The sequence below is a fragment of the Ochrobactrum sp. C6C9 genome, from assembly GCF_022627935.1.
Taxonomy (GTDB): domain Bacteria; phylum Pseudomonadota; class Alphaproteobacteria; order Rhizobiales; family Rhizobiaceae; genus Brucella; species Brucella teleogrylli.
On the sequence record NZ_JABXGB010000005.1, the window covers coordinates 1 to 55,163 of the forward strand.

Here is a 55,163-nt window from a genome sequence, read left to right on the forward strand (position 1 = left end):
CTGCACGGCCACCGCTACGCCCGCTTTCGAGGCCTTGTCCGCGTCGCCTGCCAATGCCTGCTGCAAGCCGCCGCACAGAACATCAAGAAGATCGCCATGGTCCTGACAAAGACCCCAAAGGCAGCCAGCGTATGAGCGGCTGCAGCCGCTTGCAACTCCTTACTAAGGCAGTCACAAAACGCGCCCCTCTCAAAAACAAAACCCGCCGAAAAATATCGGCGGGTTTGTCAGCAGCCTGAGGCCGTCAGAGACGGCCTTTTTTGCATTCTATTCGTAGCGAACCGATTTCGGCATCGCTTCGCCAAGCCTGACGAAATGACGGAACTCGGCGCGCAGGCTTTCGGCGGAAGCCATGTGAACCTGCTTTTCTGGCGCAACGTCGTTTTGCGCGATCTGAGTGGATACGCCCGGCATGACAAATGCTGCTACGGTCAGTACGAGGGCAGCGGCAATGCCGAGGCGTCGTTCGGTTCTGGCCTGCATTTTGATCTCCTTGCGCTGCGTCGCAGCGGCTTAAAACTTAGAATCGTCTTTGTTCGCAAAACGCTGGGATTTTCAGATCAGTGAAAAGTCGCGCGATGCGTAATGTTCAAAGCGGTGTCGATGGCGTGAATCGGTATTGGCAGCAAAGTCTGGCCGAAATCGGCCAAAGCTTCGGCAAAATTGCTGGCGGCAGCTGCCACATCGTCGCAGCGCCGTTTGCAGGCAATGGCTTCCAGACACGTGTCGAGCAGCAGCGCATCCTGATTATGTAATCCGGAAATCAGCCCCAGCGTCAGGCATTCCTCGCGGCAAACATGATGCGAGTCGAACGGGAAAGCGCGCAACTGGCAGCTTGCACAATGACGCAGCACACGGATGAAATGCGAAAGCTCACCGACAGCGCGCTTTGCTTCCGATGGTCCGAGCACTTCCGAATAGAGACCCCAGGTCATTTCCCACGGGATGATCGAGCCGGTCTCGAAACCCGCAGTCCAGCGACGATAGCCTTCCAGCACCAGCTTTTCCGGCAGGCGGTCGAAATAGCCTGCACTATTGGCGCCGTTCAGCTGCGATATACGCATATTCATGAGCGCCTCCACGATGCAACATCGGCAGAGGCATGCGAGACAGTAGACTTGCCCTGTTTGCGCTGTGCGGGACGTTCCGTCGCGCCGCGTATAGTGCAGTATCCGGTCGGCAAGAGACTGAGCTGCCAGGGCAGGCCGTCGATATTTGCGGACCGGCATTCACCGAGACCAACCATTGGGTCCTCCAATCGAAAGGGTTCAAGGCCCAGACATCAAAGGTGCGCAGGATTGCGCGGAGCTATATAAAAGTGGCAAATTGATCTGGAGTCAATTGGTCAACTTTTAAAAAGCCGAGAGATTTCAAGAGTGTAGAATTATTCTAGACTGTTATAGTCATGTTTATAGTATTCGAATGATAACGCAACCGCTGCGGGGAGACAGCGGTTGCGGCAAACGGGCGCAATGCCGGTGGAGGAGGGAGAGAACGACACCGCGCCCCATGCTCCGGGAATCAGTGGCCGGAATGATCGGATGAATGTTCGCTCGTCTGGCCATTCTGGGCCGTGACGGGGAAGTTGATCTCAACCTTGCCAGCCTTTTCGAATTCGAGCGTAACCGGCACGGTTTCGCCTTCCTTGTAGGGCTTCTCCGGCTGGATGAACATGAGGTGATAACCGCCGGACTTCAGCTCGACGGTTTCGCCCGCAGGCAGGTCGAGACCGCCATCGAGCTTGCGCATCTTCATCACATTGTTTTCCATGCTCATTTCGTGGACTTCCACGCGCTTTACGCCCGTTGTGCTGACGGAGATGAGCTTGTCGGCATCCTTGCCGCCATTTTCGATTGTCAGAAAACCGCCTGCCACCTTGGCGCCGGGCACCATGGCGCGAACCGAAGGCGATGTGATGGTGAGATCGCCAAGTTTCACCGGCTCGGCTGCATGGCTGCCGTGCGCGTCGCCGTGGTCACCATGACCACCGTGGCCTGCATGCTCGTCAGCGCCGGTCGCCGCCAATACGAGAAGCTGCGGGGCGGGATGTTCAAGCTCGTGCGGGTTCTGTCCGTCTTTTGCAATTTCCGTCCATGCGACGGAAGCGTCGCTGCCGCAGATCTGCGTCACGGGGAAGGAAAGCGTGGTGTCCTTGTCGAACTTGGCCAGCTGGCCGACGACGGTGAACTCGTCATAGAACTCGCCCGGCAGGTTGCCCTCGGTGAAGCGCACTTCCTTGATACCGGAGGTAACATCCTTGCCATGCACTTTGTAGCTCTTGGCATAATCGCCCTTGGTGGTTTCGATTGTCCAGCCAGCCTTGACCTGCGGCTGCGCCGACACAAAACCTTCGGGAAGCTCCACTTTGACTTCGGTCGTGGCCTTGCCGTCGCAGCCGTGCGGAATGCGGAAAGTGGCCTTGTAGAAGCTGCCCCCCTTGGCTTCGCTCTGGTCGAGCGACGAATGGGCATTGGCCAGGCTTGCCGAAAGGCAAAGAGCTGCCAGCGAAATTGCGGACGCGAAAAGACGATGATTTTTCATATTTTTATACCTGAACAGTCGTGGGGAGGACGCGCTCGCTCTTTGTCAGGCGCATCCGTTCAAACGGGATTTGTTCAGGCGAGCGGTGGCGCTTGCGGCGGTGCCGAAGGCGGATAGACCGCGCGACGCAAAACCGGTTGTGACGGCACAACACCGTCGGCCATTGCGACATGCGGCGAGGGAGCGGTCGAGCTTTCCGGTGTCGGACAAAGGAAGCCGGAGGCAATACGGCAGGCCTCGCAGCTTTCGCTGCTTACATGCTTGTCATGCCCCTGATGATTCTGTTTTTCACCCCGATCACCGATGCAAAGAACGGGATAGGTGCCATCCGGCAGTTGATACTGTGCGAGCTGATAGCTGTCGGGAGCATTGAGGTCGATGGGCTTGTGCGCGAAGGCCACGAGCATCAGAGCCAATACGCTCAGCAGGCGTATGGCGATATTGCTCCGAAACTGGCGCGCGCTGAACTTCAACCTACGGCATCTCCCTGTGTCGCGGAGCTATCTAGTCGAAGCCATGCATGTTTGCCAAGCATCAAATGAAACCGGCGCGAATTGGTCGCGCCGGTTTCATCTGCGTGCAGTGAGGCGGTTATCCTTCGCCGGCCGCTTCGTGTCTATGATGAAAACGATCTATCTGTGAAAGTCTAACGAGAAAGTGTAGAATGCGTTCGCGTCTGGAGCGCGTATCGTAAACTCGGTAGTGCCGGTAAGCTTTCCAGTAAGTGACGCTGTGGCCTTACCAGAAGCTCCGGTGTTCGTTTCGTGTGTGACGACAGTGCCACCATTGGTTGGAATATCCCAACTGATCGCGTAATTACCCATTCCTATGCCCTCAGGGGTAATCAATTGGAACTCGACAACGGTCGTTTCACCAATATGTAAGGGACTGTCAATTGGTGCGATTGGTTTCCATTTATTGTGGAGACCGCCACCAACAAAAACGCCCGTCACCGGATTCGATTTAACAGAACCGTCATCAGTTTGTGCAATCATTGTCAGGGTGATCGGTGTAGACGGATAGCCAGAGTATGTGTGCAATGTGATCCAACATATTGCAACACCATCAGCATTCGTAACAGCTTCGTTTCTGTACTCATAGTTGTGCATTGGGTCAAGATGGGGTTCAAACAATACCGTTAAGTTCGGTACTGGGTTTTCTTCGCTGTCCAACACAACTGCTTCTAGCAGAACCTTGCTGTCGTACCGAAGTTCCTCATTAGGATCTAGTTTGAGTGCGATGCTACTTGGCGCTGAGCCTTGCTTGCGGAAATTCAACGGAAACTGGCATGTGGCATTTGCCAGTGGAACACGTGCTCTGAAATCGGCAACTCCCTTTCGGGTTCCCTGGAGGGTGGCGTTAGCATAACCGCGCGGATCGGTTTTTGGATCATGTTTTAAGATAGAAGCGCCATTGGTAGGGATATCCCAAATGATAGGATAGTTCGCCAATGGAATGTCTTCGAACGTCGACAATTTCAGTATGACCTCAACAGGAGTGTCGGTATTTCCCGTACTGCCGTATGACAGGTTTTGCAATTGCAGCTTATTGTTCAGGCTGCCCCCAACAAAGTCGAGCTCTACGGGCTCAGAAGTATGACCGAAGTCGTCGCTTACGGTGACTGTCATTTTGGTGGGTGTGTGGGGGTAGCCATAATCGGTGCGGACGATGAACCACGTCGTTGCGATACCATCTGGATCTGTGTCTGGTTGGGGGCCTGTCCCTAGGTTGGTATATCCTTCGTATTTCCAATGCAAAGCCACACCCGGTACGGGGTTTCCTTCGCCGTCCAGAGCTTTGGCAGCTATGGTTACATAGTCGTCGTATCGGATGTTATCCAGAGTCGGAGGAATTATCTTGAGCCGGCTAGGCTGTCGACAGAAGTTTATTGGGAACTCTGCGTTGGTAATATTTGCTTTCGGAACGCTAACGCTGAATGTTGCAATTCCTTCGATGGTTTGTTTGACTGTCGCTCGCGTTTCGCCGTGTTCATCTGTTGTCGATTGAAGGTCCATGTAAGCGGCGCCGGCTGCAGGCTCTCCCCAGTCGACAAAATAATTCGTTAAAGAATATCCTTTGTCGTCAGTGAGCTTCAGTTTAATATCCTTCGGAGTATTCGTGGGCAGAGGTTCTGTTCCGTTTGGCGAAGACAGTTCCAACTTATTGGTATGTCCACCGCCGACGAACGTGAGATCGACAGGGCCTTGTGTCAGCTCAGGGGAAAACCCTTGTGTTGACACCGTTACTTGAATTTTTACCTGCTCAGAAGGATAGCCGGATGTTGTTTTGTAATAGAACGATGAGTTGCTATTTCCGTGATCATCGGTAGTGGTGATTTTCGTATATTCCAGAACATCTCCGGCTGGCTCGCCATTGATGGTGTATTCCCAAATCAAAGTGGCATTGGAATAAGGCCGACCTAAGCGAGCCGCAACTGCAGCACGTATGGGGACGGCAGTGTCGTACAGTACTTGATCCGCTGCGGGCGGGTACAACCATAAGCTATCAAATTCACCGCGCGGAGAACCCTTTTTCGCATCCAATATATGTTCAATTGCGAGTATGATGTCCGGTTCGTCCTCGGGCCAGACAGCCAGGCGTACGAATGCGTTTGCGATATTATTGTCTGGTAATTCTTTGATGGCGTTTATGCTCTGGCCATTGTCGCCGGTCAGTGTCGTAGACTGACTTAGGATAGCGTTGCCCTCAACAAGCTGCCAGATGAGTTTCCGCTTGGCCAAGGGCATTTCCCTGTTGTCTTCATACCGTACGTGAAAGTCGATAAGTCCGCTTTTAACTCGGGCGTCGTCGGAATCATAATCTGATTTTATATGCTTTAAATTATTATTGCCTTCTTGTTTCTTCATTCGAATCTCCTGTATTCGTTTATTGATGAGAAATTTGTTATAATCAAATTTAAATATTGGTCGGATTTATTATAGATCCGTCGAATATTTCGGAATGAACAATAAAATATGATTTCTTATAAAGGTACTGTAAGAAAGGGCGCAATATTTGTGTGTTTTGCGAGTAGCGCAAGGAAGCGTCGAATACGCCTTTCCTACTAAGGGATTAGAAAATAGGGCGGAAATTTAGCGATGTTGTTGTATGTGGTGGAATTGATCGCAGTAATCCCGGGGTATTCCTTGTGGCCAAGCTTATCGGTGCCGGGCAGGTCATTGACGCGTTTCGTACGCCGCCAACTTGCGCTCGTCTTTGATGTAATAGAATAGTCCAGATCGGCTAAATTTTATTGGCTGTTCGAGCTGATTAACAACCCAGACCCAAATATCCTCGAAGGCCCCCACCGCGCTTCAACAGGTCGCGGCGGGAGAGCTTCTTCTTTTCGTGGGTGGAAAGACCGTCGAAAACGGTTGTCATTCGGTTCTCCTCCTTTGCTTGCCCATCCGGAATGAATGGACTGGCTGCGCGGACCCGGCGCATTTTCGTCACCGGGAACGCTGGCGTCTGTCGTGGCCGCTCCTCTCGGCCATGACAGGCGATATGGTGCCGGGGGCTTACTGGTAACGGCCGCCGCGCTGCAGAACTTCGATCTTGTAGCCATCCGGATCTTCGGCAAAGAAGAAGCGGGCAAGCTGCACACCGTTGTTCTTGAAATCGACAAGCTTGCCAACCTTGAAGCCAAGCGCAGTGAAGCGCGCATGTTCGGCGTCGACATCGTCCACGACCACAGCAAGATGACCGTAGCCGTCGCCCAGATTGTAGGGTTCGGTGCGACCCTTGTTAACGGTCAGCTCGACTTCGAAGTCGGCTTCTGCATTGCGCAAATAAATCAGCGTGAAGGTTTCGAAATCAATGCGTTCTGCAATGTCTAGCTTGAAAGCTTGGTTGTAGAAGGAAACGGATTTTTCCTCGTTGAGAACGCGGATCATCGAATGAATGGCTTTAGCCACAAGTGACTCCTATTTCTTGCATGTCATTTTTGGCAGCGCTTCAGCAAAAGCGGCTTGCGATTGTCTCACTGGTTGTCGATTATGAAAGAAAAAACGACGGCGTGGTGGCAATCGGCTACCACAGCGCAGTTCGTGCTCTCAAGGGAGCGCTATTCAATCTGGAAACAGATCGGCGCTCTGAAGTTTATTTTTGCGCACATCTTTTCCGAAAACCGTTTCACACTTTTCGGGATGTGCTCTGTAATGGAGGAACCCATGTGCAAGGTTTTCGCCGAGCAGGACCCGGAAGGCTACCGGCAGATCAATCGCTCTGTGCGCATTGGCGGGCATTCCACCAGTATTCAGCTGGAGGCCACCTTCTGGCGACTGCTGGATGAGATCGCAGCCAGCCAGAATCTGACCACGCCGCGCTTCATCTCGACGCTCTATGATGAAGCGCTGGAAGCCAATGGCGCGATCCCGAATTTCGCCTCCATGCTGCGCACCACCTGCGCGCTTTATCTCATGGGGCACTGCCCGGAAGCCGCCGTCTGCGAGGAAGCGGCCTGAAAGGTGCGCCGAATGAGGCCCAGAATGAGCATTGGCCTCTTGGTGAAAAGGGATTAGGGGAATAAGGGAATAGGGCAGTAGGGCAATATGTTCTATACATACTCACTTACTCACCTATTGCCTTACTGCCTTCACTAAAGGAATCGAAATGGCAAGCGTAACGCGCGAACAGGTTCTGGAACGGCTGAAGACCGTGACGGGACCGGACTTCGAAAGCGATGTTGTGTCGCTCGGACTGGTATCGGATATTTTTATTGCCGACGGCAAGGTCTTCTTCTCCATCACGGTTCCCGCGCAGCGCGCGGATGCGCTGGAGCCGATGCGGCTTGCAGCGGAAAAGGCCGTGAAGGAAATCTCCGGTGTTTCCGGCGCGCTGGTCACGCTGACGGCGGAAAAGAGAGGCGGCCGCACCAGCGACGACGCTCCGCCGCCGCCCAAGCCGCAACCGCGCCCTGCCGCTGCCGCACCCGCACAGCATCGCCATCCGCCGCAGCCACAACGTGCAGCAGCCAAGCCCGGCATTCCGGGCGTCGGCGCGATCATCGCCGTCGCATCTGGAAAGGGTGGCGTTGGCAAATCCACCACGGCGGTCAATCTGGCGCTCGGCTTGCAGGCCAATGGCCTGAAGGTCGGCATTCTCGATGCCGATATTTACGGCCCCTCCATGCCGCGCCTTCTGGGCCTTTCAGGTCGCCCGGAAACCATCGAAGGTCGCATCCTGAAGCCGATGGAAAATTATGGCCTCAAGGTCATGTCGATGGGCTTTATGGTCGATGAGGAAACGCCGATGATCTGGCGGGGTCCGATGGTCATGTCGGCGCTGACGCAGATGCTGCGCGAAGTGGCCTGGGGCGAGCTGGATGTTCTGGTTGTCGATATGCCTCCCGGCACCGGCGACGCACAGCTGACCATGGCGCAGCAGGTGCCGCTGGCTGGTGCGGTTGTCGTTTCGACGCCACAGGATCTGGCGCTGATCGACGCGCGCAAGGGCTTGTCCATGTTCCGCAAGGTGGATGTGCCGTTGCTCGGCATCGTCGAAAATATGAGCTACTTCATCGCGCCTGATACGGGCAAGCGCTACGACATTTTCGGTCACGGCGGCGCGCGCAAGGAGGCCGAACGCCTCAATGTGCCGTTCCTCGGCGAAGTGCCGCTACATATGGATATCCGCGCCCATTCGGATAATGGCACACCGGTCACGGTGGTCGAGCCGGATAGCGAACACGCGAAAATCTACCGCGATATCGCGGCCAAGGTTTGGGAAAACATGAAGGGCGGCAATGGTGCTGGCCGACCAGCACCGGCGATTGTTTTCGATTAAGGGAGTAGGGGAGTAAGGCAGTAGGGGAATAAGTGAAAAGGGCGATTGAACAAAGTTTCGGCCTTACTAGCCTATTCCCCTATTCCCCTATTCCCCTATTCCCCTATTACGTAACCACCGTCGGCGCATCGCGTCCGCTGCGCTTCTTCACTTCGGCGATCTGCTCTGCGGCGTCGATCAGCGCGGCGAGCGTTTCCTGCGTATCGAGATTGTGCTTGGCGGTGTCTGCTTCGTAGCGCTCGATATAGATGCGGATGGTGGCGCCTGAAGTGCCGGTGCCGGACAGGCGAAGCACGACGCGCCCGCCATCGGGGAAATAGATGCGGATGCCCTGATGCTCGCTGACCGAATGGTCGACCGGGTCATGATAGGCGAAATCGTCGGCTTTCTCGATCTTCAGACCGTTGACCGTGGTGCCCGGCAGGCTCGAAAGCTTTGCGCGCAGGTCGGTCACCAGCTTGTTCGCGATATCCGAATCGACCGCCTCATAGTCGTGGCGGGTGTAATAATTGCGCCCGAAGCGCGCCCAATGTTCCTCGACAATGGCCTTCACGCTTTCCTTGCGCACGGCCAGAATATTGAGCCAGAGCAGCACCGCCCAGAGACCGTCCTTCTCGCGCACATGGTCGGAACCGGTGCCGGAGCTTTCTTCACCGCAGATCGTGACCTTGCCATTGTCCAGCAGATTGCCGAAGAACTTCCAGCCGGTTGGCGTTTCATACATGCCGATGCCGAGCTTTTCCGCCACGCGGTCGGCGGCGGCGCTGGTCGGCATCGAACGTGCAATGCCCTTGATGCCGCCCTTATATCCGGGTGCCAGATGCGCATTGGCGGCAAGCATGGCGAGCGAGTCGGACGGGGTAACGAAAATACCGCGCCCGATGATCAGGTTGCGGTCGCCGTCTCCATCGGAGGCTGCGCCGAAATCCGGGGCCTTATCCGACATCAGCAGATCATAGAGATCTTTTGCATAGACGAGATTCGGATCGGGGTGATGACCGCCGAAATCCGGCAGCGGCACGAAATTGACGACGCTGCCGTCCGGCGCACCGAGACGGTGCTCGAAGATTTCCTTGGCGTAAGGACCGGTCACGGCATGCATGGCGTCGAATTTGAGCGCGAAGCCGCCCTTGATCATGGCGCGGATGGCGTCGAAATCGAACAGGCTTTCCATCAGCTCGGCATAATCGGACACCGGATCGAAAATGACGATCTCGGTGTCACCCAGCTTGGTGCTGCCGAGCTTGTCGATATCGATATCGGCCACATCGGCGATTTTGTACTGGTCGATCACCTTGGAACGGGCGAAGATCGCATCGGTGATCTTTTCCGGTGCCGGGCCGCCATTGCCGATATTGTACTTGATGCCGAAATCTTCCTGCGGTCCGCCGGGATTATGGCTGGCCGAAAGCACCATGCCGCCAAATGCCTTGTATTTGCGGATCATGTTGGATGCGGCTGGCGTGGAAAGTATGCCGCCCTGACCGACCATGATGCGACCAAAGCCGTTGGCTACCGCGATCTTGATGAGCTTCTGGATCACTTCGCGATTATAGAAGCGTCCATCGCCGCCGACCACAAGCGTCTTGCCCTCAAAACCTTCCAGCACATCGAAAACGGACTGAATAAAGTTTTCGGCATAATTGGGCTGCTGGAATACGGGAACCTTCTTGCGCAGGCCTGAAGTGCCCGGTTGCTGGTCCTGGTATGGCGTGGTTGCGATCGTTTTGACGGTCATATCTTTCCCGTTTGATTCAATGAATTAAGCAGTCAATGTGTTGGCATTTGCGGTCATTGCAAGACAACATAGATCAAACTTATTGATTGAAAATAACAAAGCGTGTGTTTGTGCAGCGATGTGCTACAAATTTACCCGATGACTGACACGAACCACCATGGCCATGACGCCCGCGACATCATGCGCCTGAAACGCAACGATGCCACCGGCCTCGAAGCTGTTGCCGCGCGTTTTCACAGCCATGCCTATGACATGCATTTCCATGACGAATGGCTCGTCGGGGTGACCCATGCGGGCGTGCAGGACTTTTTCTGTCGTGGACAACGGCGGCAGAGCACGCCGGGCCGGGTGATTCTCATCGAGCCGGGCGAGCGCCATGACGGGCAGGCGGTAAAGGCGGATGGCTTCACCTATAACATGCTTTATATGCCGCAATCGCTGATCCGCGATGCGATGGGCGGCAATGATGCGCATATCGGCTTTCGGGAAACATTGGCCGATGACCAGCAGCTGTTTCAGGCCATAGCACGTGCCTGCGAAGCGATCTTTCTGCAAGCGCCGCAGCTGATGGTCGAGGACTATCGCGATCAGGTGACCCACCATCTGGCGCGGCATCTCGGGCAGGCCAGACCGGAGACGGGTTCGGTGCCACATCCCGTTGCAGCCCGCGCGATGGACTATCTGCGCGCGCGCTTCGATGAAGAGTTCGGGCTGGACGAGCTGGCAAAAGTTGCAGGTGCTGCGGACCGGTTCCAGCTTTCGCGCGGGTTTCGGCGCGAATTCGGCACATCGCCCCATGCCTTTCTGGTGCAACTGCGGCTTGCCGAAGCGCGCCGTTTGTTGCGCGAAAAGACGCCACCGGCAGAGGCGGCGGCGCTCAGCGGTTTTGCGGATCAGAGCCATATGGGGCGCTGGTTCAGGCGCGCCTATGGCATGACACCGGCAGCCTATCGCCGGGGGCGCACAAACGTTCCAGAAATTGCAGCCGCAAAGGGCTAGGTCTTTTCTCGAAAAGAGGAAGCACCGATGTTTTTCGATACCAAAGTAGCCATTCTTGTTCTGAACGATTTGCCGGTCTGGCAGAAATTGAACGTGACCGCCTTCATTGCAACCGGCATATCAGGCGCGGTGCCTGATACGATGGGCACGCCTTATGAGGATGCGTCGGGCCGCCGCCATGCGCCGCTTCTGGGGCAGCCGATGCTGATTTTCTCGGCAACGCCGGAAATTTTGCAACGGGCTTGGCAGCAGTCGATCCAGCGTGATCTGGTGCGCGCGCCTTATGTGCGGGCCATGTTTGAGACCGGCCATGACGAGGCCAATCGCGCCGTGTTCAAGACAGAACCGGCAGATGCACCCGATCTGGTCGGACTGGCGCTTTACGGCCCGAAAAAGGATATAGACAAGGCCATCAAGGGCGCTAGCCTGCATCCTTGAACAGCACGCTCTGGTCGAACAGATAGCGGTTGGAGAGCGGCAGACTTGCGGCGCCCATGGCCTTGGCGTGGACGCCCACCTTGCCCTCGATGATCTCCGGGGCGCTGAGGCCTTGCAGGTCGAGGCGGGAAAGTTCGGCCCGCGTCGCTTCGACAATGCGATGGCGAACGCCTTCCGGCAACCATCCATCGATGATGGCCGCAGGAAAATCGATGATCGACGCAGCCGCCACCGCCGCATGGGCAAGCCCCCGCGCGGCAAGTGCGATCCAGGCATCGAGCGGTTCGCCGAAATTGTGCCAGCTTTCGGGCGACAGCCAGAGATCGTCGGACGAAATATTTCTCTCCTGCAACAGCCGCTCCAGCACGAAAAGCGAGGCGGTATCGATCAGCTGCAATGTCGCGCGTCCATCTTTGGCGCTGCGCATGCGCATTGGCATGGAACCGAGCGCACCGGCATTGCCTGTGCGTCCCGGATAAAGCGTGTTGTTCAGCACCACGCCGCCGCCAATGAACGAGCCGATGAAGAAATAGACGAAATCGGTGAATTCCGGCCCGCGCCCGAAGGTGAGTTCCGCGCCACAGGCCGCCGTGCCGTCATTCTGAAGAAACACGGGGAACGGAAAGACCGCGCCGAAATCGTTGACGAGATCGGCATCGAGCCACGCATTCATGTCGGCGGCGGGCGCGCCCACTTCCTCCACCCAGTTCCAGAGTTCAAACGGCAGCGCGATGCCGAGGCCCGCAATGCGATCGCGCTTGTCCGGATCAAGTGCGGCGGTGAAGGCGGTAATGCTGTCAAAGGCGAAACGGCGGATTTCGTCGGGCACCGGCCAGCGATAGGTGATATGCCTGCGTTCGCGGATCGCGCCCAGAAAATCCATCAGGATGATTTCCGCGCTGCGCCGCCCGATCTTGAGGCCGAAGGAAAAAACGCCGTCTGCTGCAAGCCGCATCGGCATGGAGGGCTGGCCGACGCGCCCACGCACGCGCTCGCCTTGCGTAATCAGCCCGTCTTTTTCCAGCGCGCGGATGATGACGGAAACAGTTTGCGCCGAAAGTCCGGTCAGGCGTGCAATATCGGCTCGGGCCAGCGCGCCATGCCTGCGCACAAGCGCCAGAACCAGCCGCTCATTATAAGCGCGGACACCGATCTGGTTGGAACCGCGATTGATACTCGCGCCCGGTTCGGCAAATTTCTGCATGGCAGGGCCGGGCGAGCCTGCCGGGCCGCCCCTTGGCTCGGAAACGTCCCGTTCCGGATGATGCCTGACCATTTTCTCTCCCAGATCCCACGCTTAACACCCAGTTGCATTCTTCGTGATGCCGGTCTGCAACGAGCAATTTCCTGTGCTTCGGTGCTCACGTACTTTTAAGTACGCTCCGCTCCGGTGCTCGAAAATCACTCGTTTCGCCACGGCCTGACGAATTTGCAACTGTAGTGTTAGGGCACGGCGAGGTTCCTAACCCATTCATCGCAGGAGAAAAAGCCTCATTCTGTGGGATATGAAATAAAAACAAAAGCTTAAGCAGCGAGATGCGCGCTTTTTCAACGTGGCGTCGTGTCTCCCTCGGCTCTCTCCTCCGGGGCGAGAGTGACACAATACATTAATAAATCAAGTGGATTTATTAATTGACTCTGTTTCGAAGCCGTGTTTTGCTTCAACCATGCCGGGGGAAGAAGGACCGGTTTCACTCTGGGAGGAGTTCATGAAGAAGACAGTTCTGTCGGCGGCCTTTGCTGCCTTCACGCTTGGTGTTGCCGCACTTCCAGCGCATGCTGCCGATGTCGGCGCGTGCCTCATCACCAAGACCGACACCAATCCCTTTTTCGTCAAGATGAAGGAAGGTGCTGTCGCCAAGGCCAAGGAACTCGGCGTCAATCTCAAAACCTATGCGGGCAAGATCGACGGCGATTCCGAAAGTCAGGTAGCGGCCATCGAAACCTGCATCGCCGATGGTGCCAAGGGCATTCTCATTACCGCTTCCGACACCAAGGGCATCGTGCCGACGCTGCAAAAGGCGCGTGACGCGGGTCTTCTGATTATCGCGCTCGACACGCCGCTGGAACCGGCGGATGCGGCAGACGCGACTTTTGCAACGGATAATTTCCTGGCCGGAGAACTGGTCGGAAAATGGGCCGCAGCAGCGCTTGGTGACAAGGCCAAGGATGCGCGCGTCGCCTTCCTCAACCTGACCGCATCGCAGCCAAGCGTGGATGTTCTGCGCGATCAGGGTTTTGATGTCGGCTTCGGCATCGACCCGAAAGACAAGAACAAGCTTGGCGACGAGGACGATCCGCGCATCGCCGGTCGCGACCTGACCGACGGCAACGAAGAAGGCGGTCGCCGCGCCATGGAAAACCTTCTCCAGAAGGACCCGAACATCAATGTTGTACACACGATCAACGAACCTGCTGCCGCCGGTGCCTATGAAGCGCTGAAGGCTGTGGGCCGTGAAAAGGATGTGCTGATCGTTTCCATCGATGGCGGCTGCCCCGGCGTGAAGAACGTTGCGGCTGGCGTGATCGGCGCAACCTCGCAGCAATATCCGTTGCAGATGGCGTCGCTCGGCATCGAAGCGATCAAGAAATTTGCCGATACCGGGGAAAAGCCAAAGCCGACGGAAGGCAAAACCTTCGTCGATACGGGCGTGACGCTGGTGACGGACAAGCCTGTCGATGGCGTTCCGTCCATCGATACCAAGACTGCGCTCGACAAGTGCTGGGGCTGATCTTTTGAAATACCGGTCCGGCGGATCGTCAGATTTGCCGGACCGTTTTGCAGCTGAAAGCAGGAGATAATCATGAGTGAGCCAGAGGCGGCTTCCGCTGCACAAAAACCGTCGATGCAGGCGTTTGAAACGACCCTTTCGCAAAGCGCATCCGACGTGGCCTCCTTTGATGCGGGTGACCAGTCGGCGCTTTATCGGATGCGGAATTTCCTGCATCACAATCCGGCAGCCGTGCCGCTGATCGTGCTGGTCCTGTCGCTGGTGGTGTTCGGTGTCACATTGGGCGGCAAGTTCTTCTCCGCTTTCGCGCTCACGCTCATTCTTCAGCAGGTCGCCATCACCGGCATCGTGGCCGCAGCGCAAACGCTGGTTATTCTCACTGCCGGTATCGATCTTTCGGTCGGCGCGATCATGGTGCTGTCATCGGTGGTGATGGGCCAGTTCACCTTCCGCTATGGCCTGCCAGCCGAGCTTTCCATCGTGCTTGGCTTTGCCACCGGCGCACTGTGCGGCTTTATCAACGGCTTTCTGGTGGCCTATGTCCGCCTGCCGCCCTTCATCGTCACGCTCGGCATGTGGCAGGTGATTCTGGCCACAAATTTCCTCTATTCGGCCAATGAAACCATCCGCGCGCAGGAAATAACCGCGCAAGCGCCAATCTTGCAATTCTTCGGCGAGAGCATTCGTGTCGGTGGCGCTGTCTTCACCTATGGCGTCATCGCCATGGTGCTTCTGGTGCTGCTGCTCTGGTATGTGCTGAACCACACCGCCTGGGGCCGCCATGTCTATGCCATTGGCGACGATCCGGAGGCGGCAAAGCTGTCGGGCGTTTCGGTCAAACCGATCCTGATGTCCGTCTATGTTCTGGCCGGTATCATCTGCGCTCTGGCCGGTTGGGCGATGATTGGCCGCCTTGGCTCCGTGTCGCCGACCGCAGGCCAGTTCGCCAATATCGAATCCATCACGGCTGTGGTGATCGGCGGCATTTCGCTCTTCGGCGGGCGCGGCTCGATCCTCGGCACCATGTTCGGCGCGCTGATCGTCGGCGTATTTTCGCTTGGCTTGCGCCTGTGGGGCACCGATCCGCAATGGACCTATCTCCTGATCGGCGTTCTCATCATCGCCGCCGTCGCTATCGACCAATGGATCAGAAAGGCTGCCGCATGAAAACCTCGGCTACACCTGTTCTCTCGGCAAAGGGTCTGGTCAAGCGTTACGGGCGCGTTACCGCGCTCGACCATGCCGATTTCGATCTCTATCCGGGCGAAATCCTCGCGGTTATCGGCGACAATGGCGCCGGTAAATCCTCGCTGATCAAGGCGCTGTCTGGCGCGATCAAGCCCGACGAAGGCGAGATCAAGCTCGACGGAAAACCGGTCAGTTTCCATTCGCCGATGGAAGCACGCCATGCGGGCATCGAGACGGTTTATCAGAACCTCGCTTTGTCGCCTGCGCTTTCCATCGCTGACAATCTGTTTCTCGGGCGGGAAATCCGCCGCAAGGGACCGCTCGGTTCGCTGTTTCGCATGCTCGATCGCGGCGCGATGGAGAAGATCGCCCGCGACAAGCTGACGGAGCTGGGCCTGATGACCATCCAGAATATCGGTCAAGCGGTGGAGACGCTGTCCGGCGGCCAGCGTCAGGGCGTTGCCGTGGCGCGCGCTGCCGCTTTCGGGTCCAAGGTCGTGATCATGGATGAACCGACAGCAGCGCTTGGCGTCAAGGAATCGCGCCGCGTGCTGGAACTGATCCTCGACGTGAAGGCGCGGGGCATGCCCATCGTACTCATTTCGCACAACATGCCGCATGTGTTCGAAGTAGCCGATCGGATTCATATTCACCGGCTCGGACGTCGCCTGACGGTGATTGACCCGAAGGAATATTCCATGTCGGACGCTGTGGCTCTGATGACGGGTGCAATGCGACCGAAGGCCGAAGCTGCCTAACTCCCTTGAGCGGGCTGCACGAATCGGGACATCTGTCCGCACGACCACGAAACGGAAACCGGACATGACGCCTATCGACCGCGAAGCCCTGCCTTCAGAAATTCTTGCGCGGCTTTCGAAGGTGGATAGCCGGCTGATTGTCGCCATTGCGGGTCCTCCGGGCGCGGGCAAATCCACCCTCGCGGAAGAACTGTGCATGGCGCTCAACAAGGGCGCTGATGGCCCATCCATCGTCGTGCCGATGGACGGGTTTCACCTTGATGACGTGATTCTCGATCAGCGCGGGTTGCGCAGTCGCAAAGGGTCGCCGCCGACCTTCGATTGCGCCGGTTTTGCCGCCCTGTTGGAACGGCTGAAACATGCACGCGACGAAGTGTTCATTCCTGTGTTCGACCGTTCGCTGGAGCTTTCCCGCGCGGCGGCCTCGGTGGTCGGGCCCGAGCATCGCGTGCTTCTGGTTGAGGGCAATTACCTGCTGCTCGATCAGGAACCATGGTCGGGACTTGCGCCGTTTTTCGACATGACAATCCGTCTCGATGTGTCTTTTCCGGTGCTGGAGCGGCGGTTGATCGACCGCTGGCTCTCTTTTGGTTTCGACGAGGAGACGGCGCGCAGCCGCGCATTGTCCAACGATATTCCGAACGCTAAGCTTGTCGTGAGCCAATCGCGCCAAGCGGAATTTGTCGTCGCGACGGATGGGCGATAACGGGGAATTGCTGTTTTCAAGGCTTGCGAGGATGCGCTTGCGCCTGCATGATGGGACCAATTCGTAGCATTCTGCAATTTCCGATCGGAATAATCCCCAATGACCGATTATGTTTTCGCGCCGCGCCCGCAGCCTATTCTGCCCGTGAAGGGCACGGACGCAGCTTTTCCCGTGCATCGCATCTATTGCGTCGGTCAGAATTATGCCGATCACGCCATTGAAATGGGCGGCGATCCGACCCGCAATCCGCCGTTCTTCTTCCAGAAAAATCCCGACAGTCTGGTGATCAATGGCGGCGATTTTCCCTATCCGCCCAAGACCGAGGATGTGCATCACGAGATCGAGCTTGTGGTCGCATTGAAGACTGGCGGCATCGATATTCCGGTCGAACAGGCGCTGGATCACGTTTATGGCTATGCGGTGGGCATCGACATGACGCGGCGCGACTTGCAAGCGGTCGCCAAGAAGGCCGGTCGCCCGTGGGAAGTCGCCAAGGCATTCGAGCATTCCGCGCCATGCTCTGCCATCGCGCCAGTATCGGATGTCGGCCATCCGCAGTCCGCATCGATTTCGCTGTCCATCAATGACGAGACGCGCCAGTCTGGCGACCTCAACCAGATGATCTGGAAAGTGGCGGAAACGATCTCCTATCTTTCGTCGCTCTTTGAGCTGCAACCGGGCGATCTTATATTTACAGGCACCCCCGCAGGCGTCGGTCCCGTGCAGCGCGGCGACCACCTTGTGGGCAAGGTGGATGGTGTCGGCAGCTTGTCGGTTACGGTTGCCTGATTTTCTATAAAGCGCATCCCGAAAAGTGGGAACCGGTTTTCGGACAAGATGCGCGCTAAAGCAAAGGACTACAGCGCATCCCGAAAAGTGGGAACCGGTTTTCGGACAAGATGCGCGTTAAAGCAAAGGACCAGAGCGCCGATCTGATTCAATCAGATCGAAATGCGCTCTAAGCGGAGGAGACAGAATGAGCACCTATCTTCCCGATGACGTGCATGATGCTTTGGAGCGCGTCATCGCTGAAAAGCATCCGGGTCTGAACCTGACAGAAGCCATAACGCTGATTTTGCGCAAATGGCTGGTCCATGAAGGCTATCTGCCCGCGGCGCCAGAACACGGCACACCGCCGGAAGAACTGAACGCGACCAATGATGATTAGCGCGTTCGATACCACGCCGAAGCAGCAAAGCCGGGGCGACAAGTGACGATGGCCAAGCATTCAAAACAGGGGGCGGGTCGCAAGGCGGCGCTCGGCAAACGCCTTTTGATTCTCACGATTCTGGCCATTTTGCTGGTCATCGCGCTCATCTGGATGAGCATTTATCTGTTCGATCCGAATGGTGGACTGGACTTCGACGATCTTGGAATATTTGCATTGGATTTCAATGTGATAGATACGATGCTGCCGCGCATTCTCTGAGCGCGTTAATCCTTTTGTTACCATTTGAAATATTCATTTTGGCGCGACCCAGACGTTTAGCGCTTCCGTTTTTCGTCTTTTGCATGGTACAGAACTGTCATCGACCGAAAGAATATTGACTGCAACGGGCTTCCTGGAGGCCGTTAAGCCAAGAGGATCTGGATGGCATTCGAGGACATCAAGGCGGAAATTGCGCTGCTGTTTGAGCAAATGGTGAATCAGCCGCAGGACGCCCATGAAATCCGCGAAACGGTTCGCGAAAAGCTGAATGCGCTCCGTGCGAACGGTTTGCCGCTGCCTGACGATCTGGTCGAGCTTGAAAAACGCATCGAAAAAGATTTCGATTCCTGAGAACGGGTCCAGCCATGCGTTTCGCGCTTTTTTCTTCTGCATCCGCTTCCCTTCTCGGCAAGGGTGTCCTGCTTTTGGGCTGTGCCGTGGCGCTGAGCGCCTGCAACACCACCAATGACGGCAAGCCCGTGAAAACGGCGCTGATTTCCCCAACGGATGCTGCAACGCAGACCCCTGCACCGGGCGCCGCACAGGTGACGGATGCGAAGACCGTTGCCGTGGCCGCCGCTGGCACTGCCGTTCCCGGCGCTGCGGCTTCCCCTGCACCAGTCGCTAATGCCGCTGTCGGCACGACCGCAACGGCCATGGCCGCTGGTCCGGCTGCAACGGGCGGTGCTGCCGCGATTGCCGCTGCCACCACGACGGATGGCGCTGCTGTTCCCGGCGTACCGGCTGCTGGTGTCGAGGCTGTTGCTTCTGCCGAGCCGGTTCTGCCTGCCGCCGTTCCTATTCCGGGCGAACGCGGCGTTTCGCAGCCGATGATGGCCTATGCAGGGGCACGTGCCGCCGCTTCGCCTGCCTCGGTTGCCGCCAATATGGCGTTTGAAACGCCGGAGAGCGCGCCGAAAAATCTCGATGCGCTGATTGCCAAATATTCCGTCGCTTATGATGTGCCTGAGCGTCTGGTGCGCCGCGTCGTGCATCGCGAAAGCCGCTTCAATCCCGGTGCGCGCAACGGTCCCTATTGGGGTCTGATGCAGATCAGCCATCCGACCGCACGCGGCATGGGCTATACGGGTGCGCCGAAGGGCTTGCTCGATGCCGAAACCAACCTGAAATATGCCGTTCGCTATCTGTCGGGCGCATATAAGGTTGCGGGTGGCAATGAAAGCCAGGCCGTGCGTTTCTATGCACGCGGCTATTATTACGATGCCAAGCGCAAGGGCATGCTGGAAGAAACCGGCATGGATGGCGGTTTCAGCAACGGTCCGACCCGCGATGCCGCGGCTGCCATCGAGCCGGTGTCCCTGCCAAGCGGTTCTTCGGCGCCGCTGCCGGGTGTTGCACCGATCCAGGCGTTATACACGCCAGCACAATAAGCTTCTCCCGGCGGCGCTTGGTCGCCGGTTTAATTCCCCATATCGACTGGCGCATCGGCCCAAAAATCGGAATCGATTCTTGGAAAGCACGATGCGTTTAACTGTCATCTTGACGCTGCAAAGCGAAGGTAGTTCCCTGTCCGAAGACCGGACAGGGCGAAGATTATGAAGCTGCCACATTCCATCAAATGGCATTACGACAAGGCCGAACTCTGGGCGGATGGTGTTATCCATGTGCTTGGCGTGGCGCTGGCTTTCGCCGGTGCGGTTGCCATGCTGATCTATTTTCTGCCGAACAGTTCCGCAACGACCTCGATTTCGTCCAGTGTCTATCTGGCAAGCCTTCTGGGCGCGCTTGGCATTTCGGCGGTTTATAATATCTGGCCCGTCTCGCCGACAAAATGGTTCCTGCGTCGGTTCGATCACTCGGCCATTTATCTGCTGATTGCCGGAACCTACACGCCTTTCGCCATGCATATGGGAGATCGCGCCGTGCCGCTTTTGCTCTTCGTATGGGGCGTGGCTTTCGTCGGCATCATGCTGAAGCTTTTTCTGCCCGGTCGTTTCGACCGGCTGTCGATCCTGCTTTATCTGGCGCTCGGATGGAGCGGGATCATGGTCTACGACACGATCACTCAATCGCTGCCGACGACCGTGTTCTGGCTGATCGCGGCGGGCGGCATTGTCTATTCGCTGGGCGTGATCTTTCACGTCTGGCAGCGGCTGCGTTTCCAGAACGCCATCTGGCATGGCTTTGTCGTCGTCGGGGCGATGCTGCATTATTGTGCGGTGTTTTTTGTCGGTGCCTGGAACTGAAATTCTCAATGGAAGTCTCGCGACTTCGGCATGATCCGCACATTTCTCGGGTGATGCGCCATTTGTGACGGCGCGACGAGGCGTTGCGCCTCGCGCCCGCTCAGATCCATCAGGGCGCTGGAGCGGTCTTCGATCCTGGCCGCCACCAGATGCACCACGCCTTCCGGGCTGCGCTGGATGCGGCCTTCGATGCGGATCAGGCGCGCGCCCATCACCTCACGGCGAAACGCTTTCATGATTTTCGGCCAGACAACGATATTGGCAATGCCGGTCTCATCCTCGATGGTGAGAAACACAACACCCTTCGCGCTGCCGGGGCGCTGGCGCACAGTCACGACGCCCGCCACTTTCATCCGGCGACCATCGGCACCCTCCTGCACGGCGCGACAGGTGAAGACACCTTCTGCCGCCAGCCCCTCGCGCAAATATTGCAGCGGATGCCCTTTCAGCGAAAGCCGGGTCGTCTCGTAATCGGCAATGACATGTTCGGATGCCGCCATTTCGGGCAGCTTCGTGCGCGGCTCTTCCGCCAGTTCGCTGGTGGCGGCGGCCCGGAACAGCGGCAGGGTTTCGTCATTGGGCAGGCGGCGCACGGCCCAAAGTGCTGCGCGGCGGTCGATATCGAGCGAGCCGAAAGCATCGGCATCGGCCAGCGCGGTGAAGGCGCGCCGGTCGAGGCGCAGACGGCGATGCATATCCTCGATTGTGCGATAAGGCTCATGCCGGTCGGCAAGCAGCAGTTCGGTGTCACGTTTTGAAAAACCGTCGATCTGGCGAAAGCCGAGCCGCACAGCAGGGCGCGGACCGGGAGTGTCTTCCAGAAGATTATCCCACGCACTGAAATTCACATCGACGGGCAGGACCGTCACGTCATGTTCCCGCGCGTCACGCACGATCTGCGCTGGCGCATAAAAGCCCATCGGCTGTGAATTGAGCAGGGCGGCGGCAAAGACTTCCGGGTGATGATGTTTGATCCACGCGGAAATATAGACCAGATGCGCAAAGCTGGCCGCATGGCTTTCGGGGAAGCCATATTCGCCGAACCCCTTGATCTGATTGAAACAATTCTCGGCAAAGCTCCGGTCGTAACCGCGATTGACCATGCCGTCGATCATCTTTTTCTCCATGGTGTGGATGGTGCCCATCTTGCGGAAAGTCGCCATGGCGCGGCGAAGCTGGTTGGCTTCGTCGGGCGTGAACTTTGCCGCTTCGATGGCAATGCGCATCGCCTGTTCCTGAAACAGCGGCACGCCTTTGGTCTTGTCCAATATCTGTTGCAGCTCGTGCGGTGGTCCATGTTCCGGGGCTGGCGACGGCAAGATGTTGGGCTCCTGTCCGCTTCTTCGTCTCAGATAAGGATGCACCATATCGCCCTGAATCGGGCCGGGGCGCACGATGGCGACCTGGATGACGAGATCGTAGAACTTGCGCGGGCGCAACCGCGGCAGCATGTTCATCTGGGCGCGGCTTTCCACCTGAAACACGCCGAGTGAATCCCCCTTGCAAAGCATGTCATAGACGGCCCTCTCTTCGCGCGGCAGGGTCGCGAGGGTCTGCTTTTGACCGCCATAAAGCTGCGGCTTGTGCTGGTGAATGAGGTCGAAAGCCTTGCGAATGCAGGTGAGCATGCCGAGTGACAGCACATCCACTTTCATCAGCCCCACTTCATCAATGTCATCCTTGTCCCATTCGATGAAATAGCGGTCTTCCATGGCCGCCGGGCCGATGGGCACGGTCTCGTCCAGACGGTCGCGTGTGAGCACAAAGCCCCCCACATGCTGCGACAGATGACGGGGAAAGCCGATCAGCTCTATGGCGAGTTCCACGGCGCGCCGGATCACCGGATTGTCCGGGTCGAGGCCTGCCTGACGAATATGCTCCTTGTCGATGCCGCCGCCGGATATGCCCCAGACCGTATTGGCGAGCGCCGCCGTCACATCTTCCGTCAAGCCCAGCGCCTTGCCGACATCGCGGATCGCACTGCGGGACCGATAGCTGATGACGGTCGCGACAATCGCCGCGCGGTCGGTGGTATAGCGCTTATAGACATATTGCATCACCTGCTCGCGTCGCTCATGCTCGAAATCGACGTCGATATCTGGCGGTTCCTGGCGTTCGGCAGAGATAAAGCGCTCGAACAGCAGGTCGACTTCAGTCGGGTCAACACCGGTTATGCCAAGGCAGAAGCAGACGACGGAATTTGCCGCCGAACCGCGCCCCTGACACAAAATGTTTTCTGACTTGGCATATTGAACAATGTCATAGACGGTCAGGAAATAGGCCGCATATTGCAGCTTTTCGATCAGCGCCAGTTCCTTGTGGATCAGCGCCTGCACCTTCGGCGGTATATTATCGGCACCGTAATGTCGGGCAGCGCCTTCCCAGGCCAGATCATGCAGATGCTGTTGCGGTGTCTTTCCCGGTGGCACGGGCTCGTCGGGATAATCATATTTCAACTCGTCGAGCTGGAAGGTGATGGGCGCGATGAAATCGGCGGTCGCGGCAATCGCCTGCGGATATTGGCGGAACAGCCGCACCATTTCCTGCGCTGGTTTCAGATGGCGCTCGGCGTTTTTCTCCAGCAGCCGCCCGGCGGCAAAAACCGTGCTGTGATGGCGGGTTGCCGTCAGCACATCCTGAAGCGCGCGGCGGTTGGGGTGGTGATAGAGCACATCATTAGTGGCGAGAAGCGGCACACCGGCTTCGGCTGCAAAGCGGGCGATGCGTTCGGCCCGGCGTCCGTCATGGCCCTGATGCGGCATGGCAAGCGCCAGCCAGATGCAGCCTTGTGCCGCCGTGGCGATTTCCGACAGACGCGCCGGAAAGGCAGGGTCATCCTCTTCCGGGGGCATGACGGCGATCTGAAACTGTCGGGCGCGAAACAGCAGATCGGCCCAGAGCAGATGGCATTCGCCCTTGATGGCGGCGCGCCTTTTGCCTTCGGTCAGAAGGCGGCATAATTGCCCATAGGCAGGTCGGTCACGCGGATAGACGACCATATCCGGCGTGCCGTCGATGAAGGACAAGCGGCAGCCGATGAACAGCCGGAAATTGCTTTTGTCGCGAAAATCCTTCCAGGCGGCATGTGCCCGCACCACACCGGCCAGCGTGTTGCGGTCGGCAATGCCGATGCCGGAAAGGCCAAGATCGCGAGCTTGCAGCACCAGTTCCTGCGGGTGCGACGCGCCGCACAGGAACGAAAAATTGCTGGCGACAGCCATTTCATAATAAGCGGGTTTTTTCTCGATATGGGGCATCAGGCAAACAACCCATGCAGGAACCAGCGCGGATGATTGGCGCCGTCATAAAGACCTTCGCGGAAAATCCAGAAACGCTGGCCGTTCACATCTTCCACCCGGTAATAATCGCGCAGTTCCGGTACGTCGTGACCGATGGAAAGCCACCATTCCGGCTCGATCCGCTCTGGTCCTTCGGCAAGGCGAATATGATGGCGAACCCGCCGCCACAGGAAGAATGAGGGCGGGCTGTCCGGCACTTCCGCCACGCTTTCGATCAGCTGCGGCGGGCGAAACAGTTTTATGGGGCGCGCTGGCGGGTCACCGGCGAGCGTTGGGCTGCTTTCATAACCGGTCTGGTTTGCGCGGCTGCCATGCAGGGCAGGGCGCAGGCCAAAAGCGCGCTCCGGCATATGCGTATCGCGCGCGAAAGGCACCAGCACGCGGTCCGGCCCCAGACGCGCCGAGAGCCGGTCGATCAGCTGGCTGAAGCCGGCATCATCTTCCTCATGCTGGTCCAGCCCGGTCTGGCGTTGTGTGACTGCAGCGCTGCGCAAGGCGGCAAGCCTGATCATGTCGAAGCCGAAACCGGCATCCAGCGGATCGGTGAGGGCGTTGAGCCTTTCGCGCGCAAGACGCAGAAAAACCCTGTCATCGCGCAGAGGCTGGCCGGTTTCAATGCGGATATGGCGTATCTCGCCATCGACCCGGAAGAAGGATGCTTCGATCAAAAGCGCGCCTTTGCCTTCCGTCTCAAGCCGGGCGAACAGCTCCTGCGCCAATTCCTGCAAGATGCGCTCCACCAGTTCCATGGCGGTCAGAGGCTCGGACTGGCGGCGCTCTGCCGTTGCGAGCGGCACCATGCGTAGCGGCGAGATGGGCGCGCGCTCCTGCCGTGTCAGGCGACCGAGACGGGTGGCGAGATCGGGACCAAAGCGCGCGGTGAGTGCTGCACGCGGCAGCGCCATCACATCGCCGATGCGTTTCAGGCCCGCGCGCTTGAGGCCGGTTTCAGCGGCATCGGCCAGTTCAAGCGCGGAAAGCGGCAGGCGCGGCAACACGGCATCGGCCTGCGCCTTGTCGAATACGCCGCCTCTGGTGCCACGGGCGAGAAGCCGCGCCGCAAAACTGTTATCGGTAATGGCTGCCCGCACGTGCAGACCAGCGCGCTCGATACGCTGGATCACATCGGCATGCATGGCGACCAGTCCGCCGAACAGATGCGCGCAGCCGGTAATGTCCAGCATCAGCCCGTGCGGCGGATCGAAGGCGACAAGTGGCGTATAGCGTTCGCACCAATGGGCCATTTTGTTGAGCAGGGCGGCATCGCGCTCCGGCGCGGCATTGGCCACATCAAGCCTTTCCACACGCGCCCGCGCATCGGTCAGCGCCATGCCGGGATAAAGCCCGAGCTTGGCGGCCTTGACGTCGATGGCCGTCAACCGAAGCGCATTGGCGGTGCGCTCGGTAATGACAAGCGGCAGTGCGTCGGACGCTTGCCCGGAGGATGCATCAGATCGCCCGGCGCGGTGCAGCCTGTCCGTCGGCAGGAACGGAAACCACAGCGCCATGAACGCCATAGATGCCGACGCTGCCGCTTCCTTCCCGTTCTCTGATGCCGAATTCAAGGGTTTCATTGTTCCATTCCATGATCCACTGGCCGCATGTGCCATGACGGTTGCGCTCCAGAACGGCCAGGAAGGCCGGTTTTCCGGGCGCATTGGCCCCGCTGGAGCGCGAAGGCGCAGGTGCGACACGCCATCGGCTGACGGCAGCGCTTTGCACGCCGGTGCGATGACTTCGAAGCAGGATGACCGGCAGTTGCGCTGTCTCCGCTGCCAGCAGCAGGCGACGTGAGGCTGTCAGGTCGAGGCATTTCGGCTGGCCGGTTATCGAGGTAACGATGCCGGAGACGAGATGCGAAGCCTTGCCGCCGGTTCCGGCTTCCAGCACATCATTGGCCGCCTTCAGGACATCCTGCGCATTCGGACAGCGCACGATCAGCAACCGGTGCGGGGCGATGCCGAAAGCATGCAGCCCCGGCGGGTAGAGCCCGCCATATTCGCTTGTCGCCGTTTCCTCCTCGATCCAGATGATCGGTCGCTGCTTTTGTGTGGCGCGCAATGCCATGGCGAGCGCAAAGCCGGTCGCCGCCATATGCGCACCGGGATTTTCCGCGAAAACCTCATGCAAGGCATCACCAGCAAGCCCATGCGGAAAGGCTGCGTCCGCTGCCGCGTGGCCAAGCGCGAAACTGTTTTCGCGTCCGAAACCGGCAGCTGTATCGCCAGCAAAATTTCCTTGCGGATCGTTGCCTTCAATGGCGGTAACCATGCGCCGCAACGTCGCGATGTCGATGCCGCTCACGTCAAAAATCCTGTAATCTGTCTGTGTTTGTTGGCGCGGTTCCGGAGACAGGAACCGTCATTGTTCTCTATTTGTTCTAGTATTGAATCGACTCTGAAAAGAGTCAAGCAGGGAAACGTTCGATCCCTGTGGGCGCGTCGGATTCTTCAAGGAACAAGAAAATTCAGGACAAAGAAAAACGCCCTCCGATGAGAAGGGCGTTTCCAAAACGGTAGACCTTAGGCCGTTGAGATTCTGGCGCGGTGAGCCGAAAATGGTGGGCCTCGAGAACCGGCGCGCAGCGTACTTAAAGGTACGGGCGCACCGGAAGCGCAGAAAACTGCCATTTGCAGGCCAGCAGAGCCTGAAGATCAATGCCTAACGGCGGTCGCGGGCAGCCAGCGTACGCAACCGCAGCGCGTTGAGCTTGATGAAGCCTGCTGCGTCTTTCTGGTCGTAAGCGCCCTGATCGTCTTCGAAGGTCACGAGCTTGTCGGAATAAAGCGACTTGTCCGACTCGCGACCGATCACCATCACATTGCCCTTGTAGAGCTTGAGGGTGACTTCGCCTTCGACGTTCTTCTGGCTGAGATCGATTGCGGCCTGCAGCATTTCGCGCTCCGGCGAGAACCAGAAGCCGTAATAGATCAGCTCCGCATAGCGCGGCATCAGTTCGTCCTTGAGGTGAGCAGCGCCACGGTCGAGCGTGATCGATTCGATGGCGCGGTGGGCCGCCAGCAGGATCGTGCCGCCGGGCGTTTCGTAGACGCCGCGCGATTTCATGCCGACGAAGCGGTTTTCCACGAGGTCGAGACGACCGATGCCGTTGTCGCGGCCATATTCGTTAAGCTTGGCAAGAAGCGTTGCAGGCGAAAGACGCTGGCCATTGATCGAAACGGCATCGCCCTTTTCAAAGCCGATCTTGATGATCGTTGCCTTGTCGGGAGCTGTTTCCGGCGAAATGGTGCGCATATGCACATATTCCGGCGCCTCGACAGCCGGATCTTCCAGAACCTTGCCCTCGGACGAGGAGTGCAGCAGGTTGGCGTCCACGGAGAACGGCGCTTCGCCCTTCTTGTCCTTGGCAACCGGAATCTGATGCTGTTCGGCGAATTCGAGCAGATGCGTGCGGCTCTTGAACGACCAGTCGCGCCACGGCGCGATGATCTTGATGTCCGGGTTCAGCGCATAGGCCGAAAGCTCGAAACGAACCTGATCGTTGCCCTTACCGGTTGCGCCATGCGCAATGGCGTCGGCGCCGGTCTTTTTGGCAATCTCGATGAGATGCTTGGAGATCAGAGGACGGGCAATCGAGGTGCCGAGCAGATAAACGCCTTCATAGACGGCATTGGCGCGGAACATCGGGAAAACGAAATCGCGCACGAATTCTTCGCGCACGTCCTCAATGAAGATTTCCTTGATGCCCAGCATTTCCGCTTTCTTGCGTGCCGGTTCAAGTTCTTCGCCCTGACCCAGATCAGCGGTGAAAGTCACGACTTCCGCGCCGAGTTCCGTCTGAAGCCATTTCAGGATGATCGAGGTGTCGAGACCGCCTGAATAGGCGAGCACGACTTTCTTAACGTCTTTCCACTTGCTCATAGTCAACTTCCGATACGATGGATGACCCATTGTCCGCTCGGGGAGAGCATCCGCAGGGCTTGGGAATTGGATGTTGCTGTCCTTTTATCAGTTGCTAGGCGACGTGCAAGCCGGATGGCTGCGACTTATCGAAAAGACCCGAGAATCCAGTAGCGGCGAGATTTGATTCGCGTTAGAGCATTTCCAGCAAAAGTGCGAAGCGGTTTTGCGTCGGATAATGCTCAAAACAAACAGGATAGAGCGGTTCCGACGATTCGGTCAAAACAGGAACCGCTCTATCTTGCCGCGAATTTTCGGAGCTTTTCGCATGTCGTTCCTGACAAACCTGACCTTCATTCCCGAATGGACCATTTTCGTCCAGTTCGCGATTGCAACCGCCATTCTTTCCATCACACCCGGCCCGGATATGACGCTGTTCGTCGGACGGGCCTTGTCTGAAGGCAAGGCAGCCGGTTTCGCCTGCATGGCTGGCGCAAGCACCGGCATCGTCATCCACACCACCATGGTGGCGCTGGGGCTTTCGGCGCTGATTATCGCTTCTCCGGCTGCCTTCACCGTGCTGAAGGTTGTGGGTGCGGGCTATCTCGTCTGGCTCGCCGTACAGGCAATCCGCAAGGGTTCGGCGTTTTCGCCGGAAAAGAACGGCGGTAAGAAACATACGCTGGTTCAGAACTGGGCAACCGGGCTTGGCATCAATCTGCTCAACCCGAAGATCATTCTGTTCAACATGACCTTCCTGCCGCAGTTCGTTTCCGTAACGGACCCGCATGCGATGGGCAAATTGTTCTTCCTCGGCCTGTCCTTCATCCCGCTGGCGCTGCCCTTCACCATTCCGATGGTGGTCGCAGCCGACCGGTTTGCGGGCCTCCTGAAGAAGAACCCGACGGTCACGCGCATTGTGGATTGGTTGTTTGCGGGCGTGTTTTCGGCTTTCGCCCTGAAAATCATCACCGCGCAGGCGAAATAACCTGATGTCTACCCAGCCGGGTGGTCGGAAAGCCGTCCGGCATTGCGGCCTGCTATCAGCCAGTAGATGAAGCCGCCGACAATGCCCGCACCGACGAAGGCTGCGATCCAGAGCGGCATTTCCGGCCAGTCGTCCGATCCGCGAAACGGAATAGCGGTTCCCGCGGTTCCAAGGCCGATGATGGCGCCCACAACGCAATAAAACACCGACGAGCGATAACCGCGTGCTTCGGCAAGCAGAATGACGATGGCCGCTGGCAGGAAGCTGATGCCGCCTGCCAGCATGGCCACGATGAAACCGCCGACGAAAACGCTGCTCCAGAAGCTGGTTGTGGCCCAAAGGCTGGCGGCTTCCGTATTGCCTGCCCCGGCCATCATCGCGAAATCGTCCATCAGCGCATCAACGCCGATGCTGCGAAACAGGATTGCCGCCAGAAACCAACCGGTTGCCAGCAAGCCGCAGCAATAGCCAAAAAGAATAACGACGAAGCGCATTATGTAGTCGAATGTATCGTTCATGCGCGCTCGCTTTATCGGGTTATTCGCCCCGTTTATTCGCCGTGTCCGGCGATCATCATGGCTTCCAGCGCAAGGCGTTCGCTCTTGCGCATGCGTTCCGATTCCGACTTCAACTGACCGCAGGCGGCGAGAATATCGCGACCACGCGGCGTGCGGATCGGCGAGGCATAACCGGCTGCATTGACGTAATCGGCAAAGCGCTCGATCTGTTCCCAGTCCGAGCACTGATAGTTGGTGCCGGGCCATGGATTGAACGGAATGAGATTGATCTTGGCCGGAATGCCCTGCAACAGCTTCACCAGAAGCTTGGCATCTTCCAGGCTGTCGTTGATGTCCTTCAGCATCACATATTCGAATGTGATGCGCTTGGCATTCGACAGGCCGGGATATTCGCGGCAAGCCTTGATGAGCTGCTCCAGCGGATATTTCTTGTTGATCGGCACCAGAATGTCGCGCAACTCGTCGCGCACGGCATGCAGAGAAATGGCGAGCATCACGCCGATTTCATCGCCGGTGCGGTAGATTTCAGGCACCACGCCGGAGGTCGAAAGCGTGATGCGACGCTTGGAAAGCGACAGGCCATCACCATCGGAGGCGATGATCAGAGCCTTCTTCACTTCCTCGAAATTATAGAGCGGCTCGCCCATGCCCATCATCACGATATTGGTGATCTTGCGGCCTTCGGCGGGCACCATGGCACCGTCGGGCGTGTCCTTGTCCGGGAAGTCGCCGAGCCGGTCGCGGGCGGTCAGAAGCTGCGCCAGAATTTCTTCCGAAGTCAGATTGCGCACCAGCTTCTGCGTGCCAGTATGGCAAAACGAGCAGGTCAGCGTGCAGCCGACCTGGCTGGAAACGCACAGCGTGCCGCGACCTTCTTCGGGAATATAGACGCTTTCGATCTCGACCGGGCGGCCAGCGCCCCGCGGCGGAAATCGGAACAGCCACTTGCGGGTGCCGTCCTGCGAAATCTGCTCTTCGACCACTTCCGGGCGCGCAATGGTGAAATGCTGCGCCAGAATGGCGCGCAAATCCTTGGAAATATTTCGCATATCGGCGAAATCGGAAACGCCGCGCACATAGAGCCAGTGCCAGAGCTGGCTGATGCGCATCTTCACCTGACGTTCCGGCACGCCAGCCTTGACGAGCGCTTCGGCCATTTCCTCGCGCGACATGCCGATGAGCGACGGCTTTGCGTCCAGATTGGCGCGCACATGGCGGGCCAGCTGGTCGCGCGTATCATCAATGGTAAGATCGAACGAAATAGACATCTGTTTTCAACTGTTAAGGGGCGACCGCGATGACGCGCGCCGATCAATTTGGGCCCGATTGCCCTTATTGCGAGGATATATGGGCTCTGTCATCTGCATATGCGAGCCTTGTTTCGCGCGCTCTTAGCATAGATTAAGGCGTCCGTCATCCCGTTCGATCATCCCGGCTGTTATGCAGAATTGCCGGAACAAGCACGAAGAAAAAAGCCGGAGCACAGGCTCCGGCTTTGAAAAAGCAGTCCGTATCCGACGAAATGTCGCTTACTTGCAGTTCTGGATCGCGGCAAGCGCTGCCGAAACACCCTTCAGCGAATAGGTGTAATTGGTCTTGGTGCCGCGCTTCGACTGCGCTTCGACCTTGAGATCCTGACCGGACTTCATGGCTGCGATGAGCTTCGGCTCTTCGGCGGCGTTTTCCATCCAGCCCGACTTGCCGTTCACGAACATGGTGAAGCGGTTGCTGCCGACGCTGACGGTAACCTTGGCATTGGGGTTCAGATCGTAACCGGCCATGAACTGCGGCTCGAACGAGATGTTCTGGCCCGGCTTCTGGCTGATCAGGAAGAAATTGTCACCGTGATCGACCGAGGCGGGGGCCTTCACAGTCGGAACGGAGAGGACATAGCAAACCTTGCCGTTGCCCGCCTTGTAGCTATAGGCGCCCCAGGCGTCGAACTGTTTAATCTGGGTCGGTGTCTGGGCGAGGGCCGAGCCCGCCATTGCAATCGTAAACACCGAAGCCGCGACGATCGATTTTCCAAGCATGGTCTTTTACCGGTTCTCTTTCGTTTGCTTCAAACTCGAATATCGGGATGCCGCCGTTCAACACGCCGCCCCGCTCAGTTGCCGATTAAAGTGCCTTAATCTGGGTTACCAAACGGTGAAGTTTTGAAAGAAAACTTGAACGAGCAAGGGCTGGTGGCCATCCTGTGCTCAACTTCAATGCAAAGAAAGCGGCTGGAATATGACAGGAGGGGAGTAGGGCAGTAGGGGAATAAGAGAATAGGGAATTGTTTAACTTCACAATTAAGCGAGCATCCTTACTCCCTTACTCCCTTACTCCCTTACTCCCTTACTCCCTTACTCCCTTACCTTCTTCCAACGCCTGACGCGCTGCCAGCCGGTGCGCGGGCGTGATATGCGTGCGCACGGCGGTAAGAGCCGCCATCAGCACGGCGACGTCGTCGGTAAAGCCGATGCCGACCAGCATGTCGGGGATAATGTCGAAGGGCAGCACGAAATAGGCGAGCGCGGCCATCAGGGTCATGCGCACGCGTGTCGGCGTGTTCTGGTCGAGCGCGCAATAATAGGCGGCCACCACTTCATCCATGAAGGGCACCATGCGACCGGCGCGGCGCGCGGCCTTCCAGAAACCTTGCTTCACCCGTTCGCTGCGTTTCTTGAAATCGCTTTCGCTGCCGGGTTCAAGGATTTCACCAATTTTGACGCTATCCATCGTCGTGCAAACTCCTGTCAGTCAGATGTCGGCGTGAACAGAGCCGAAAATGACACGACCGAAAATGGGGGCAATCGACCCGGTTTTCAAGTTTTTGCTCGTTCAAGGCAGGAAGCATCCTGCAAGAACCATCAGCTACAACGGCCATGCCAAATCAAAGGAATATAGGTCCGGCCAGCCCAAGGTCAGTTTTGGGCTGGGTCAGCTTCTTGATCTGATTGAATGGAGACTGTTCATGCATCTTACCGGCTATGGAGAGAACTTTGTCCGTGCTGACCGGACAAGTCAGTTCTATCGCGGAAACCAGCTCGCATCGGCGCAGGATTTGAGCGACCACATCAATGTCGATGTGAAAGACAATGTTTGCTACGACGCGACGGCCTATATGCGCTTTCTTCTGGGGGCAGGCATTTCCGAGCATACCTTGCGCGGAACCTCCGGGCAAAACTGGATTCCGCTGCTGAATTTCCGTGCCGGAGAGCAATGGAACGGCTATTCCGCCATCACCTATGGCCGCGCCATCGGTTTCTACGACGTCAGAGCCGGGCATATTTTCCATTCGGCCATTGCAGTCGGCGATGTCTTTATCCGCAGCATCAATGGCGGCGCGCTCGGCCAGAACTGGGGCGATCGCGTCGATCTGACCAAAGCGCTGCCCTATTCGTGCCGAAACCGCGACGGCAGCTTCACTTATCAGAAGAAGAATATTATGGTTTATATTTCAAAGGTTTAAGAGCCTGTTCCAAAAGTCGCCCTGTGTGGCTGCAAATGGCAATTTGAGATTTGCATTCGCATAATCTCAACCGAAAAGTCTGCAACTTTTCGGCATTATGCGAGGCTTCCGGTGCTCACGTCCCAAAAGTACGCTCCGCTCCGGTACTCGAAAATCACCATTTTCGCACACAAATGCCGCGTTTTGATTCAGGCTCTAAGGGACAGCTATCGCGTTCATCTTGCGCGCCGTCTTGATGTCCAGCTCGGTAACGCCATTTTCGCTATGGGTCGCAAGCGTGACATCAACGCGATTATAAACGTTGAACCATTCTGGATGGTGGTCGAGTTTTTCGGCATAAAGTGCCGCCCGTGTCATGAAGCCGAAGGCAGCGCTGAAATCCTTGAACTTGAAGCTCTTGGTGATCGCCTCGCGATCCTCCAACTTCTGCCAGCCATCCAGTTCGGCCAACGCCTGTTTCAGTTCGTCTTCGGTCAACCGGTTGCGTGCCATCATCTTTCGCCTATGTTGCGGTTCTCGAACTAACTTATCATGAGCGCGAGGGTTCCGTGACCATAGAGAAACCGACTAGCATTCTTTTCATCTGCGCGGGCAATATCTGCCGTTCGCCGCTCGCCGAAGGCGTGATGGGACAGGTGCTTGAAGCACGCGGCATTCGCGATGTGCTGATCGATTCGGCGGGCACCAACGGTTATCACACCGGCGAAGCGCCAGATGAGCGTTCGGTGCGCGTGGCAGCCGGGCACGGGCTTGATATTTCCGCGCAGCGTTGCCGTCAGCTGACTGCGGGAGATTTCAGCCGCTTTGATCTCATCCTCGGCATGGACCGTTACAACATGCGGATGATCGCCGAGCGCAAGCCCGGCAATGTTGCAGCCCGCATCGGATTGTTCACCGAGATTGCAGAGGGAAAGCCGGTCGAAATCCCCGATCCCTATTATGGTGGCATCGGGGATTTCGAGCTGGTTTACCGGATGGTTCTGGCTTCCTCGAAAGCATTGGCCGACCAGTTCTGGCTGGAACGGGCCACCAAAGGCCACGCTTCCTCGACGATGTAAGGTCCGCCGCCCACGGAATCGCGCGACGACATCAGCACGAAACGCCCCACCTTGAAGGGTAGGGTCGCGAAATTGCCGCGCGAGGAGAGGTAATGCACCACATCATCGATGCGGGCATTCCGAAGACGCGCCAGGGTCACATGGGGAGTGAATTTGCGCGGATCGGCGGGAATGTGCAGTCTCTGGCAGATGCGTTCGATTTCCGCCTGCAATGCGTTGAGTTCAGGCGAGGGGGATACACCCGCATAAATGCTGTGCGGCTTTTTGGAGCCGAAAGCATTGACGCCTGACAGGTTGAGCATGAATTCGGGTCGCCGTACGCGGTCGAGCGCATTGGCGATCTCGTCGGCCACATGGCCTTCCACATCTCCGATAAAACGCAGCGTTATGTGGTAGTTTTCGACATCAATCCAGCGTGCGCCGGGGAGACCGCCTCGCAATAATGACAGCGAGAGCGCAGCATCGCGCGGGATTTCGAGGGCAGTGAAAAGACGCGGCATAAGGCATCCTCCTCGAAGCGTTCTGTGTCAGAGCGCTATGCGTCGTGGACGCATAAAGGACACTCTAACCTAGAGAGTCAAAGCATCGTACCTGTCAGAAATCGATTCGGCTAAGTCGATGCATTCGTAGCGAATCATCGTTTGGTTCCCGGGGCAAGCTGTTTATGCCCCTAACGGGTTTCAGCCTCCTGATGTCCCCTTGTTTTGCACATCGGACAGGCTTTTTTCGATTGTCGGCATAAAGTTTGCCACCATGGCTTCAACACCCTTTTCATTGGGGTGCATGCCATCCTCGAGCAAAAGCTCCTTCTTGGTTGCTACGCCGTCGAGGAAAAACGGGTAGAGCGGCACGCCATATTTCTGCGCCAGCTTCGGATAGATGGGGTTGAACTTGGCGGCATAGTCCTTGCCCATATTGGGCGGGGCCATCATGCCTGCCAGAATGACGGCAATACCGCGCTCCTTGAGACGCGCCAGCATGTCGTCGAGATTCTTTTCCGTGATGTCGGGCTGGATGCCGCGCAGCGCATCGTTAGCGCCGAGTTCAAGAATGACGAGATCGGTTCCATCGGGAATAGACCAGTCGATGCGCGACAGGCCGCCGGTGGTCGTATCGCCCGATACGCCTGCATTTTCGATTGAAACCTCGACGCCCTTGTCGTTGAGCGCTTTTTCAAGCTGCTGCGGAAAGGCGGCATTGGCGGGCAGGAGATAACCGGCCATCAGGCTGTCGCCGAAGCCCACAACCTTGACCTGCGAAAGCTGCTCGGTCGGCAAGGCGTCTTCAAGACCGGTCGGGTCTTCCTGCGTCGGCTCCTGCTGGGCATAGACGCTGCCCGCAAAAACCGATCCGAGGATCGCAAAAATCGAGAGCCATGCCGGAATTGAGAGTTTGAAACGCATCGTTGGCAACCCATATTCGGTAAAGGGATGAGCGACAGCTCACGGGATTGAATCAAATCTTGGCGCAACATAGGTTCAAATTTGTGGCGCGCTTTTCGGTTCTACACATACATATAGGAAGAAAACCGCGTGACGGAACAGGCTGTTGGCCCGATTATCGAACTTGAGAACGTTCATCTGACACTTGGCCATGCCGCCTCGTCGGTGCATGTGCTGAAGGGTGTCTCGCTGCATATTGCGCAAGGCCAGTCGGTTGGTATCGTCGGTCCATCCGGCTCGGGCAAATCCACACTTCTCATGGTTCTGGCTGGGCTGGAGCATGTTGATAACGGAACTGTGAAGATCGCGGGCGAGACGATCAGCCAGATGAGCGAGGATCAGGCCGCCGCTTTTCGTGGCGCCAATATAGGCATCGTCTTCCAGTCGTTTCACCTGATCCCCAATATGACGGCGCTGGAAAATGTGGCGGTGCCGCTGGAACTGGCTGGCCGCCGCGATGCATTCGAAGTCGCGGAGCGCGAGTTGAAAGCGGTTGGGCTTGGCGAACGTCTGACGCATTATCCGTCCGAACTTTCCGGCGGCGAGCAGCAGCGCGTGGCGATTGCCCGCGCCCTCGCGCCATCGCCGAAAATTCTGATTGCCGATGAACCGACCGGCAATCTCGACACCACAACGGGCCGTCAAATTGCCGATCTTCTCTTCGCCAAGCAACGCGAAAACGGGCTGACCATGGTGCTGGTCACGCATGATCCGTCGCTGGCGGCGCGCTGTGACCGTGAAATTCCCGTTCGGTCCGGTCGCATCGAAGACACCGCTGAAAAGGCCGGTGCGGTGCTTGAGAAACTGGCGGCAGACGCATGAGCCGAATGAAATCTTTTTCTCTCGCTCTCCGTTTTGCGCTGCGCGAAATGCGCGGGGGACTTGCCGGTTTCTATATTTTCCTGGCCTGTATCGCGCTCGGTGTGGCGGCCATCGGCGGCGTCAATTCGGTGGCGCGCTCGGTCAGTACCGGCATTGCGTCGGAAGGGCAGAGCATTCTGGGCGGTGATGTCAGCTTCGCGCTCAACCAGCGTGAGGCAACCGCCGATGAGCGTGCCTTCATCGAAAAGCAGGGCAGGATGGCGGAAAGCGCCACCATGCGCTCCATGGCCCGCATGCCGGACGGTTCCGACCAGTCGCTGGTCGAGGTGAAAGCCGTCGATGCCGCCTATCCGCTTTACGGCACGTTGAAAGTCGCACCGGAGCAGTCGCTGGCCGATATGACCGGCGAAAAGGACGGTGTTTACGGCGCTGCCGTCTCCCAGGATTTTCTCAACCGCATGGGCTTGTCGCTCGGCGCAAAAGTGCTGCTCGGCTCGCAAACCTTCGAACTGCGTGGCCTGATCGACAGCGAACCGGATCTCCTGTCATCCGGTTTCAATTTCGCGCCGCGTTTTATGGTTTCACTCGATGGCTTGCGCGCTTCCGGCCTGATCCAGCCCGGCAGCCTCGTCGATCATATCTACAAGGTCGCACTGCCCAACGGAGCGCCTGACACGGCGATTGCCGACGTGCGGCGACTGGCTGCCGCCGATTTTCCCGATGCCGGCTGGAATATCCGCTCGCGCGCCAATGCCGCTCCGTCGCTGAGCGCCAATATCGAGCGCTTCTCGCAATTCCTCACGCTGGTCGGCCTGACCGCTCTGATCGTCGGCGGCGTCGGCGTCGCCAATGCCGTGCGCGCCTATCTCGATGGCAAGCGCGGTGTGATCGCGACTTTCAAATCGCTCGGCGCGCCTGCGCGTTTTGCGGTGCTGGTCTATCTCACGCAAATCATGGTGATCGGCCTGATCGGCATCGTTCTCGGGCTCATTCTGGCGGCGGTCATTCCTTTTGCCGCCGCACTGGCGCTTGCCAATTATCTGCCGGTCGCCGGTGGCGGCGGCTTTTTCCCGGGCGCGCTGGCACTCGCTGCCGTCTTCGGCTTGATCACCACGCTTGCCTTCGCCATCATTCCGCTCGGACGCGCCCGTGACATTCCGGCGACGGCGCTTTTCCGCGAACAGGGTTTTGAGCAACGGGGTTGGCCAGCCCTGCTCTATCTCGGCTTAGCGGTTCTGTTGATCGCGGCTCTGGCCGGACTGGCGCTTTATGTCGCCTATGACCGGCGCATTGCGGCGATCTTTATCGTCTCGGCCATTGCTGCTTTCGGCGTGCTGCGGCTTGTGGCCGATGGCATACGCTGGCTTGCCCGCCGTGCGCCGCGGGTGCGCTCGACAGCGCTCCGGCTGGCCATCGGTAACATCTATCGCCCCGGTGCGCTCACCCCTTCCGTGGTGCTTTCGCTCGGCCTCGGCCTCACGCTGATGGTGGCGATTGCGCTGATCGACGGCAATCTGCGTCGTCAGGTCACTGAAAACATTCCCGCGCAGGCGCCCGATTTCTTCTTCGTGGACATTCAAAATCGCGACATCGGCGATTTCACCGGGCTGGTCAGCGGCATCGTGCCCGATGGCAAGCTCACTTCCGGTCCGATGCTGCGCGGACGCATTGTCGCCTTCAATGGTAAAAATGTGCGCGACATGACCATCCCGCCGGAAGCCGCCTGGGTGCTGCGTGGCGACCGTGGCATCACTTTCGCCGACAAGGTGCCGGAAAACTCGACGTTGAGCGAGGGCGAATGGTGGCCTGCCGATTATAGCGGCGAGCCGCTGGTTTCGTTCTCGGAGCGGGAAGGCAAGGAACTGGGCCTGAAGCTCGGCGACACGGTGACCGTCAATGTGCTGGGTCGCAACATCACTGCGAAGATTGCAAGTTTCCGTCAGGTGCAATGGGAAACACTGGCGATGAATTTCGTCATGGTGTTCTCGCCCAACACTTTTGCCGGTGCGCCCGCCACATGGCTTGCGACACTGACCATTCCTGATGGCCAGAAAAATCTGGCACCCGATGTGTTGCGGCAGGTCACGAAAACATGGCCCGCCGTCACGACCGTCAGCGTGACCGATGCGCTCAATGTCGCCAACGATCTCATCAGCCAGCTTGCAACCGCCATTCGCGCTGCGGCTTCCATTGCGCTGGCCGCCTCGGTGCTGGTGCTGGGCGGTGCACTGGCTGCGGGCAACCGCGCCCGGGTGCATGATGCGGTCGTTCTGAAGACGCTGGGCGCCACGCGGGGCACGCTGATCGCGGCCTATGTCCTGGAATATATGCTGCTCGGACTTGCAACGGCGGTGTTTGCGCTGGTCGCGGGCAGCGCTGCGGGCTGGTATGTCGTGGTCGAAATCATGAAGCTCAAGGCCAGCTTCCTGCCCGATGTGGCGCTGATGACGGTGGCCATTGCGCTGGTGCTGACGGTCGGGTTCGGGCTGGCCGGGACCTGGCGCGTTCTGGGCCAGAAGCCCGCGCAGGTGCTCAGAACAATATGAGTTATTTGTAATGCGGAGAGGGCGCAAAGCCTAAGCTATTGGAACCTATGGAGAATGCAGCCCGATTTTTCAAACCTGCGCTCGCGTTTTTTTACAGGCGGTACTTGTACGTGAGGGCCATAATCCCCATAATGTCAGGCAGGCATGCTGGAGTCCCGCCAGCGGCGCCTGGCGGCGGCTCGCCGGAATGAGCGCCCCGACACCGGACGGGACATGGCAAGAGGATTTAAGTCATGGCTGACTTTCGCAATATTCAGGCGCAGCAGAGGCCGGTAGGCGGCGCTCGCGCCGATGCAGGCATCGATCAGGGTTTGCGCAGCTATATGCTGGGCGTCTACAACATGATGGCTATCGGTTTGGCCGTTACCGGCCTTGCTGCATTCGCCGTTGCGGCACTCGCAACGACGACGGACCCGTCCGCAGCCGTCGCGCAGCTTGCCAATGGCAAGATGCTCACGGGCCTTGGCGTCGCGCTCTACACTTCGCCGCTGCGCTGGGTGGTGATGCTTGCGCCGCTGGCGGCAGTGTTCTTCCTGAGCTTCCGCATCGAACGTCTTTCGGTCTCGACCGCTAACGCCGTCTTCTGGGGCTATGCAGCTCTCGTCGGCCTGTCGCTGTCGTCGATCTTCCTGGTCTTCACGGGCCAGAGCGTCGTTCGCACCTTCTTCGTGACGGCTGCGTCCTTCGGTGCGCTGTCGCTCTACGGTTACACGACCAAGCGTGACCTGTCCGCTATGGGCTCGTTCCTGATCATGGGCCTGTTCGGCCTGATCCTGGCTTCGGTCGTCAACATCTTCCTTGGCTCCACCGCGCTGCAATTCGCAATCTCGGTGATCGGCGTTCTGATCTTCGCAGGCCTCACCGCCTACGACACCCAGTCGATCAAGGAAATGTATTACGAAGGCGATGCATCGGATACGCAGGGCCGCAAGATCGTTATGGGCGCGCTGCGTCTCTATCTCGACTTCATCAATATGTTCACCTTCCTGCTGCAGTTCATGGGCAACCGTGAATAGTCGCTGGATCAGGTTCTGAATGAAAAGGGCAGCGGAAACGCTGCCCTTTTTGCTTTTGTCCGGTCGCTTCCTGATGCATTCTGGAAATGTGTAAAATCATTTCTCCGGTTCTGCCTCATGCCCGTCGTCCGCGATTTCCACCCCACCGACATCGATGCCATCACTGCAATCTATACCGAAGCCGTGTTGAACGGCTCCGGTTCCTACGAGGTCGAGCCGCCATCGCGCGAAGACCTGCGCCAGCGCTTTGAGGGCTTCGTCGCGCAGGGTTTCCCTATTCTGATCGCGGAAGAGGATGGTGTGGTTCTGGGCTATTCCTATGCCAGCTATTTCCGCACCAGACCGGCCTATCGCTGGCTTGCAGAGGATTCGATCTATATCGCGCCCGAGGCCAAGAAGAGGGGCGTGGGCAAGCTTCTCCTGCGCGAACTGATCGAACGGGCCACCCAGCTCGGCTTCCGGCAGCTTTTGGCTGTCATCGGTGATGGCGAGAACAATATCGGCTCGGTGCGGCTGCATGAAAGCATGGGTTTCGTGCATTGCGGGCGGATTGAGGGTTCCGGCTTCAAGCATGGGCGCTGGCTGGATACGGTGCTGATGCAGCTGCCGCTCAATGGCGGGCGCACGCTGGAGCCGGGAGCACCGCCGCTTTCATGAATCAAATGGCGGGTCAGTGCACCCTTCGACAAGCTCACCCTTCGACAAGCTCAGGGGAGGGCGTTGCAGACTACGCTCCCCTCATCCTGAGGAGCCGTTGAAAACGGCGTCTCGAAGGATCGAAGGATCGAAGGATCAAGGGATCGAGGAACCGAAGGCTAATCAGGCCTCGACGAGTTTCAGGCTCTTGTCGAAAACGCGCAGCACACGGTCCAGTTCATGGCCGCGCTTCATGATCAGTCCGCTTGCAGCGATGACCGCGTAAGCGCCTTGCTTTTGCGCGAGCTTGGGATTTTTCTCGATCCGGAACAGCGGAACCTCGCTGGCGCGTCGGAAGATGGAAAAGACCGCCCGGTCGCTCAGATGGTCGATGGCATAGTCACGCCATGCACCGGCGGCGACCATGCGGCCATAGATGTTCAGAATCTTGCCAAGTTCATGCCGGTCGAAACTGATGGTGGCGGGAACCGGCCTTGCGCGGTCGAGAGAGACGACCTTTGGCGACGCGGACGCGTTGGACGAGGATGATGGATCCTCTGCGCTTGAAATATCCATGTCCTTCCTTTCAGCCCTGTGGGTGGCGAAGCGGCAGGTGCGCTTGATACGAAACGCATGACAGGAGGGTGATGCTTTTGTGAAACAAATTCAAGTGCGGGAAGGCGCGGCACCGTTCAAATGACCGGGATTTCCCTCATAAAACGCTGGATTTTGCACGCGGGCCGCTGTGCATTAGCTGTTCACGAAAAACGAAAGTCTGTCGGCAATGGTGATCGTTGAACACATTTTCGCCTTGTCAGCTTCGCATTCCAGCCTGATTATGGCTTCAGCATCTACGTGTTGCCTGAGACGGTTCGGTTCGGGTATGTCCGACCCCAAGCCCCCCGCCCAAAGGACTGCCCGAGCCGAACCAACTTTTTCGTCCGACCGAGCCGCAACACCTGATATTCCCGCCATATGACAGCTAACCTCACCCCATCCGGCCCGATGCCGAATGGATAATGGCTTGCGGCCGAATGCCTGCGATCAGAAGCCGACCGGCGCTTTCTGCTTGAACATGGCTGCGCCATGAATGCGCCCGAGCGAGTTGTCGTCCCGGGTTTCCTGAAGAATGACCGCGCAACCGGAAACATCCTTACGCTTCAATTCGGAAGCAGGGAGCTCGATTTTCAGCGGCTTGCCATCCCACATGCCGATCGTGTTGATCTCACTCACCGTGTTTCGGTAGGTGATATCCTGACCGGCATTCTCGCCTTCAGTGATTGGGATGGTGACCGCATCGCGGAAATAGAACAGAACGACATGCACCGGCGACTTTGGCTTTTCGCCAGCCCCGATCTCGATGGACAGGCGACCATCGTCGAGCCGGTTGATCGCAACCGGCACTGTCAGCTTGTCGGCGGCGACCTGTGCCTCGATCGCGCCCGCATCGCGCCCATTGACCTCCGCCTGACCATTGATGATGGCCTGCGGCGTATAGATCATGCGCGCGTTGAAGGAGTTACGGTAAGCATTCTGGCGGTCGGTATTATCCTGGGTGGCAAGCGTGTCGCGCCACCCCATATAATCCCAGTAATTGACGTGGAACGACAGCGCCAGCACGCTGGGGTCATCGGCGAACTTGGCAAAATTATCGTCCGCCTTCGGGCAGGACTTGCAGCCCTGACTGGTGAAAAGCTCTACCACCGCGGTTTTCTTGGGCGCTGCTTCAGCCGATGCAGAACCCTGCATGGAAACGCAACCGGTGAAAGCCAGCCCCAGAACGGCGCAGACATTGCGCCAGCCCGGCAGGGAATCGCCGGTCAGCCATGTGGCTGTTCCATAGAATGAGGGCTGAACGGTCACTTTGTATGATCCTGCATTAATTGACGATGACATCTATTATGTAGGAATTACGCCGATCAATGGGAATTCACGTTGCGGTGAGATTCAGCGGCGAGTGTGCTCTATTTGCGTCAGAAACGAAAAGGCCGCCGGATTGCTCCGGCGGCCTTTTTGTTTCAGTCGGGCGCTGATTAAGCAGCGAGATCGCGCAGAACGGTCTGCAGAATGCCGCCGTTCTTCATGTAGTCGAGCTCGTCCAGCGTATCGATGCGGCAGATGAGCGGAACCTTCTTCACCGAGCCGTCGGCATAGGTGATGGAAGCTTCGACCTTCTGACGCGGACGCACATCGGCCAGACCTTCGATGGTGACGATTTCGTCACCCTTGAGGCCCAGCGTCTGCCAGCTCGTGCCTTCCTCGAAGACGAAAGGCACAATGCCCATGCCGACGAGGTTGGAACGGTGGATACGCTCGAAAGACTGCGCAATCACGGCCTTCACGCCAAGCAGGTTGGTGCCCTTGGCAGCCCAGTCACGCGAAGAACCATTGCCATATTCGACGCCTGCGAAGACGACGAGCGGCACGCCCTCGGCCTTGTACTGCATGGCAGCATCATAGATCGAGGTTTCTTCCTTCGACGGGTAGTGGATGGTGTAGCCGCCTTCACGTCCGTTTTCGCCCAGCATGTGGTTGCGGATACGGATGTTGGCGAAGGTGCCGCGCATCATCACTTCATGGTTGCCGCGACGCGTGCCGTACTGGTTGAAGTCGGCAACGCCAACGCCATGGTCGATGAGGTACTTACCGGCAGGCGACTGCGCCTTGATCGAACCGGCAGGCGAAATGTGGTCAGTCGTGATCTTGTCGCCGAAGAGGCCAAGAATACGAGCACCCTTCACGTCGCCGATCGTGCCAGCCGACTTGCCCATGCCGACGAAGTAAGGCGGGTTCTGCACATAGGTCGAGTTGTCGTCCCATGCATAGGTCTGGCCCGCAGGAACCTGAACGGCCTGCCAGTTTTCGTCGCCCTTGAACACGTCCGCATATTTCTCCGAGAAGATTTTGCGGGTGACGTTCTTGGCGATGAAGTCCTGGATTTCCTGAGAGGAAGGCCAGATGTCGCGGAGGTATACCGGGTTGCCGTTCTGGTCTTCGCCAAGCGGCTCCTTGGTCAGGTCCTTGGTGACCGTACCGGCAAGAGCATGAGCGACGACAAGCGGTGGCGAAGCAAGGTAGTTTGCCTGTACATCCGGCGAAACGCGGCCTTCGAAGTTACGGTTGCCGGACAGAACGGCAGCCGCGATCAGGCCCTTTTCGTTGATGGTCTTGGAGATCGGTGCCGGCAGCGGACCGGAATTGCCGATGCAGGTCGTGCAGCCGAAGCCGACGAGGTTGAAGCCGAGCGCATCGAGATCCTTCTGGAGACCGGCGGATTCGAGATAGGCGGCAACGACCTGAGAGCCGGGCGCGAGCGAGGTCTTGACCCAAGGCTTGGTCTTGAGGCCCTTGGCGACGGCGTTGCGGGCCAGAAGACCGGCAGCGATCAACACGCTCGGGTTCGAGGTGTTGGTGCAGGACGTGATAGCGGCAATCACCACATCGCCATGGCCGAGGTCGAAATCTTCGCCTTCGACGGCATAGCGCGTGGTCTGGCCGGTGGTCTTCTTGTATTCGTTTTCGAGCGAGGTCGCGAAACCGGACCCGATGTTTTCCAGCGGAATGCGGCCTTCCGGACGCTTCGGGCCGGCCATCGAGGGAACAACATCGCCCATGTCGAGTTCGAGAACGTCGGTGAAGACCGGATCGGCTGCACCCTTGTCGCGCCACATGCCCTGCGCACGGCAGTATGCTTCAACCAGCTCGATGCGATGTTCGTCGCGACCGGTGGTGTTCATGTAGTTCAGCGTTTCGCTGTCAACCGGGAAGAAGCCGCAGGTTGCGCCATATTCCGGACCCATATTTGCGATGGTCGCACGGTCGGCCAGCGTCATGTTTTCGAGGCCTTCGCCGAAGAATTCGACGAACTTGCCGACAACGCCCTTCTTGCGCAGCATCTGCGTGACGGTGAGCACGAGGTCGGTCGCGGTGACACCTTCCTTGACTTTGCCGGTCAGGCGGAAGCCGACGACTTCCGGCAGAAGCATGGAAACCGGCTGGCCGAGCATGGCAGCTTCAGCTTCGATGCCGCCCACGCCCCAGCCCAGAACGCCAAGGCCGTTGACCATGGTGGTGTGGCTGTCGGTGCCGACGCAGGTGTCGGGATAAGCGACGGTTTCGCCGTCTTCTTCCTTGGTCCAGACTGCCTGGGCCAGATATTCGAGGTTCACCTGATGGCAGATGCCGGTGCCTGGAGGAACAACGCGGAAGTTCTGGAACGCCTGCTGACCCCACTTCAGGAAGCGGTAGCGTTCGCCATTGCGCTGATATTCGAGGTCCACATTGGCCTTGAATGCGCTTGGATTGCCGAATTCGTCAACGATGACCGAGTGATCGATGACCAGATCGACGGGCACGAGCGGGTTGATCTTTTCCGGGTCGCCGCCGAGCGCCTTGAGGCCGTCGCGCATGGCTGCAAGGTCGACAACAGCTGGAACGCCGGTGAAATCCTGCATGAGAACGCGGGCCGGGCGGTAGGCGATTTCTGCACCGGCTTTGCCGCGGTCGGCCAGCCACTTGGCGACAGCTTCAATATCCGACTTCTTGACGGAGCGGTCGTCCTCGAAGCGAAGCAGGTTCTCAAGAAGAACCTTCATGGAGAAAGGAAGCTTGGAAACGCCTTCGAGGCCGTTCTTTTCGGCTTCGGTCAGGCTGTAATAGACATAGTCTTTACCGCCGACGGTGAGGGTTTTGCGACATTTGAAGCTGTCAATGTGTGACACTGCGTTCGTCCTTATGCTACTGGCCGGAAAACCAGGACGAACGCCTAGGCTAGCGTTTCAAGGACGCGCCAAGGTGCGGGTGCAGTCATTTCCGCTGTCCGTCCCGAAGCCTGGGTCCTCACGGGCGCCAGGTGTTTGAGATCGGCCAAAAATGGTTTCCACGCCGACCGCTGGCGTGGTAGCCCTCATATAGAGAGTTTTCTAAAACGATTCCAGACTGAATTTCGTGAATTCGCTGCCTTGCGGCGAAATGTTGCGATCCTTCCGTTCGTTCCCGAAACTCTGGGAGACGGTTGGTTTTTGAGGAGAGAAAATGCGGCTTGAGGCCGAAAATCTGGGTGGCGAACGGGGTGGCGAGACGATCTTCTCCAACCTTTCTTTCACGCTCGATGGCGGGGAGGCGCTGGTTGTGACCGGCCCGAACGGGTCCGGCAAATCCACCTTGCTGCGAATCATCTGCGGTCTGCTCGCGCCGGAAGAAGGCCGGATCGCACTGATCGAGGACGGCGCATCGCTGCCCGTGCAGGCGGCCTGTCATTATCTCGGCCATCAAAATGCGATGAAACCGGCCTTGAGCGTGCGCGAAAATCTTTTGTTCTGGCAGCGTTTTAACGGCGCGGGAGCGCTCGACATTGATGACGCGCTGGAAGCTGTCAACCTGCCCGGCGTCGAACATCTGCCTTTCGGCTATCTCTCCACCGGGCAAAAGCGCCGCGTCTCCATAGCCAAGCTTCTGGTCAGCCATCGCCCGCTATGGATTGTCGATGAGCCGACCGCCGGTCTCGACAAGGCGTCGGAAACCCGTTTTGCCGTGCTGATGCGCGACCATCTGCAACAGGGCGGCATGATCATTGCCGCCACGCATATTCCGCTGGGGCTGGAAGGTGCGAACACGCTCGATATGGCCAGATTCTCGCATGAGGCGTTTTGATGCTGGCGCTGTTCCTTCGCGACATGCGCCTGAGCTTTCGCGCGGGCGGCGGTGCGCTGGTCGGCATATTGTTCTTTCTCGCTGTTATTTCGGTGATGCCATTCGGCGTCGGCCCGGACCTCAATCTGCTGGCGCGGATCGGTCCGGCCATGCTGTGGATCGGCGCCTTGCTGGCGACGCTGCTCGGCCTCGACCGGCTCTTTCAGGCCGACCGTGACGATGGCTCGCTCGATCTGCTGCTGATCGGCTCCGACCGTCACATGCTGGCGCTCACGGTTCTGGTCAAATGCGTCGCCCATTGGACGGCGAGTGTCTTGCCGCTGGTAATCGCCTCGCCCATGCTCGGCCTGTTCATGAATATGGATGCGGCGGCAATCGGTGCCACAACCCTGACGCTTCTGGTCGGCACACCCGCCATCGCCTTTGTCGGTGCGGTGGGTGCGGCGCTGGCGGTGGCGCTGCCGCGCGGCGGACTGCTTGTTTCGGTCATCGTGCTGCCGCTCACCATTCCGGTTCTCATTTTTGGTGTATCTGCTTCTTACGGAGCGACGGTAGACAACGCCCCCTTTCTGGCTCCATTTCTGGTGCTTGCCGCACTGACGCTGTTTTTCGCTGTGCTGGGGCCGCTGGCCGCGAGCGCGGCGCTGAAGAATTCGGCGGATTGAGCATGATCCCGAAAAGTGGGAACCGCCTTCGCGGGGAAAACAGTCCACTGGACTGTTTTCTGATCCCGCTACGATCGGAATCGGATCATGCTCGACCGATTGACGCAGTTGAGCGCGGTCAATTGAACGGCATAAGGGGGGAGGTTAAGTATAGGTCATGACGAAAGACGCCGTGAAAACCGCAAGCTGGCTCGATATGGCCAATCCCACACGCTTCCTCGCTTTTGCGGGCAAGGTTTTGCCGTGGCTGGCGGGGCTTGCCGTTCTGTTCCTTGCCGCCGGTCTCGGTATGGTTTTCCTGTCGCCGGACGATTACCAGCAGGGCCTCACAGTCCGCATCATGTATATCCATGTGCCTTTCGCATGGCTTTCCATGATGTGTTACTCGATCATGGCAGTGTCGGCTCTCGGCACACTGGTCTGGCGGCATCCGCTGGCTGATGTCTCGATCCGGGCCGCAGCGCCACTGGGCGCGGTGTTCACGGCTTTGGCGCTTGCCACGGGTTCGCTCTGGGGTAAGCCCATGTGGGGCACGTGGTGGGTGTGGGATGCACGCCTGACCTCGGTTTTCGTGCTGTTCCTGATGTATCTCGGTATCATCGCGCTATCGCGCGCCTTCGCCGATCCGGCCAAGAGTGCCAAGCCGGTGGCGGTGCTGACGCTGGTGGGCTTCATCAACATCCCGATCATCAAATTCTCGGTCGACTGGTGGAACACGCTGCACCAGCCAGCTTCTGTTTTCCGCATAGGCGGGCCGACCATCGATGGCTCCATGTTGCGACCATTGTTCGTGATGGCGATTGGCTTCACGCTGCTGTTCCTTGCGCTGCATATGATGGCGATGCGCAACGAAATCTGGCGTCGCCGCGTGGCTTCGATGAAGAAACTGGCCGCCCGCAACGCTGATCGCAAACGCGGCAAACAAATGCAGGAGGAGGGCGCGGTATGAGCAATCATCTAGGCTTCGTCATGGCCGCTTATGGCATCACCATCGCGGCGCTTATCCTGACCGTTGGCTGGATATTTATCGATCAGCGTATCCAGAAAAACGAACTAAAGCGGCTTGAGGCGCAGGGCGGGCGCCGCCGCTCATCAAAGGCGCCGGTTCAATGACGGAAACGACGCAAAAGCACGCCGCGCCGAAAAAGCGCGCCACATGGGTAGCGCTGCTTCCATTGCTGGTGTTTGTGGGGCTTGCAGCCGTCTTTGCCGTGCAGCTTTTGTCCGGCAAGGACAGTTCCGCTATTCCATCTGCTTTGATCGGCAAGCAAGCGCCGCAAACCAATCTCCCGGCGGTCGAAGGCCTGATGCGCGATGGCGTTCCGGTGCCGGGCCTCAACAGCGAAGATTTCAAAACGGGTCCGGGGGGCAAGCTGACACTGGTGAATGTCTGGGGATCGTGGTGCGTTCCCTGCCGTCAGGAGCATCCGCTCCTGATGGAAATCGCCAGGGACAGCCGCATCCGTCTGGTGGGCCTTAACTACAAGGACCAGCCCGAAAACGCCCGCCGCTTTCTGGGCGATCTCGGCAATCCCTTTGCCGCTGTCGGTGCCGACCGTGCCGGTCGGTCAGCCATCGAATGGGGCGTCTACGGCGTGCCGGAAACCTTCCTCGTCGGCCCCGATGGCAAGATCATTTACAAGCATGTCGGCCCGTTCACGCCGGAGTCGGTGCGGGATGATCTGATGCCTGCGGTGGAAAAGGCCTTTCAATAATCATCGACCTTACAACGTCGTGGTTTATGGACGTTGCTGCGCTGCTCTTTTCCCTCATCCTGAGGAGCTGTTGAAAACAGCGCATCACCCTGAGCTTGTCGAAGGATCGAAGGGCTGAGGGAAAAACGCACATCTCCCCTCAGCCCTTCGAGACGGTTCCCTTCGCAAGCTCAGGGCCCCTCCTCAGGATGAGGGGGGCGAAGCAACGGGTTTACAACGAGCAGATTATGAAAAAGCCCCGCGTTTGCGGGGCTTTTGCTTTTCTTTTGATCAATCCAATCAATCCGGCAATTTCCGCACCGCACCCTTGGCGGCGCTGGTTGCCATGGAAGCATAGGCCTTCAGCGCGGTGGAAATCTTGCGCTTGCGCTCTTCGGCTGGCTTCCAGCCTGTTGCTTCCTGCTCTGCGCGGCGTTCGGCCAGCGTCGCATCGTCCACGGCGAGGTGGATCTTGCGGTTCGGAATGTCGATATCGATGATATCGCCTTCGCGCACCAGACCGATCGTGCCGCCTTCGGCTGCTTCCGGTGAAACATGGCCGATGGAGAGGCCCGACGAGCCGCCCGAGAAACGACCGTCGGTAATCAGCGCGCAGGCTTTGCCGAGGCCTTTCGACTTCAGATAGCTGGTCGGATAGAGCATTTCCTGCATGCCGGGGCCGCCGCGTGGGCCTTCATAGCGGATCAGCACGATATCGCCAGCCTTGATCTTGCCGTTCAAAATGCCGAGTACCGCCGTATCCTGGCTTTCGAAGATGCGAGCCGGACCGGAGAATTTCAGGATGGAATCATCCACGCCTGCCGTTTTCACGATGCAGCCGTCTTCCGCCAGATTGCCGTAAAGCACGGCCAGACCGCCATCCTGACTAAACGCGTGTTCCTTGGAGCGGATAACGCCCTTTTCGCGGTCGGTATCGACGCTATCAAAGCGGCGCTCCTGGCTGAATGCCACCTGCGTCGGCACGCCTCCCGGTGCCGCCGAATAGAACTTGTGCACCATTTCGCTGTTGGTACGGGTCACGTCCCAATGATCCAGCGCCTTGGCAACCGTCTGACTGTGCACGGTCGGCAGATCGGTATTGATCAGGCCCGCTTTGTCGAGCTGGCCGAGAATGCCCATGATGCCGCCCGCACGGTGCACATCTTCCATGTGAACCGTATTGTTGGCAGGGGCGACCTTGCAAAGCACCGGCACGCGGCGCGACAGGCGGTCGATATCGGCCATGGTGAAATCGATTTCGGCTTCCTGCGCGGCGGCGAGAAGATGCAGAACCGTATTGGTCGAACCGCCCATGGCGATGTCGAGCGTCATGGCGTTTTCAAACGCCGGGAAGCTTGCAATCGAGCGCGGCAGCACGCTTTCATCGTCCTGCTCGTAATAACGGCGGGCGAGATCGACGACTAGATGGCCGGCTTCTACGAAGAGGCGCTTGCGGTCGGCATGGGTTGCGAGCGTCGAGCCGTTGCCCGGCAGTGACAGGCCAAGCGCTTCGGTGAGGCAGTTCATCGAGTTTGCGGTGAACATGCCCGAGCACGAACCGCAGGTCGGGCAGGCGGAGCGTTCAATCGTCTTGACCTGCTCGTCGGTATAGTGATCGTCGGCAGCGGCGACCATGGCGTCAACCAGGTCGAGCTTCTTGATCTGGTCGTCCCAGACGACCTTGCCGGCTTCCATCGGTCCGCCCGAAACGAACACGACCGGGATATTCAGGCGAAGTGCCGCCATCAGCATGCCGGGGGTGATCTTGTCGCAGTTGGAAATGCAGACCATCGCATCGGCGCAATGGGCATTGACCATATATTCGACCGAGTCGGCGATGAGTTCGCGCGATGGCAGCGAATAGAGCATGCCGTCATGGCCCATGGCGATACCGTCATCGACCGCGATGGTGTTGAATTCCTTGGCCACGCCGCCAGCACTTTCGATTTCGCGCGCGACGAGCTGGCCGAGATCCTTGAGGTGAACGTGGCCCGGCACGAACTGTGTGAACGAGTTCACCACAGCAATAATCGGCTTGCCGAAATCCTCATCCTTCATGCCGGTGGCGCGCCATAGGCCGCGCGCACCCGCCATATTGCGGCCGTGGGTGGTTGTTCGCGAACGATAAGGAGGCATTTTCTGACCTTTTAGGAATTATTCTAACTTTATAATGCGGTATGACAGAACCACCCGCAGCAGGCAAAGCGCAAATTGCCCCATATTGCCAGAAGCGGGACCATTTGCCGGTTTACGGACAACGAAAGGGGTTCTCTCGTGCGCAGGCTTTCGCAGGCGCAATTGACCTCAATCTAGCAGGTTCTTGTTATAATGCAAAAGAATTTGAGCTCAAAACGTAACGAAATTGCTTGAACTCAATTTGCTGCTGTCCCCATGGCTGTGTCGAGAAGGGCATTTGCCATCTTCATACGCTGTTCCGCATCGGCGCGAAACTCTTGTGGCAGGCGGTCTGGATGATTGCTCGCGGCAAAGGAGCGACGCAGGCGTTGAAGCTCAGCGCGCGTCAGGCCGGGGCGAAGGTTCAACTCTTGCCGTATCGCGTCGCGCGACTGGTTTTGCATGCGCTCAGCGATTGCTTGCCGTTCGGTCTCTCGCTGGCCGCTCTCGGCCGACTTTTCCTCAACATCGAAAAGCGGCGCAAGATCGATTTCCGGGCGTGAGGGTGCGGCACTATCGCCCAACCTTGCCGAAAAGAACGCCGATGCAAGATTGATCTGCGACCGGCGACCGGCCTCTTCCTGACCGGAATTCGCCTCGGTTTCTTTCAGGACAGTCGCAAAATCTGGGAACGCCCGCCGCATCGGTCTCAGCGCACCGCGCCGGCTGAAAGGGCGGTTGCCAGCGTGCGGGTCAGTATGGTGGGCGGGATCGGCTTCTGAAAGACCGGCACTTCAGGATAGCGCGCCGCAAGCTCGGCGGGCAGCCCGCCGCCGGTATGGATGACGACGAATGTGTTGCGGCTTTTCAGCCGGTCCAGGATAGGTTCCACATTGCCGTCAATCAGATTGACATCGAGGATGGCGGCATCGACTTCATTGCGATTAATGAGATCCATGGCCTGCCGGACAGTGCCGACCGGACCGACAACCGTTCCGTTCGCGTCTTCCACAGTCGCGGCAACGTCGAGAGCGACGAAAATTTCGTCCTCCACAACCAGTATGCGTCGCTGTTCAAGATCGTTCATCACTGTCTTTCACCTCTGCGGGAGCCCACTGAGCGAGGCCCGCGCTTCCATACAGAAAATGCGCGAACACAGAAGGTAGTTCCCTTCGCCGCATGATAATTCACTTATGGTGAATCAAATCTTTACCGCCGGAAGGGTGCTCCAGAAGGTAATTAGCCGATAATCAGAATGCCGTGAAAGTCAGCGTTGTCAGGGACCGCACGATATGCGGGATATTGAGCACATTGTCGTTGATGAACTTGCCGATATCGTCGCCCTCGGCGATATAGATTTTCGCCAGCAGGTCGAATTCACCGCTGGTCGAATAAAGCTCGGACACAATCTCGCGCTGAAAGAGAGTGTCGGCAACCTCATAGGTTTTGCCGGGAGCGCACTGCAGTTGCAGGAATACGGGCTTCATGTCTCTACCTTTCGCATCGATGGCGGCGTTCGAGGTTTCAAACACGGTCGGGCTGGCGAAATCAAGAGCCATTGCGGAATGAGGGCTTATCAATCGCTGCAAATCCTGTTCGAAACCCGACTGACGGCCCGGCCAAAAGCTGTGGTCAAAAAGAGCATTGGGTCATAATTGCTCTGGTAATATATCAATTTCAGGTGATGATCGGCTTTGCGTCCCAAATCGCTGTTATAGTCCCGCGCTTCGCATCGGGAACAATTTTCGACATATATCGATGCATTTCGAGGAGTATCCGAAAGTCTCATGAAGTTTATGTCTGTTTTGTCCCCGGCCTTTGCCCTCGCTTGCCTTGTTTCCCTGGTTTCGATGGCATCGCCTGCTTCCGCGATGAATGCGTCCGAGAAAGCGCAGCTCGAAAAGCTCGATCCGGTAACCCGTCTGGAACAGCGCTGCGATGTCGAGGCCATGGAGCGGATTACCCGCGAACAGAATAAATTTTCGGTCGATAAGGTGCTGGCCTATGCTTTTTCCGATCCGGTGACGAAGAAGAATTCCATTGCGGCAGACGGTGCTGCCTTCCGCAGCCGCGAGCACTGGTACAAGCTCGCCTTTACCTGCAAGACGGATGATGAACACATCAATATAACGTCTTTTCAATATGATATTGGCGACGAAGTCCCCGCCGACCAGTGGGACAAGCACTATCTGGTGCCGTGATTCAATAAAATCGCTGTATTTATAAATAACTGATAATCTTTGCGTCAAAGATTACAGCGCGCGGCATTCTTTCATTGCGCTCGTTCAATATTCCGAAATAATTGGGATTGCCAGCTGGGGGCGATGTGTGGTCTCTCAATACATCAATTATTGCTAAACTTATAATAATAATCGGTTTTCCGGATATGACACTTAATCTGACCATTGCATTTATTGTTGTCGGGTTGCTGCTTTGGTATTTCAAATGCCGCAAGCTTGGCTTTGTTTCGATTGCCGTTGGCATCGTTCTGTATGGCGCAATCGCGTCGGCCATCCTGCCCGATTATCTGATGAACCGCCTGCAGTCGTCCTATTCATCGACGCTGCAATCCTCGCTTGAAGACAACACCGCCTTTATCGTCTTCGGCATGGGCACGCAGACCGTCATGGAACGCGGTGAAAAAGTGGTCGAACCGCTCGCCTTTTCCTATGGGCCGATCCTTGCTGCCGTGGGCATGAACCATCACTGTATCGAGAGCGCCCTGAAGTGCACATTCATCGTCAGCGGCGCAGATGTGGCCGGGACCGGTGTGACCGAGGCGGCATCGATCGCCGGGCAATTGGTGAAGGCCGGTATTGATCCCGCTTCCATCCTGTTGGACGAAAAGAGCCGGAATACTTGGCAGAACGCCAAAAACACCGCAGCAATCCTGCGTGCGATCAAGCCCGCGAAGATCGTGCTGCTGCAGGCAGCGCCGATCATCAAGCGTGACTTGCTCTATCTGGCGCATTTCGGCGTGAAGCCCGAGCCGGTCGCAGCCGGTTTTTTGACGGCGGCGCATACCAATATGTCTTCGGCGGGACTTTCTTTTCTGGTGACCGATTTGGCCCTGCATGAAGCGATAGGCGTCTGGCGCTATGAGTTCTATAACTACATGGGATGGAATGAGCCGAAACAGCCACCGCTTGCGTTGGGCAGCGCTGCGCCTTCGGCAGTTCTCGCGCCTGCCCATTGAGTTTATGATGCTACCGCCCGACGCGTTTTGATAGGGCGCTGGAAAAAATATCCCCGAAATAACCCCAAAAGTGAGCAGATTTTTCGAAGCGGTTTTAAATTTCGGTGAGGTTGTGGCATCCTGTCGTCAAAGACCTCTGATACTGTCCTGACCAATGGCTACGAGGGATACCCGTGGGGGGCCCAAAGGAAACAATGGAGGCGGTCGTGAAATTATCGAGACTTTCGCTCACTTTGGCGGCATTGGTGGCAGCGGCCTCGCTGGCCGGAACCGTTCAGGCGAGCCACGCGGATCAGACGCTTCTGAACGTGTCCTATGATCCGACGCGTGAGCTCTACAAGGATTACAATGCGGCCTTTGCGGCGCATTGGAAGAAGGAAACCGGCGAAACCGTCACCATCCGCGCATCGCATGGCGGTTCGGGCGCGCAGGCCCGTTCGGTGATCGACGGCGTCAAGGCTGATGTGGTCACGCTGGCGCTCGAAAGCGATATCGACGCGATAGCGTCGCGCACCGGCAAGATCGACAAGGAATGGCGCAAGCGCCTTCCGAACAATTCGTCGCCTTATACATCCACGATCGTTTTTCTGGTGCGCAAGGGCAACCCCAAGGCCATCAAGGACTGGGGTGATCTGGTGAAGGATGGTGTGGAAGTCATCACGCCGAACCCGAAGACATCCGGCGGCGCGCGCTGGAACTATCTTGCCGCCTGGGCCTGGGCCTACAAGCAGTATGGCGGCGACGAACAGAAGATCAAGGATTACATCGCTGACCTGTTCCGTCACGTGCCGGTGCTTGATACTGGCGCACGCGGCGCGACGACCAGCTTCGTGCAGCGTCAGCTCGGCGATGTGCTGCTGGCCTGGGAAAACGAAGCCTATCTTTCCGTGGCCGAATTCGGCGAAGATGCGTTCGACATCGTCGTGCCGCCGCAGTCGATCCTGGCTGAACCCCCGGTCGCGGTCGTTGACAAGAACGCCGAGGAGAACGGCACCACCAAGCTGGCGCAGGCCTATCTCGAATATCTCTATTCGCCGGAAGGTCAGGCTATCGCAGCCAAGCATTTCTACCGTCCGTCGAAGCCGGACCTCATCCCGGCTGACCAGCAGCGCAAGCTTCCAGACCTGACGCTGGTAACCATCGACGATCCGATTTTCGGCGGTTGGGCCAAGGCGCAGCCTTACCATTTCGGTGACGGCGGTACGTTCGACCAGATCTACAAGCCGGGCAAATAAGGCGCAGACAAAAGCACAGTCAGCCGGTCAGAGCCGAAGCTGATATTTGCAGCCACTGAAAAAGGGAACAAAACAACAGCATGTCTTCGCTCCCTGCACGGGCCAGAGCAGGGTCGCACTTTCGCAAGCCGAGCGTCATTCCAGGTTTCGGACTGACGTTCGGTTTCAGTGTTGCCTATCTGACCCTTCTCATTCTCATTCCGCTGGCGGCCCTGGTGCTGCGCTCCAGCGAGATCGGTTTCTCGGGCTTCTGGCGGCTGATCACCGATCAACGCACGTTGAAATCGCTGGAAACAAGCTTTGGAACGGCATTCATCGCCGCGCTGGTCAATGTCGTGTTCGGCGTTATTCTGGCCTGGGTTCTGACCCGCTATCGCTTTCCGGGCCGCCGTTTCATCGATGCCATTGTCGATATTCCCTTTGCGCTGCCGACAGCGGTTGCC

Annotated in this window: 57 protein-coding genes (1 of these 57 running past the window's edge); 30 read left to right on the forward strand and 27 right to left on the reverse strand. The window is 58.0% G+C overall.

Features of this window, described 5'->3' with window-relative positions:
- Positions 1-267: 267 nt before the first annotated feature.
- The 7 genes from HWD97_RS05045 to HWD97_RS05075 form a co-directional block, all read right to left on the reverse strand.
- On the reverse strand, positions 268-483 hold the full coding sequence (locus HWD97_RS05045; protein WP_109370136.1) for a hypothetical protein: 216 nt from the start codon (positions 481-483) through the stop codon (positions 268-270).
- A gap of 77 nt (positions 484-560) precedes the next feature.
- Positions 561-1,070 carry a hypothetical protein gene (locus tag HWD97_RS05050; protein WP_171316895.1) on the reverse strand — a complete coding sequence of 170 codons (510 nt, stop codon included), beginning with the start codon at positions 1,068-1,070 and terminating at the stop codon, positions 561-563.
- Positions 1,067-1,246, reverse strand: coding sequence for a hypothetical protein (locus HWD97_RS05055; protein ID WP_371834837.1), 180 nt, complete (start codon positions 1,244-1,246; stop codon positions 1,067-1,069). Before HWD97_RS05055 ends, HWD97_RS05050 begins: the two co-directional genes overlap by 4 nt.
- Before the next feature lie 275 nt (positions 1,247-1,521).
- Positions 1,522-2,541 (reverse strand): DUF1775 domain-containing protein, encoded by a 1,020-nt coding sequence (locus HWD97_RS05060; RefSeq protein WP_371834838.1) that lies wholly within the window; start codon positions 2,539-2,541, stop codon positions 1,522-1,524.
- 74 nt (positions 2,542-2,615) lie between these two features.
- Positions 2,616-3,014 carry a hypothetical protein gene (locus tag HWD97_RS05065; RefSeq protein ID WP_371834839.1) on the reverse strand — a complete coding sequence of 133 codons (399 nt, stop codon included), beginning with the start codon at positions 3,012-3,014 and terminating at the stop codon, positions 2,616-2,618.
- Positions 3,015-3,173: 159 nt separating this feature from the next.
- Positions 3,174-5,408 carry an Ig-like domain-containing protein gene (locus tag HWD97_RS05070; RefSeq protein WP_371834840.1) on the reverse strand — a complete coding sequence of 745 codons (2,235 nt, stop codon included), beginning with the start codon at positions 5,406-5,408 and terminating at the stop codon, positions 3,174-3,176.
- 651 nt (positions 5,409-6,059) lie between these two features.
- Positions 6,060-6,455 carry a VOC family protein gene (locus tag HWD97_RS05075; protein WP_371834841.1) on the reverse strand — a complete coding sequence of 132 codons (396 nt, stop codon included), beginning with the start codon at positions 6,453-6,455 and terminating at the stop codon, positions 6,060-6,062.
- A gap of 255 nt (positions 6,456-6,710) precedes the next feature.
- Here HWD97_RS05075 and HWD97_RS05080 point away from each other — a divergent pair, with 255 nt between their 5' ends.
- Both HWD97_RS05080 and apbC read left to right on the forward strand, forming a co-directional pair.
- Complete coding sequence (locus HWD97_RS05080) at positions 6,711-7,004, forward strand: ribbon-helix-helix domain-containing protein (RefSeq protein WP_371834842.1); 294 nt, start codon at positions 6,711-6,713, stop codon at positions 7,002-7,004.
- Positions 7,005-7,152: 148 nt separating this feature from the next.
- Complete coding sequence (gene apbC, locus HWD97_RS05085; protein ID WP_371834843.1) at positions 7,153-8,325, forward strand: iron-sulfur cluster carrier protein ApbC; 1,173 nt, start codon at positions 7,153-7,155, stop codon at positions 8,323-8,325.
- A 106-nt stretch (positions 8,326-8,431) separates the two neighbouring features.
- Here apbC and HWD97_RS05090 read toward each other — a convergent pair whose 3' ends face one another.
- On the reverse strand, positions 8,432-10,063 hold the full coding sequence (locus HWD97_RS05090; protein WP_371834844.1) for an alpha-D-glucose phosphate-specific phosphoglucomutase: 1,632 nt from the start codon (positions 10,061-10,063) through the stop codon (positions 8,432-8,434).
- Positions 10,064-10,201: 138 nt separating this feature from the next.
- Between HWD97_RS05090 and HWD97_RS05095 the strand changes: the two genes are divergently transcribed.
- Positions 10,202-11,062, forward strand: a complete 861-nt coding sequence (locus tag HWD97_RS05095; RefSeq protein WP_371834845.1) for an AraC family ligand binding domain-containing protein — start codon at positions 10,202-10,204, stop codon at positions 11,060-11,062.
- A gap of 27 nt (positions 11,063-11,089) precedes the next feature.
- Entirely contained in the window at positions 11,090-11,500 is a 411-nt protein-coding gene (locus HWD97_RS05100; RefSeq protein WP_140024500.1) for a DUF2000 domain-containing protein, read from the forward strand.
- On the opposite strand, the gene HWD97_RS05105 is transcribed toward HWD97_RS05100, so the two are convergent.
- Positions 11,484-12,776, reverse strand: coding sequence for an ROK family protein (locus HWD97_RS05105; RefSeq protein ID WP_371834846.1), 1,293 nt, complete (start codon positions 12,774-12,776; stop codon positions 11,484-11,486). The genes HWD97_RS05100 and HWD97_RS05105 overlap by 17 nt on opposite strands.
- Before the next feature lie 433 nt (positions 12,777-13,209).
- On the opposite strand from HWD97_RS05105, the gene HWD97_RS05110 reads away from it, so the two are divergent.
- The 10 genes from HWD97_RS05110 (at position 13,210) to HWD97_RS05155 (ending at position 20,520) form a co-directional block, all read left to right on the forward strand.
- Positions 13,210-14,232 (forward strand): sugar ABC transporter substrate-binding protein, encoded by a 1,023-nt coding sequence (locus HWD97_RS05110; RefSeq protein WP_109368109.1) that lies wholly within the window; start codon positions 13,210-13,212, stop codon positions 14,230-14,232.
- A 72-nt stretch (positions 14,233-14,304) separates the two neighbouring features.
- On the forward strand, positions 14,305-15,399 hold the full coding sequence (locus HWD97_RS05115; RefSeq protein WP_109368110.1) for an ABC transporter permease: 1,095 nt from the start codon (positions 14,305-14,307) through the stop codon (positions 15,397-15,399).
- Positions 15,396-16,178, forward strand: a complete 783-nt coding sequence (locus HWD97_RS05120; RefSeq protein ID WP_109368111.1) for an ATP-binding cassette domain-containing protein — start codon at positions 15,396-15,398, stop codon at positions 16,176-16,178. The genes HWD97_RS05115 and HWD97_RS05120 overlap by 4 nt, the downstream gene beginning before the upstream one ends.
- Before the next feature lie 64 nt (positions 16,179-16,242).
- Positions 16,243-16,884 carry a nucleoside/nucleotide kinase family protein gene (locus HWD97_RS05125; RefSeq protein ID WP_371834847.1) on the forward strand — a complete coding sequence of 214 codons (642 nt, stop codon included), beginning with the start codon at positions 16,243-16,245 and terminating at the stop codon, positions 16,882-16,884.
- 99 nt (positions 16,885-16,983) lie between these two features.
- Complete coding sequence (locus tag HWD97_RS05130; protein WP_371834848.1) at positions 16,984-17,673, forward strand: fumarylacetoacetate hydrolase family protein; 690 nt, start codon at positions 16,984-16,986, stop codon at positions 17,671-17,673.
- 187 nt (positions 17,674-17,860) lie between these two features.
- Positions 17,861-18,052: a hypothetical protein gene (locus tag HWD97_RS05135; RefSeq protein WP_140024494.1), complete on the forward strand. Its 192-nt coding sequence runs from the start codon at positions 17,861-17,863 to the stop codon at positions 18,050-18,052.
- Positions 18,053-18,100: 48 nt separating this feature from the next.
- On the forward strand, positions 18,101-18,313 hold the full coding sequence (locus HWD97_RS05140) for a hypothetical protein (RefSeq protein WP_078339952.1): 213 nt from the start codon (positions 18,101-18,103) through the stop codon (positions 18,311-18,313).
- 162 nt (positions 18,314-18,475) lie between these two features.
- The gene (locus HWD97_RS05145) at positions 18,476-18,664 is read left to right on the forward strand and encodes a hypothetical protein (protein ID WP_078339953.1); all 189 of its coding nucleotides are present in this window, start codon (positions 18,476-18,478) and stop codon (positions 18,662-18,664) included.
- Between the two features lie 14 nt (positions 18,665-18,678).
- Positions 18,679-19,704, forward strand: a complete 1,026-nt coding sequence (locus tag HWD97_RS05150) for a transglycosylase SLT domain-containing protein (protein WP_371834849.1) — start codon at positions 18,679-18,681, stop codon at positions 19,702-19,704.
- 165 nt (positions 19,705-19,869) lie between these two features.
- Positions 19,870-20,520 carry a hemolysin III family protein gene (locus HWD97_RS05155; protein WP_140024491.1) on the forward strand — a complete coding sequence of 217 codons (651 nt, stop codon included), beginning with the start codon at positions 19,870-19,872 and terminating at the stop codon, positions 20,518-20,520.
- A 5-nt stretch (positions 20,521-20,525) separates the two neighbouring features.
- Here the strand turns inward: HWD97_RS05155 and HWD97_RS05160 are convergent, their stop codons facing one another.
- From HWD97_RS05160 to HWD97_RS05175, 4 genes are all read right to left on the reverse strand, one after another.
- The gene (locus HWD97_RS05160) at positions 20,526-23,777 is read right to left on the reverse strand and encodes an error-prone DNA polymerase (RefSeq protein ID WP_371834850.1); all 3,252 of its coding nucleotides are present in this window, start codon (positions 23,775-23,777) and stop codon (positions 20,526-20,528) included.
- The gene (locus HWD97_RS05165; RefSeq protein ID WP_371834872.1) at positions 23,777-25,228 is read right to left on the reverse strand and encodes a DNA polymerase Y family protein; all 1,452 of its coding nucleotides are present in this window, start codon (positions 25,226-25,228) and stop codon (positions 23,777-23,779) included. The genes HWD97_RS05160 and HWD97_RS05165 overlap by 1 nt, the downstream gene beginning before the upstream one ends.
- A 40-nt stretch (positions 25,229-25,268) precedes the next feature.
- On the reverse strand, positions 25,269-26,123 hold the full coding sequence (locus HWD97_RS05170; RefSeq protein WP_140024489.1) for an ImuA family protein: 855 nt from the start codon (positions 26,121-26,123) through the stop codon (positions 25,269-25,271).
- Between the two features lie 357 nt (positions 26,124-26,480).
- Entirely contained in the window at positions 26,481-27,701 is a 1,221-nt protein-coding gene (locus HWD97_RS05175) for an argininosuccinate synthase (protein ID WP_339440146.1), read from the reverse strand.
- Positions 27,702-28,008: 307 nt separating this feature from the next.
- Here HWD97_RS05175 and HWD97_RS05180 point away from each other — a divergent pair, with 307 nt between their 5' ends.
- Positions 28,009-28,668 carry a LysE family translocator gene (locus HWD97_RS05180; protein WP_109368120.1) on the forward strand — a complete coding sequence of 220 codons (660 nt, stop codon included), beginning with the start codon at positions 28,009-28,011 and terminating at the stop codon, positions 28,666-28,668.
- A gap of 8 nt (positions 28,669-28,676) precedes the next feature.
- On the opposite strand, the gene HWD97_RS05185 is transcribed toward HWD97_RS05180, so the two are convergent.
- The 4 genes from HWD97_RS05185 to HWD97_RS05200 all read right to left on the reverse strand — a co-directional run bounded on the left by HWD97_RS05185 (position 28,677) and on the right by HWD97_RS05200 (position 31,910).
- A complete protein-coding gene (locus HWD97_RS05185) occupies positions 28,677-29,186 on the reverse strand; it encodes a hypothetical protein (RefSeq protein WP_371834851.1) in 510 nt (169 codons plus the stop codon).
- 32 nt (positions 29,187-29,218) lie between these two features.
- Complete coding sequence (gene rlmN, locus HWD97_RS05190) at positions 29,219-30,454, reverse strand: 23S rRNA (adenine(2503)-C(2))-methyltransferase RlmN (RefSeq protein WP_339440143.1); 1,236 nt, start codon at positions 30,452-30,454, stop codon at positions 29,219-29,221.
- A gap of 261 nt (positions 30,455-30,715) precedes the next feature.
- Positions 30,716-31,219 carry an invasion associated locus B family protein gene (locus tag HWD97_RS05195; protein ID WP_113533733.1) on the reverse strand — a complete coding sequence of 168 codons (504 nt, stop codon included), beginning with the start codon at positions 31,217-31,219 and terminating at the stop codon, positions 30,716-30,718.
- A gap of 307 nt (positions 31,220-31,526) precedes the next feature.
- Positions 31,527-31,910: a YkvA family protein gene (locus HWD97_RS05200; RefSeq protein WP_109368122.1), complete on the reverse strand. Its 384-nt coding sequence runs from the start codon at positions 31,908-31,910 to the stop codon at positions 31,527-31,529.
- A 49-nt stretch (positions 31,911-31,959) separates the two neighbouring features.
- Between HWD97_RS05200 and HWD97_RS05205 the strand changes: the two genes are divergently transcribed.
- Positions 31,960-32,643, forward strand: a complete 684-nt coding sequence (locus HWD97_RS05205) for a hypothetical protein (RefSeq protein ID WP_339440141.1) — start codon at positions 31,960-31,962, stop codon at positions 32,641-32,643.
- Positions 32,644-32,838: 195 nt separating this feature from the next.
- Here the strand turns inward: HWD97_RS05205 and HWD97_RS05210 are convergent, their stop codons facing one another.
- Positions 32,839-33,135, reverse strand: coding sequence for a 4a-hydroxytetrahydrobiopterin dehydratase (locus HWD97_RS05210; protein ID WP_371834873.1), 297 nt, complete (start codon positions 33,133-33,135; stop codon positions 32,839-32,841).
- A 56-nt stretch (positions 33,136-33,191) separates the two neighbouring features.
- Between HWD97_RS05210 and HWD97_RS05215 the strand changes: the two genes are divergently transcribed.
- Complete coding sequence (locus HWD97_RS05215) at positions 33,192-33,701, forward strand: low molecular weight protein-tyrosine-phosphatase (protein WP_339440140.1); 510 nt, start codon at positions 33,192-33,194, stop codon at positions 33,699-33,701.
- Here the strand turns inward: HWD97_RS05215 and thpR are convergent.
- Both thpR and HWD97_RS05225 read right to left on the reverse strand, forming a co-directional pair.
- Entirely contained in the window at positions 33,611-34,201 is a 591-nt protein-coding gene (gene thpR / locus HWD97_RS05220) for an RNA 2',3'-cyclic phosphodiesterase (RefSeq protein WP_109368125.1), read from the reverse strand. The two genes, HWD97_RS05215 and thpR, sit on opposite strands and share 91 nt — an antisense overlap.
- 180 nt (positions 34,202-34,381) lie before the next feature.
- Positions 34,382-35,104: an arylesterase gene (locus HWD97_RS05225; RefSeq protein ID WP_109368126.1), complete on the reverse strand. Its 723-nt coding sequence runs from the start codon at positions 35,102-35,104 to the stop codon at positions 34,382-34,384.
- 129 nt (positions 35,105-35,233) lie between these two features.
- Between HWD97_RS05225 and HWD97_RS05230 the strand changes: the two genes are divergently transcribed.
- The 4 genes from HWD97_RS05230 to HWD97_RS05245 all read left to right on the forward strand — a co-directional run bounded on the left by HWD97_RS05230 (position 35,234) and on the right by HWD97_RS05245 (position 40,184).
- On the forward strand, positions 35,234-35,965 hold the full coding sequence (locus HWD97_RS05230; RefSeq protein WP_171316865.1) for an ATP-binding cassette domain-containing protein: 732 nt from the start codon (positions 35,234-35,236) through the stop codon (positions 35,963-35,965).
- On the forward strand, positions 35,962-38,511 hold the full coding sequence (locus HWD97_RS05235) for an ABC transporter permease (RefSeq protein ID WP_371834852.1): 2,550 nt from the start codon (positions 35,962-35,964) through the stop codon (positions 38,509-38,511). The genes HWD97_RS05230 and HWD97_RS05235 overlap by 4 nt, the downstream gene beginning before the upstream one ends.
- 233 nt (positions 38,512-38,744) lie before the next feature.
- Positions 38,745-39,527, forward strand: a complete 783-nt coding sequence (locus HWD97_RS05240; RefSeq protein ID WP_109368129.1) for a Bax inhibitor-1/YccA family protein — start codon at positions 38,745-38,747, stop codon at positions 39,525-39,527.
- Between the two features lie 117 nt (positions 39,528-39,644).
- Complete coding sequence (locus tag HWD97_RS05245) at positions 39,645-40,184, forward strand: N-acetyltransferase family protein (protein ID WP_371834853.1); 540 nt, start codon at positions 39,645-39,647, stop codon at positions 40,182-40,184.
- Positions 40,185-40,346: 162 nt separating this feature from the next.
- On the opposite strand, the gene HWD97_RS05250 is transcribed toward HWD97_RS05245, so the two are convergent.
- The 3 genes from HWD97_RS05250 to acnA all read right to left on the reverse strand — a co-directional run bounded on the left by HWD97_RS05250 (position 40,347) and on the right by acnA (position 44,884).
- Positions 40,347-40,739: a DUF2794 domain-containing protein gene (locus HWD97_RS05250; protein ID WP_371834854.1), complete on the reverse strand. Its 393-nt coding sequence runs from the start codon at positions 40,737-40,739 to the stop codon at positions 40,347-40,349.
- A gap of 468 nt (positions 40,740-41,207) precedes the next feature.
- Positions 41,208-41,942 (reverse strand): thioredoxin family protein, encoded by a 735-nt coding sequence (locus HWD97_RS05255; protein WP_339441024.1) that lies wholly within the window; start codon positions 41,940-41,942, stop codon positions 41,208-41,210.
- A gap of 254 nt (positions 41,943-42,196) precedes the next feature.
- Positions 42,197-44,884, reverse strand: a complete 2,688-nt coding sequence (acnA, locus tag HWD97_RS05260) for an aconitate hydratase AcnA (RefSeq protein WP_121537044.1) — start codon at positions 44,882-44,884, stop codon at positions 42,197-42,199.
- Between the two features lie 313 nt (positions 44,885-45,197).
- On the opposite strand from acnA, the gene ccmA reads away from it, so the two are divergent.
- The 5 genes from ccmA (at position 45,198) to HWD97_RS05285 (ending at position 48,195) form a co-directional block, all read left to right on the forward strand.
- Positions 45,198-45,815, forward strand: a complete 618-nt coding sequence (gene ccmA, locus HWD97_RS05265) for a heme ABC exporter ATP-binding protein CcmA (protein WP_121537046.1) — start codon at positions 45,198-45,200, stop codon at positions 45,813-45,815.
- Positions 45,815-46,480, forward strand: a complete 666-nt coding sequence (ccmB, locus tag HWD97_RS05270) for a heme exporter protein CcmB (RefSeq protein WP_121537048.1) — start codon at positions 45,815-45,817, stop codon at positions 46,478-46,480. Before ccmA ends, ccmB begins: the two co-directional genes overlap by 1 nt.
- 157 nt (positions 46,481-46,637) lie before the next feature.
- Positions 46,638-47,429: a heme ABC transporter permease gene (locus HWD97_RS05275; RefSeq protein ID WP_121537050.1), complete on the forward strand. Its 792-nt coding sequence runs from the start codon at positions 46,638-46,640 to the stop codon at positions 47,427-47,429.
- Positions 47,426-47,593, forward strand: a complete 168-nt coding sequence (gene ccmD, locus HWD97_RS05280) for a heme exporter protein CcmD (RefSeq protein WP_371834855.1) — start codon at positions 47,426-47,428, stop codon at positions 47,591-47,593. Before HWD97_RS05275 ends, ccmD begins: the two co-directional genes overlap by 4 nt.
- Positions 47,590-48,195: a DsbE family thiol:disulfide interchange protein gene (locus tag HWD97_RS05285; protein ID WP_121537054.1), complete on the forward strand. Its 606-nt coding sequence runs from the start codon at positions 47,590-47,592 to the stop codon at positions 48,193-48,195. Before ccmD ends, HWD97_RS05285 begins: the two co-directional genes overlap by 4 nt.
- A gap of 279 nt (positions 48,196-48,474) precedes the next feature.
- Here HWD97_RS05285 and ilvD read toward each other — a convergent pair whose 3' ends face one another.
- The 4 genes from ilvD to HWD97_RS05305 all read right to left on the reverse strand — a co-directional run bounded on the left by ilvD (position 48,475) and on the right by HWD97_RS05305 (position 51,776).
- The gene (ilvD, locus tag HWD97_RS05290; protein WP_121537056.1) at positions 48,475-50,310 is read right to left on the reverse strand and encodes a dihydroxy-acid dehydratase; all 1,836 of its coding nucleotides are present in this window, start codon (positions 50,308-50,310) and stop codon (positions 48,475-48,477) included.
- A 236-nt stretch (positions 50,311-50,546) separates the two neighbouring features.
- Positions 50,547-50,993 carry a hypothetical protein gene (locus HWD97_RS05295; RefSeq protein ID WP_121537058.1) on the reverse strand — a complete coding sequence of 149 codons (447 nt, stop codon included), beginning with the start codon at positions 50,991-50,993 and terminating at the stop codon, positions 50,547-50,549.
- Positions 50,994-50,998: 5 nt separating this feature from the next.
- A complete protein-coding gene (locus HWD97_RS05300; protein ID WP_109368140.1) occupies positions 50,999-51,376 on the reverse strand; it encodes a response regulator in 378 nt (125 codons plus the stop codon).
- 163 nt (positions 51,377-51,539) lie between these two features.
- Complete coding sequence (locus tag HWD97_RS05305; RefSeq protein WP_109370141.1) at positions 51,540-51,776, reverse strand: Lrp/AsnC ligand binding domain-containing protein; 237 nt, start codon at positions 51,774-51,776, stop codon at positions 51,540-51,542.
- A 300-nt stretch (positions 51,777-52,076) separates the two neighbouring features.
- Between HWD97_RS05305 and HWD97_RS05310 the strand changes: the two genes are divergently transcribed.
- From HWD97_RS05310 to cysT, 4 genes are all read left to right on the forward strand, one after another.
- The gene (locus HWD97_RS05310) at positions 52,077-52,490 is read left to right on the forward strand and encodes a DUF930 domain-containing protein (protein ID WP_371834856.1); all 414 of its coding nucleotides are present in this window, start codon (positions 52,077-52,079) and stop codon (positions 52,488-52,490) included.
- A 185-nt stretch (positions 52,491-52,675) separates the two neighbouring features.
- Complete coding sequence (locus tag HWD97_RS05315) at positions 52,676-53,485, forward strand: YdcF family protein (RefSeq protein WP_121537060.1); 810 nt, start codon at positions 52,676-52,678, stop codon at positions 53,483-53,485.
- 206 nt (positions 53,486-53,691) lie between these two features.
- Positions 53,692-54,720 carry a sulfate ABC transporter substrate-binding protein gene (locus HWD97_RS05320; protein WP_121537440.1) on the forward strand — a complete coding sequence of 343 codons (1,029 nt, stop codon included), beginning with the start codon at positions 53,692-53,694 and terminating at the stop codon, positions 54,718-54,720.
- A gap of 80 nt (positions 54,721-54,800) precedes the next feature.
- On the forward strand, positions 54,801-55,163 hold the start of the coding sequence (gene cysT / locus HWD97_RS05325; RefSeq protein ID WP_109368142.1) for a sulfate ABC transporter permease subunit CysT. Its footprint extends 504 nt past the window's final position; only the first 363 of its 867 coding nucleotides appear in the window; it begins with the start codon at positions 54,801-54,803; the stop codon falls past the right edge of the window.

What these genes read in the sequence shown, in the direction of transcription:
- HWD97_RS05095 (WP_371834845.1), top strand. Translation starts at nt 10,202, where the DNA reads ATGACTGACACGAACCACCATGGCCATGACGCCCGCGACATCATGCGC.
- HWD97_RS05285 (WP_121537054.1), top strand. Translation starts at nt 47,590, where the DNA reads ATGACGGAAACGACGCAAAAGCACGCCGCGCCGAAAAAGCGCGCCACA.
- HWD97_RS05045 (WP_109370136.1), bottom strand. Translation starts at nt 483, where the DNA reads ATGCAGGCCAGAACCGAACGACGCCTCGGCATTGCCGCTGCCCTCGTA.
- HWD97_RS05295 (WP_121537058.1), bottom strand. Translation starts at nt 50,993, where the DNA reads ATGCGGCGGGCGTTCCCAGATTTTGCGACTGTCCTGAAAGAAACCGAG.
- ccmB (WP_121537048.1), top strand. Translation starts at nt 45,815, where the DNA reads ATGCTGGCGCTGTTCCTTCGCGACATGCGCCTGAGCTTTCGCGCGGGC.
- HWD97_RS05160 (WP_371834850.1), bottom strand. Translation starts at nt 23,777, where the DNA reads ATGCCCCATATCGAGAAAAAACCCGCTTATTATGAAATGGCTGTCGCC.
- HWD97_RS05195 (WP_113533733.1), bottom strand. Translation starts at nt 31,219, where the DNA reads ATGCTTGGAAAATCGATCGTCGCGGCTTCGGTGTTTACGATTGCAATG.
- HWD97_RS05250 (WP_371834854.1), bottom strand. Translation starts at nt 40,739, where the DNA reads ATGGATATTTCAAGCGCAGAGGATCCATCATCCTCGTCCAACGCGTCC.
- HWD97_RS05310 (WP_371834856.1), top strand. Translation starts at nt 52,077, where the DNA reads ATGAAGTTTATGTCTGTTTTGTCCCCGGCCTTTGCCCTCGCTTGCCTT.
- thpR (WP_109368125.1), bottom strand. Translation starts at nt 34,201, where the DNA reads ATGCCGCGTCTTTTCACTGCCCTCGAAATCCCGCGCGATGCTGCGCTC.
- HWD97_RS05205 (WP_339440141.1), top strand. Translation starts at nt 31,960, where the DNA reads ATGACACGACCGAAAATGGGGGCAATCGACCCGGTTTTCAAGTTTTTG.
- HWD97_RS05105 (WP_371834846.1), bottom strand. Translation starts at nt 12,776, where the DNA reads ATGGTCAGGCATCATCCGGAACGGGACGTTTCCGAGCCAAGGGGCGGC.
- HWD97_RS05275 (WP_121537050.1), top strand. Translation starts at nt 46,638, where the DNA reads ATGACGAAAGACGCCGTGAAAACCGCAAGCTGGCTCGATATGGCCAAT.
- ccmA (WP_121537046.1), top strand. Translation starts at nt 45,198, where the DNA reads ATGCGGCTTGAGGCCGAAAATCTGGGTGGCGAACGGGGTGGCGAGACG.
- HWD97_RS05110 (WP_109368109.1), top strand. Translation starts at nt 13,210, where the DNA reads ATGAAGAAGACAGTTCTGTCGGCGGCCTTTGCTGCCTTCACGCTTGGT.
- HWD97_RS05050 (WP_171316895.1), bottom strand. Translation starts at nt 1,070, where the DNA reads ATGAATATGCGTATATCGCAGCTGAACGGCGCCAATAGTGCAGGCTAT.
- HWD97_RS05125 (WP_371834847.1), top strand. Translation starts at nt 16,243, where the DNA reads ATGACGCCTATCGACCGCGAAGCCCTGCCTTCAGAAATTCTTGCGCGG.
- ccmD (WP_371834855.1), top strand. Translation starts at nt 47,426, where the DNA reads ATGAGCAATCATCTAGGCTTCGTCATGGCCGCTTATGGCATCACCATC.
- HWD97_RS05225 (WP_109368126.1), bottom strand. Translation starts at nt 35,104, where the DNA reads ATGCGTTTCAAACTCTCAATTCCGGCATGGCTCTCGATTTTTGCGATC.
- HWD97_RS05115 (WP_109368110.1), top strand. Translation starts at nt 14,305, where the DNA reads ATGAGTGAGCCAGAGGCGGCTTCCGCTGCACAAAAACCGTCGATGCAG.
- HWD97_RS05180 (WP_109368120.1), top strand. Translation starts at nt 28,009, where the DNA reads ATGTCGTTCCTGACAAACCTGACCTTCATTCCCGAATGGACCATTTTC.
- HWD97_RS05060 (WP_371834838.1), bottom strand. Translation starts at nt 2,541, where the DNA reads ATGAAAAATCATCGTCTTTTCGCGTCCGCAATTTCGCTGGCAGCTCTT.
- HWD97_RS05175 (WP_339440146.1), bottom strand. Translation starts at nt 27,701, where the DNA reads ATGAGCAAGTGGAAAGACGTTAAGAAAGTCGTGCTCGCCTATTCAGGC.
- HWD97_RS05155 (WP_140024491.1), top strand. Translation starts at nt 19,870, where the DNA reads ATGAAGCTGCCACATTCCATCAAATGGCATTACGACAAGGCCGAACTC.
- HWD97_RS05090 (WP_371834844.1), bottom strand. Translation starts at nt 10,063, where the DNA reads ATGACCGTCAAAACGATCGCAACCACGCCATACCAGGACCAGCAACCG.
- HWD97_RS05150 (WP_371834849.1), top strand. Translation starts at nt 18,679, where the DNA reads ATGCGTTTCGCGCTTTTTTCTTCTGCATCCGCTTCCCTTCTCGGCAAG.
- HWD97_RS05130 (WP_371834848.1), top strand. Translation starts at nt 16,984, where the DNA reads ATGACCGATTATGTTTTCGCGCCGCGCCCGCAGCCTATTCTGCCCGTG.
- HWD97_RS05305 (WP_109370141.1), bottom strand. Translation starts at nt 51,776, where the DNA reads ATGAAGCCCGTATTCCTGCAACTGCAGTGCGCTCCCGGCAAAACCTAT.
- HWD97_RS05240 (WP_109368129.1), top strand. Translation starts at nt 38,745, where the DNA reads ATGGCTGACTTTCGCAATATTCAGGCGCAGCAGAGGCCGGTAGGCGGC.
- HWD97_RS05200 (WP_109368122.1), bottom strand. Translation starts at nt 31,910, where the DNA reads ATGGATAGCGTCAAAATTGGTGAAATCCTTGAACCCGGCAGCGAAAGC.
- HWD97_RS05210 (WP_371834873.1), bottom strand. Translation starts at nt 33,135, where the DNA reads ATGGCACGCAACCGGTTGACCGAAGACGAACTGAAACAGGCGTTGGCC.
- HWD97_RS05245 (WP_371834853.1), top strand. Translation starts at nt 39,645, where the DNA reads ATGCCCGTCGTCCGCGATTTCCACCCCACCGACATCGATGCCATCACT.
- HWD97_RS05315 (WP_121537060.1), top strand. Translation starts at nt 52,676, where the DNA reads ATGACACTTAATCTGACCATTGCATTTATTGTTGTCGGGTTGCTGCTT.
- HWD97_RS05185 (WP_371834851.1), bottom strand. Translation starts at nt 29,186, where the DNA reads ATGAACGATACATTCGACTACATAATGCGCTTCGTCGTTATTCTTTTT.
- HWD97_RS05080 (WP_371834842.1), top strand. Translation starts at nt 6,711, where the DNA reads ATGTGCAAGGTTTTCGCCGAGCAGGACCCGGAAGGCTACCGGCAGATC.
- ilvD (WP_121537056.1), bottom strand. Translation starts at nt 50,310, where the DNA reads ATGCCTCCTTATCGTTCGCGAACAACCACCCACGGCCGCAATATGGCG.
- HWD97_RS05140 (WP_078339952.1), top strand. Translation starts at nt 18,101, where the DNA reads ATGGCCAAGCATTCAAAACAGGGGGCGGGTCGCAAGGCGGCGCTCGGC.
- HWD97_RS05055 (WP_371834837.1), bottom strand. Translation starts at nt 1,246, where the DNA reads ATGGTTGGTCTCGGTGAATGCCGGTCCGCAAATATCGACGGCCTGCCC.
- HWD97_RS05135 (WP_140024494.1), top strand. Translation starts at nt 17,861, where the DNA reads ATGAGCACCTATCTTCCCGATGACGTGCATGATGCTTTGGAGCGCGTC.
- HWD97_RS05300 (WP_109368140.1), bottom strand. Translation starts at nt 51,376, where the DNA reads ATGAACGATCTTGAACAGCGACGCATACTGGTTGTGGAGGACGAAATT.
- HWD97_RS05100 (WP_140024500.1), top strand. Translation starts at nt 11,090, where the DNA reads ATGTTTTTCGATACCAAAGTAGCCATTCTTGTTCTGAACGATTTGCCG.
- rlmN (WP_339440143.1), bottom strand. Translation starts at nt 30,454, where the DNA reads ATGTCTATTTCGTTCGATCTTACCATTGATGATACGCGCGACCAGCTG.
- HWD97_RS05145 (WP_078339953.1), top strand. Translation starts at nt 18,476, where the DNA reads ATGGCATTCGAGGACATCAAGGCGGAAATTGCGCTGCTGTTTGAGCAA.
- HWD97_RS05070 (WP_371834840.1), bottom strand. Translation starts at nt 5,408, where the DNA reads ATGAAGAAACAAGAAGGCAATAATAATTTAAAGCATATAAAATCAGAT.
- apbC (WP_371834843.1), top strand. Translation starts at nt 7,153, where the DNA reads ATGGCAAGCGTAACGCGCGAACAGGTTCTGGAACGGCTGAAGACCGTG.
- HWD97_RS05235 (WP_371834852.1), top strand. Translation starts at nt 35,962, where the DNA reads ATGAGCCGAATGAAATCTTTTTCTCTCGCTCTCCGTTTTGCGCTGCGC.
- HWD97_RS05120 (WP_109368111.1), top strand. Translation starts at nt 15,396, where the DNA reads ATGAAAACCTCGGCTACACCTGTTCTCTCGGCAAAGGGTCTGGTCAAG.